This is a genomic window from Bradyrhizobium mercantei, assembly GCF_001982635.1.
In the GTDB taxonomy this organism is placed as follows: domain Bacteria; phylum Pseudomonadota; class Alphaproteobacteria; order Rhizobiales; family Xanthobacteraceae; genus Bradyrhizobium; species Bradyrhizobium mercantei.
This window is the reverse complement of the sequence record NZ_MKFI01000006.1, coordinates 571,280-628,379: the sequence shown is the minus strand read 5'-3', so window position 1 is coordinate 628,379 and position 57,100 is coordinate 571,280. Positions and strand designations below refer to the sequence as shown.

Here is a 57,100-nt window from a genome sequence, read left to right as displayed (position 1 = left end):
CCGCCGCGCTCGGCGTGCCCTCGATCTGGATGACTACCATGAAAACCTACGACGGCCCCGTCTCGGATCACTTCGACGGCCTGCACTTCTTCGACCCCGACGGCTCGCCGCCGAAGTCGCTCGGCGAGGTGCTGCGCTGGCAGTTCGGCGGCGGCCGCAAGCGGGCGGTCTGGCCGGAATGGGCGCCGAGCCCCTATGCCGATACGCCGCCGCCCCGGGTCGATGGCGACAAAGTGCGGTTCTGCTTCGTCGGGCACGCCAGCTGGCTGATCCAGACCACCGGCCTCAACATCCTGGTCGATCCGGTCTGGTCGATGCGCGCCTCGCCGTTCAGCTTCGCAGGTCCCAAGCGGCACAACGATCCCGGCATTGCTTTCGACAAGCTGCCCCGGATCGACGTCGTGCTGGTGTCGCACGGCCATTACGACCATCTCGACGTCGCGACGCTGTCGAAGCTCAATGCCGCATTTGCGCCGCGCGTGATCACGCCGCTCGGCAACGATGTCACGATGCGTGCCGCCGATGCCGCGATCAAGGCCGAGGCGTTCGACTGGCACCAACGCGTCGAACTCGGAGGCGGCGTTGCCGCGACGCTGGTGCCGACGCGGCACTGGTCGGCGCGCGGCCTGTTCGATCGCAACAAGGCGCTGTGGGCGAGCTTCGTGCTGGAGACGCCGGCCGGCAAGCTCTACATCGTCTGCGATTCCGGCTATGGCGACGGCCGGCATTTCCGCCGGGTTGCCGAGGCGCACGGACCCTTAAGGCTCGCGATCCTGCCGATCGGCGCCTACGAGCCGCGCTGGTTCATGCGCGACCAGCACATGAATCCGGAGGATGCCGTGAAGGCGCTGGCCGATTGCGGCGCGGCCCAAGCGCTGGCGCATCACCACGGCACGTTCCAGCTAACCGACGAGGCAATCGACGCGCCCGCGATCGCGCTCGGCCAAGCGCTCGATGCAGCCAAGGTGCCGCGCGAGAGGTTTTTGACGCTGAAGCCGGGCCAGGTGTTCGAGATTTAAGAGGTGTCGTCCCGGCGAAGGCCGGGACCCATTACCACCGAGTTTGGTTGTGAACGGAAGGGTGGCCCCAGCGTCGCGCAACAATCAATATTTGGGGTTATGGGTCCCGGCCTTCGCCGGGACGACATCTGGATTTATTGATTGCCCTTGATCGCCCAGGAGACGCTGACATTGACCGTCAGCGTCTCCTCGCCCTGCGCCACCGGCGTGGGCGCCGCGAATCCGGCCGTGGCCATCTTGGCGCGGAACACCGGGACCGGTGCCGAGCCGACCTCTGCGATATTCAACGGCGCACCGAGCGTGACGCCCGCGGCCTTGGCGTAGATCTCGGCCTTACGGCGGGCGTCGGCAACAGCCTTTTCACGGGCGTCATCGAGCAACTTCGAGGCCTGCGACACCGAGAAATTGAGTCCGCCGATGTCATTGGCGCCGGCGCCCACCAGCACGTCGATGACGCCAGCGACCTTGCTCACGTCATGCAGTCGGATCGTGACACGGTTGCTCGCGTGGTAACCGACGATGCTGGGCGGGGCGTTCGGCGACGACGAGGCGCGGTTGGCGAATTGCGGCTGCAGCGACAGCCGCGAGGTCTGATAATCTTTCTCCGCGATCCCGGCGCCCTTCAGCGCGGCCAGCACCTTGCCCATCGTCACATTGTTGGCTTCGGTGGCCTCGCGTGCGGTCTTGCCGTCGGTGGTGACACCCGCGTCAAGCTGCGCCTGGTTGGGCGCCGCCGATACGGTGGCCTCGCCGGTGACCGAGATCGCCGGCGGAAAGTCGTCGTTGGCCAGTGCGGGCGCAGCCAGCAGCGTGGTTGTGATAACGGCGGCGGCGAGGGGGAGGCCAAGGGGAAGGCCAAGGGCAAGGCGATAGGTCATCTGGTTCACTTCAGGGGTACGTAGACGTTGATCACAAGCTTGTCTTCGGCGGTCTTCAGCGGATCGGTGATGTATTCCTCGATGAAGGTGTCCTTGGCTTCGAGCTTCTTGTCGTCGAGGTGATTGGTGATCGCCTCATAGGTGTTGTCCATGTTGTCGTAGGAACCGCGATGGACGAACTTCAGCGCCTTGCCGTCGGGCGAGTTGCCCATGCTCATGTTCTTGCCGAGGTTCTTGGCGTCCTGGTCGACCGGGATTTCGGCGATGAAGGTGAAGCCGGTGTCGTCGGTCGAGGTGTAGACGATCATCGGGTTGCCCGATGCCTTGATGCCGTCCTTGTCGAGCAGGGCGGTGAGCTGCTTGAACGCCTCGATCAGCGCGTCGAAGGCCGAATCCCAGTTCGCCGTGCCCTTCAGCATCACGACCTTCTTCGGCTCCAGCGTGAACGGCTCGCCGAACGGATCGGCGGTCTGCACCGGGGCGGCCGGCGGCGGCGCCGGGGTCTGCGACGCGGCGGGGCTGTCGGCCGGTGATTTGGTCTCGGCCGGCGGCGGCACCGGCGTTGCCGACGGGGTCGGGGCGGGCGTCGGGCTCGGGCTCGCGGCGGGGGCCGGCGAGGCGGATGGCGACTGGGCAGGCGCCGGGCTTGCCAGTGCGATCGCCGCCAAAGGGAGCAGCGCGACCAAAGCCGCGCGGAGCGTGTTGATACGGTTCATTGGTTTTTCTCCATCCCCTTCCTCGAACGGCCGCTGTCCCGGCGCGCGGTCCGCGAGGTGCGATATTCCTAACACGCGAGTTCTGCATTCGTCCCATGACAGATGTGTCATAGGGCCATTCAGACTGGCCAATTAGCCACCACTCGCCATATAACCGGGCAGAATTTGGGAAAATCGATGAGCGCGCTCGCCAATCATGCATTCGCCAAGATGAACGGTATCGGCAACGAGATCGTCGTCGTCGACCTGCGCGATTCCAAGGCAGTAATCTCGGCGGCGGAGGCGCGCGCCGTGGCGTCGCCGGCCGGTGGCGTGCCCTATGACCAGCTGATGGTGCTGCAGCCGCCGCGGCTCGACGGCACCGAAGCGTTCATCTCGATCTACAACAATGACGGCTCGGAGGCCGGGGCCTGCGGCAACGGCATGCGCTGCGTCGTACGGCGGATCTTCGAGAAGACCGGCCAGACCACGGCGACGTTCCAGACCCGCGCCGGCCTGCTCAATTGCTGGCAGGGACCGGCGCCCGATCTCTACACCGTCGACATGGGCGCGCCGAAGTTCGGCTGGCAGGACATTCCGCTGGCTGAGGAGTTTCGCGACACCCGTTACATCGAGCTGCAGGTCGGGCCGATCGACAATCCGGTGCTGCATTCGCCCTCGGTGGTCTCGATGGGCAATCCGCACGCGGTCTTCTGGGTCGATGACGTCAACGCCTACGACCTCGAACGTTTCGGGCCGCTGCTGGAAAACCATCCGATCTTCCCGGAGCGCGCCAACATCACGCTCGCCCATATCGTCGATCGCGACCACATCACGATCCGCACCTGGGAACGTGGCGCCGGCCTCACCAGGGCCTGCGGCTCGGCAGCCTGTGCGACCGCGGTCGCGGCGGCGCGGCTGAAGCGTGCCAACCGCATCGTCGAGATCACGCTGCCCGGCGGCAAGCTCGGCATCGAGTGGCGCGAGCGCGACGATCACGTGCTGATGACCGGCACCGCCGATTTCGAATATGAGGGCCGCTTCGATCCGGCGCTGTTCGCCAGCGTGGCTTAATTGCCATGGGCGTCGACGTCGTCACCTTTGGCTGCCGCCTCAACGCATTCGAATCCGAGGTGATTCGTCGCGAGGCCGAGCAGGCCGGGCTTTCCGACACCATCGTCATCAATAGCTGCGCCGTCACCAATGAGGCGGTGGCGCAGGCGCGGCAGTCGATCCGCAAGTTGAAGCGCGAACGCCCCGCGGCGCGCATCGTCGTCACCGGCTGCGCGGCGCAGACGCAAAGCCAGATGTTCGCCGAGATGGCCGAGGTCGATCGCGTCGTCGGCAATGACGAGAAGATGCGTGGCGACGCCTGGCGCGCGACGCACGCTGCGTTCGCCGCGCCGTTCGGCATCGATGCGACCGAGAAGGTCGCGGTCGCCGACATCATGGCGGTGACCGAGATGGCGCCGCATCTGCTCGACGGCTTCGAGCGCGGCCTGCCGCGGGTGTTCGTGCAGGTGCAGAACGGCTGCGACCATCGCTGCACCTTCTGCATCATCCCTTATGGCCGCGGCAATTCGCGCTCGGTGCCGATGGGCGCGGTGGTCGATCAGGTCCGGACGCTGGTCGCGCGCGGCCATGCCGAGATCGTGCTGACCGGCGTCGATCTCACGAGCTATGGCGCCGACCTGCCGGGCGCGCCGAAGCTCGGCCAGTTGACCCGTCAGATCCTGCGCCATGTGCCCGAGCTGAAGCGGCTGCGCATCTCATCGATCGATTCGATCGAGGCGGACCGTGATTTGCTCGACGTCATCGCCGACGATTCGCGGCTGATGCCGCATCTGCATCTGTCGTTGCAATCCGGCGACGACATGATCCTGAAGCGGATGAAGCGCCGGCACTCACGCCAGGACGCGATCGATTTCTGCGTCCAGGTGCGCCGGCTGCGGCCCGACATCGCGTTCGGTGCCGACATCATCGCGGGCTTTCCGACCGAGACCGAGGAGATGTTCAGGCGCTCGCTCGACCTGGTCGAGGAATGCGATCTCACCTTTCTGCACGTGTTCCCCTATTCGCGCCGTCCGGGCACGCCGGCCGCACGGATGCCGCAGGTCGCGGGCGGGGCGATCAAGGAGCGCGCGAAACGACTCCGCGAGGCCGGCGAAGCCGCATTGCTGCGGCGGCTTGCCACCGAAGTCGGCGCGACACGCGAGGTGCTGATCGAGAGCGGCACGCAGGGCCGCACCGAACATTTCCTGCCGGTTGCGATTGATGGCGATACCCCGGGCGCGGTGCGGCGGCTGACCGTGGCCGGTCACGATGGCTCACGCCTCGTTGCATAAGACCGCTGAGACTTCATCTCCGTCGCCCTGGCGAAAGCCAGGACCCATTACCCCAGCCGGTCATTGTTGTGCGACGCTGGGGCCACGATCCCGTTCATGATCCAATGCGGTGGTTATGGGTCCTGGCTTTCGCCAGGACGACGCGTGGGAAGAGCCGTGGACTCACGCCCCGCACTCAATGAGCGCGTCCGCCCGGCCTTGCAGGGTGCACCGCGCGGACCTGCCAGAACCGCAGCAGGCGATCGGCGTTTTCGCGGGTCAGTTTCGTGAACTGGCTCTTCGCTTTGGCAAGCTCGACGGGTCCCATGGAGCCGCTCATATAGCGGCATTCCATCACCGCGGCGGTGGTCTCCCAACTCAGGCCTGCCGACCGGCACGGCACCAGCAGTCCCTCGCTGCGCAGGCTTTGCATCAGTGAGCGGATCACCTCGATGCTCGACTGCGCAAGGTCCGCCAGCGCAACGACGGTCTCTTCATATTTTCGCTGTCTGGCGAAGCCGAGCAGGGCGGCCTCATTGAGGTCGCCGCTGTCCTTCAGCCTGGCGACGTGGCGCCTGGCTGCGGTGAAATCGCGGACCTGCGACATGTCGCGCTCGACGCCGGCGGCGACCGCGGCGATCGCGTGCCGGATCTCCTCGAACAGGTATGGCGGCGCGCGTTCCAGCAGGCGGCCGCGGACCTCTTCGGTCGCGCGGCGCAGGAGCTGGAGGCGAAGCTCCGACGGCAGGTCGGCGCGGATGCCGGTCTCGACCGCAAGCACCGGATCGTGCTCGGCCTGCGCCAGGATAACGGCAAATCCGTCCGGCGACACCTTGGCGCCGGGATTGGTGACCAGGCGGTGGCTCACGCTCGCGAAGCGGCGCGCCAGCAGTGCGTCGGTGACGACCTCCTTCAGCCACCAGCGGCCGGAGACGGCGAGCAGATGCTGCTCGCTCTTGGTCTGCGCGATCTCGACCAGATCGTCCGCGCTGAGCCGCGACGATTCCTGCAGGACCGGCCTGGCGATCCTGATCTCGTCATTGCTGGCGAGACGGCGAATGATCGCGGGCGGCGCCTGGGCAACCGGCGCGAGCTGCTCGCTGATGTCGGTGAGCGCCATTCGGGCGCTGATGTCGGCCAGCGCTCGCAACTCGATGGTCTTCACCAGACGCTCGAGCACATTGTCGAACAGCTCGACCTGCTCGCTGTTGAAGCTGCCGGCGGACGCGAGGAAAAGGCTGGTGACGCGCTTCGCCGTGGCAATGCATTTTTCGGCGGAGCCGGCGCGTATCGCAGCCTCGACCTCGTCGACAATTGCTTGCCCATGATTCAGCATTGCTCGTCCTGAGCCGTCGCGGCGCGCTTTTTCTAAGCCGCCTGCAGGACTATCGGACGGGGCTGAATGTTCCGTAAAGGATAATGGTCCGTAAAACTCCGGAGATCATTCGCCGTTCCAGCCGCAGGCCTTGAGCCGCGCCTGCATGTGCTCCGGTGCCGGGGCGACGACGTGCACCGGGTCCTTGTTGCGGGAAATCGGGATGCCGATCGCGCGGGAATGCAGGTGCAGGGTCGGCTCGCCGAAGCGCGGCCCGTTGCCATAGATATTGTCGCCGACGATCGGCCAGCCCATCGCCGACGAATGCACCCGCAGCTGATGGGTGCGGCCCGTGACCGGCTCCATCGCGAGCCAGGCGAGGCCATCGCCGCGCCCCAGCACCTTCCAGTTGGTGATCGCCTTCTGCCCGTCCGGATCCGGCTTCTGCCACCAGCCGCGCTCGGCGTTGAGCCGGCCGAGCGGCATGTCGATGGTGCCTTCGTCTTCGGTGGGGCCGCCCTCGACTACGGTCCAGTAGGTCTTCGAGATCTTGCTGTGCTTGAACAGCAGCCCGAGCGAGGCGGTCGCCTTGCGGTGGCGTCCCAGGACGAGGCAGCCGGAGGTGTCCTTGTCCAGCCGATGCGCCAGCACCGGCGGCCGCGGCAGGCCGAACCGCAGCGCGTCGAACGAGTCCTCCAGATTGGGCCCGCCCTTGGGGCCGCGATGCACCGGCAGGCCCGCCGGCTTGTCGATGACCAGCATCAATCCGTCGCGGTGGAGCACCCGCCCTAGGATTTCTTCCGCGGTCAATTGGGGAACATCGATCAATTCGTCGAGACTTTCGTTTGTGAGGCGAAACGGCTAACACAGCCGCGCCATGAACGATACCACTCCTGGAACTCCAAAACTGAGCTGGTGGCAGCGGCTGAAGGGCGGCCTGAAGCGGACCTCGAGTTCGATCGGGACCGCGGTCGCAGACCTCGTCACCAAGCGCAAGCTCGATTCGGCCATGCTCGATGAGATCGAGGATGTGCTGCTGCGCGCCGACCTCGGCACCGATGTCGCGGTCCGCATCGCGGAGGCGGTCGGCAAGGGCCGCTACGACAAGGCGATCTCGGCCGACGAGGTCAAGGACGTGGTTGCGACCGAGGTCGAGAAGGTGCTGTCGCCGGTGGCGAGGCCGCTGGAGATCGATACCGCCAAGCAGCCCTTCGTCATCCTGGTCGTCGGCGTCAACGGCTCCGGCAAGACCACGACCATCGGCAAGCTGGCCGCGAAATTTTCCGCCGAGGGCCGCAAGGTGATGCTGGCCGCCGGCGACACCTTCCGTGCCGCGGCGATCGAGCAGCTCAAGGTCTGGGGCGAGCGCACCAAGTCGCCGGTCATCGCAGGCGCGCAGGGCTCGGATTCGGCAAGCCTCGCCTTCAGCGCGCTGACCGCCGCCAAGGAGCAGGGGCGGGACGTGCTGCTGATCGACACCGCAGGGCGGTTGCAGAACAAGTCCGAGCTGATGAACGAGCTCGAGAAGGTCGTGCGCGTCATCAAGAAGGTCGATGCGACGGCGCCGCACGCGGTGCTGCTCGTGCTCGACGCCACGGTGGGACAAAATGCGCTGTCGCAGGTCGAGGCGTTTCATCGTACGGCAGGCGTCACCGGCCTCGTGATGACCAAGCTTGACGGCACCGCGCGCGGCGGCATCCTCGTCGCGCTGTCGGAGAAGCACAAGCTCCCGGTGCATTTCATCGGCGTCGGCGAAGGCGTCGAGGACCTCGCGCCCTTCACGGCGAAGGATTTTGCCAAGGCGATTGCCGGGATCGAGGCATGACCTCGAAAATCATGCCTCAAACCAACACCGAGGGTTAATGGACAAGACCCAGCCGCATCCGCTGTTCAAGCTCGCGACAGAGCTCGGGCCGCTGCTCGTGTTCTTCGTCGCCAACGCCAAGTACCATCTGTTCGTCGCGACGGCTGCGTTCATGGTGGCGATCGTGGCGGCGATGATCGCATCCTATGTGGTGACCAGGCACGTGCCGATCATGGCGCTGGTGACCGGTGCGATCGTCCTGGTGTTCGGCACCCTGACACTGGTGCTGCACGACGAGACCTTCATCAAGGTCAAGCCGACCATCATCTACGGCCTGTTCGCGGCCGTGCTCGGCGGCGGCTTGCTGTTCGGCCGGTCCTTCATCGCCGTGATGTTCGACCAGATGTTCAACCTGACGCCGCAGGGCTGGCGCATCCTGACCATGCGCTGGGCGCTGTTCTTCGCCGGCATGGCCATCCTCAACGAGATCGTCTGGCGCACGCAGACGACGGATTTCTGGGTGAACTTCAAGGTGTTCGGCGTGACGCCGCTGACCATGATCTTCGCGATCGCGCAGATGCCGCTGACCAAGCGCTATCACCTGGAGCCGGTCTCGCTGGAGACCAGCGAAGCGGACGCCGGCGACCTGCGGAAGTAGATCGAAACGCAGCGCGGGCAATTGCGCCGCGCTGCGTTCGAGGTCTCAAAGCGCGATGAGATTGGGTTGAATCGTCATCGCGCTTTGGTTTCTTGTTTGAGCATGATCTCCGCGCAAACGCTTCGCGTTTGTCGCGAGGGAAAACCGCTTCGCACTTTTCCGGATCATGCTTCAGAGCTCAGCTCTTCTGCTTGGCAACGATTTTGTCCTTGATCTTGTCGTAGGTCGCCTGCGGCAGGATGTTCTTCTGCACCAGTTCATCCTTGCCCTTATAGGGGCGGCCCTTGATGATCGCGGCCGAGTAGGCCTTGCCGACACCGGGCAGCGCGTCGAGCTGGTCGGAGCTGGCGCTGTTGATGTCGAGCAGATCGTCTTTCGCCATTCCCGTCGTTTTCAAGTCGGGTGCCGCCGTCTTCGGCGCCGGCGCCATCTTGCCGGTCTCCGACTTGGTGGCGGGCGTGGCCGGCTGAACGCTCTGGGCCATCGACGGTGTAGCCGTCAGCATCCCGAGCGTAAGCGCGGTGGCGAGAAGTGAAGCGAACGTGGTCTTGCGCATATGTCCCCTCCAGAGGAACGTTGATGTCAACGCTGCTGAGTTGCGGTTGCGTTCGTGGCGCTGCCGTGGCCGCGAAATGAACCGCAGATAAACCTGTCGAAGTATTTTGCCGCAGGCATTTTCGCTCGCCGTTCACCAGCGGTTCACGGCACCGCTGAATGACGGTGCGCTTACTGTCCGGCGCGCAGCGCCTTCTCGATCTCGGCCTTGAGCACGGTGTTGACGTTCTCTGGCGTCACCGGGCCGACCAGCTTGTAGACGATGGTGCCTTCGCGCCCGACCAGGAAGGTCTCGGGTACGCCATAGACGCCCCACTCGATCGAGGCGCGGCCGTTGCCGTCGACACCGACGATACCGAACGGATTGCCGTAGCGGCCGAGGAAGCGCCGCGCGTTCTCCGGCGAGTCCTTGTAGTTGATGCCGATGATCTGGAAGCGCTTGTCCTTCCCGAGTTCGGTTAGCAGCGGCGCTTCGTCATGGCAGGGTACGCACCAGGACGCCCAGACATTGACGACCGAGACCTTGCCCTTGAAGGCGGCGGGATCGAGACCGGGGACGGGCGCGCCGTCCTTCACGAGCCCGTCGAGCGCGGGCAGGGCGGTCTGCGGCGCCGGACGTCCGATCAAAGCTGACGGAATTTTCGAGGGATCGCCGCCATAGAGCCGCAGCAGGAACAGCCCGGCGAGCCCAAGGAAAACGAGCAGCGGCAGCACCACCAGCAGGCGGCGGGCTTGCGGCGGGCTGTTGGTCGCCTGCTCGGTCATCTGATATCCGCGGCGCTGCGGCCGGAGCGGCGGGTGACGCCGCTGGCCTCGATCTCCTTGAGACGCGCCTGCTGTCGGCGATAGTCGGCGATGATCCAGACGATCAACAGCAGCACGACGGCTGCGACCAGCACATAGGACATCACGATGAAGGAGGCGTAGGGACCAAGCGACATCGTCATGCCGCTCCGATTTCGTTGGATGCGTTGCCTGCACCCGAACCACTGCTCGCCTCGTTCGTAAACGTGACGCGGCTGGCCTGCATCATCTGCAGGCTGCGCACGCGCCGGCGCAGGATCTCGTTGCGCATTGCGGCCAGGTGCAAGGTGATGAACAACAGCGAGAACGCGATCGCCATCACCAGCAGCGGCCACAGGAACGCCTTGTCGAGCGTCGGCCCGCCGGCGCGAAACACCGAGGCCGGCTGATGCAGCGTGTTCCACCAGTCGACCGAGAACTTGATGATCGGGATGTTGATCGCGCCGACCAGCGTCAGCACCGCCGCCGCCCGCGCCGCGCGCGAGGGGTCCTCGACTGCGCGCCACAGCGCCATCAGGCCGAGATACATCAGGAACAGGATCAAGACCGAGGTCAGCCGCGCGTCCCACTCCCAATAGGTGCCCCACATCGGCCGGCCCCATAGCGAGCCGGTGACGAGCGCGAGGAAGGTGAAGGCGGCGCCGATCGGCGCGGCGGCTTTCGCGGCGACGTCGGCGAGCGGATGCCGCCACACCAGCGTGCCGAGCGCCGCCACGCTCATCACGCCCCAGACGAACATCGCCAGCCACGCATTCGGCACATGGATGAACATGATCTTGACCGTGGCGCCCTGCTGGTAGTCGTCGGGCGCCATTGCCGACTGGTAGAGCCCGATCGCGAGCAGGATCGCGGTCAGGCCCGCGAGCCAAGGCAGGATGCGCGCGGTCAGCGCCAGAAACCTGGTCGGATTGGCGAGGTCGGTCAGCGTCTCGGTCAGCTTCATGGCACCCTGATAGTCGTCCGTTGTGAGCGAGGCAATCGGCCGAATTCCCCTCGGCGAGATTTGATCAGTCCAGCCCGTGCCGCAGGCTCGCGGCGGCGGCAAACGGGCCGATCACGAGGCTCGCAAGCGACAGCGCGCAGAGGATCGAGAACGGTGTTCCAAACGGCAACGGCCCCGATATCGCCGCCTGCGAGGCCGCGACGCCGAAGATCAGCACCGGGATCGACAGCGGCAGCACCAGCACCGCAAGCAGCAGCCCGCCGCGATGCAGCGTCACCGCCAGCGCCGCGCCGATCATGCCGGTGAAGGTCAGCGCCGGTGTTCCCGCCAGCAAGGTCGCGGCAACCGCGAGCGTCGCCGTGCCGTCGAGATTGAGCAGCAGGCCGAGCACCGGGGTTGCGATGATCAGCGGCAGCCCGGCGGCGATCCAATGCGCCAGCGCCTTGGCCGCACAGGCGAGTTCCAGCGGCGTCCGGCTCATCACGATGAGGTCGAGCGAGCCGTCCTCATGGTCGGCCGTGAACAGGCGGTCGAGGGTGAGCAGGCTCGCCAGCAGTGCGCCGAGCCAGAGAATGGCGGGACCGAGCCGCGACAGCAGCGCCAGATCGGGACCGACCGCAAACGGCATCAGCACCGTGACGGTGAGGAAGAACAGCACGCCGATCAGCGCGCCACCGCCGACACGCAGCGCAATCCGGATGTCGCGGCGGATCAGTGCGGCCAACGCGCTCATGCGACAGATCCATCGTGGGAGCCGAGGATCTGCCGCGCAACCGTTGCGCTCCCTCCCCCCTTGCGGGGGAGGGCGGGGGAGAGGGGTGGCCCCGGGCGAGATCGTCGATAGGAACCTCGCCATCGCAATCTCGGCCGTACGTTGCGTTGGTTTGCACGGATAGAGTCCGTCGTGTGGCACTCCTCTCCCTGACCCTCCCCCGCAAGGGGGGAGGGGACCGAGAGACCGGAGCGCAGCGACGAGAGAAAAAACTGCTTGCTCATGCCGCGCCTCCCATCCGCAAATCGCGCGCGTCGATGCCGAGCGGCAGATGGGTCGCCGCGACAATCAAGCCGCCGCCTGCGAGATGGTCGCGCATCAGGGCGACGAACAGCGCCTGGCCGGCCGTGTCCAGCGCCGAGGTCGGCTCGTCCAGCAGCCACACAGGCCGCCGCACCGAGAGCAGGCGCGCGATCGACAGGCGGCGGCGCTGGCCGGCCGAGAGGTAGGCGGCCGGCAGGTGCGCGGCATGGTCGAGCGCCACCGCGGCAAGGCAGCGGCCGGCATCCTCGGCCTTGCCGCCGAGGAATTCCCGCCAGAAGGAAAGATTTTCCATAACGCTGAGCGCCGGCTTCAGGGCGTCGCGATGGCCGAGATAGTGGGCCTGCTCGGGCAGGCTGAGCTCGACGTCGCCGCCTTCGAGCGCGATCGTCCCCTCGGCCGGAACCAGCAGCCCGGCGAGCACCCGCAGCAACGAGGTCTTGCCGGCGCCGTTCGGCCCGGTGACCGCGAGCGCCTCGCCGGCCGCAGCCGAAACATCGAGGCCGGAAAACACCTCGCGCCCGCCGCGCACGCATTTCAGATTTCGTCCCGAGAGCCGCATGGTTCGTCTTGTCACAGCCCTCTGAAATCTTTCGCTACCGCGTGAGAATTTTTGGGTCGCGCAACGCCGCCGCACGCTTGTCGGTGTGGCGGTGCTTCTAGAAAGGTTCTATAAGCCCGGAACTTGATGCAGCACACACAATCGGCGGCCGCAAGCCACCCCCGGGCCATCCCTTGGCCAGTGTCGTTCGCCGGTGTTTAGTTACCCTCGCCGGGTATAACTGATAATTGGGATTCCTCGCATGACCTCACTCGACAGCTTCAAATGCCGCAAGACCATGAAGGTCGGCGCCAAGTCCTACGTCTATTACAGCCTGCCCCTGGCAGAGAAGAACGGACTGAAGGGTATTTCGAAGCTGCCGTATTCGATGAAGGTTCTGCTCGAGAACCTGCTGCGCAACGAGGACGGCCGCACCGTCAAGAAGGAAGACATCGTTGCGGTGTCGAAGTGGCTGAAGAAGCGCCAGCTCGAGCATGAAATCGCATTCCGCCCGGCGCGCGTCCTGATGCAGGATTTCACGGGCGTCCCGGCCGTGGTCGATCTCGCGGCGATGCGCAACGCGATGCAGAACCTCGGCGGTGATGCCGAGAAGATCAATCCGCTGGTGCCGGTCGATCTCGTCATCGACCACTCGGTCATCGTCAACTTCTTCGGTGACAACAAGGCGTTCGCGAAGAACGTCACCGAGGAATACAAGCAGAACCAGGAGCGCTATGAGTTCCTGAAGTGGGGCCAGAAGGCGTTCTCGAACTTCTCGGTGGTGCCGCCCGGCACCGGCATCTGCCACCAGGTCAATCTCGAATATCTCGCGCAGACGGTGTGGACCAAGAAGGAAAAGATGACGGTCGGCAAGAAGACCGGCACCTTCGAAGTCGCCTATCCGGACTCGCTGGTCGGCACCGACTCGCACACCACGATGGTCAACGGTCTCGCCGTGCTCGGCTGGGGCGTCGGCGGTATCGAGGCGGAAGCCTGCATGCTCGGCCAGCCGCTGTCGATGCTGCTGCCGGAGGTGGTCGGCTTCAAGCTCAAGGGCCAGCTCAAGGAAGGCGTCACCGCGACCGACCTCGTGCTGACCGTCACCCAGATGCTGCGCAAGCTCGGCGTGGTCGGCAAGTTCGTCGAGTTCTTCGGCCCCGGCCTCGACTATCTCTCGGTCGCGGACAAGGCGACCATCGGCAACATGGCGCCCGAATACGGCGCGACCTGCGGCTTCTTCCCGGTCGATGCCGCGACCATCGATTACCTGAAGACCTCCGGCCGCAAGGCCGATCGCGTCAAGCTGGTGCAGGCCTATGCCAAGGCGCAGGGTCTGTTCCGCACCGCCAAGTCGGCCGATCCGGTGTTCACCACCACGCTGACGCTCGACCTCGGCGACGTCGTGCCGTCGATGGCCGGACCGAAGCGCCCCGAAGGCCGCATCGCGCTGCCGGCGGTGTCGACCGGCTTCGCGACCGCGCTGGTCGGCGAGTACAAGAAACCCGAGGGTGAGACGAAGCGCTTCGCGGTCGAGGGCCGCAACTTCGATCTCGGCCATGGCGACGTCGTGATCGCCGCGATCACCTCCTGCACCAACACCTCGAACCCGAGCGTGCTGATCGGCGCCGGCCTGTTGGCGCGCAAGGCGGCCGCCAAGGGCCTGAAGGCCAAGCCGTGGGTGAAGACCTCGCTCGCGCCGGGCAGCCAGGTGGTGGCAGAGTATCTCGCCAATTCCGGCCTGCAGGCCGATCTCGACAAGGTCGGCTTCAACCTGGTCGGCTTCGGCTGCACCACCTGCATCGGCAATTCCGGCCCGCTGCCGGAGGACATCTCGAAGTCGATCAACGAGAACGGCATCGTCGCCGCCGCCGTGTTGTCGGGCAACCGCAACTTCGAAGGCCGCGTCTCGCCGGACGTGCAGGCGAACTACCTCGCCTCGCCGCCGCTGGTGGTCGCGCATGCGCTGGCCGGCACCGTGACCAAGGATCTCGCGGTCGAGCCGCTCGGCATCGGCAAGGACGGCAAGCCGGTGTTCCTCAAGGATATCTGGCCGACCGCCAAGGAGATCAACACCTTCATGAAGAAGTACGTCACCGCGACGATCTTCAAGAAGAAGTACGCCGACGTGTTCAAGGGCGATACCAACTGGCGCAAGATCAAGACCACGGAAAGCGAGACCTATCGCTGGAACATGGGCTCGACCTATGTGCAGAACCCGCCCTATTTCGAAGGCATGAAGAAGCAGCCGGACCCGGTCACGGACGTGGTCGACGCGCGGATCCTCGCGATGTTCGGCGACAAGATCACCACCGACCACATCTCGCCGGCCGGTTCGATCAAGCTGACCTCGCCCGCCGGCAAGTTCCTCAGCGAGCACCAGGTGCGCCCCGCCGACTTCAACCAGTACGGCACGCGACGCGGCAACCATGAAGTGATGATGCGCGGCACCTTCGCCAACATCCGCATCAAGAACTTCATGCTGAAGGGCGCCGACGGCAATATTCCGGAAGGCGGTTTGACCAAGCACTGGTCCGACGGCGAGCAGATGTCGATCTACGACGCCGCGATGAAGTACCAGCAGGAGAGCGTGCCGCTGGTGGTGTTCGCCGGCGCCGAATACGGCAACGGCTCGTCGCGCGATTGGGCCGCGAAGGGCACCCGCCTGCTCGGCGTGCGCGCGGTGATCTGCCAGAGCTTCGAGCGCATCCACCGCTCCAACCTGGTCGGCATGGGTGTGCTTCCGCTCACCTTCCAGGACGGCACGTCGTGGTCCTCGCTCGGGCTGAAGGGCGACGAGAAGGTCACCATCCGCGGGCTGCAGGGCGACCTGAAGCCGCGCCAGACGCTGACCGCCGAGATCGTCTCCGCCGACGGCGGCAAGCGGGACGTCCCGCTGCTCTGCCGCATCGATACGCTGGACGAGCTCGATTACTATCGCAACGGCGGCATCCTGCACTATGTGCTGCGCAAACTCGCGGCCTAAGGCCCCTTGTTTGAGCACGGTCTCTTCGGAAAGCCGCTTCACACTTTTCCGGACCATGCTCTAACGCGACTTTGTGATCGGTGCCTCACTGCTTAGTGAGTAGCGGCTAAAAAGAAGGCGGCCTATGAAAAGGCCGCTTTCTCGCGTTTTGGGGCACGCAAGTTCAGGGACAGACTTCATGCTCCGTACAATTACGGATGGAAATCATCACGACTGGTTCGCAGTATGACAGCGATGATGGCCTATAACTCGATCTCGCGGTGGTCCAGCGCTCTTGGTATCTGCGCAATCGTCGCGATCATCCGCCCCGCTCACGCCGATCCGCGTGCTGTCGTCGAACTCTTCACCTCGCAGGGATGCTCGTCCTGTCCGCCCGCGGACAAGATCATCGGCGATCTCGCGAAGGACCCCAACGTCATCGCGCTGAGCATGCCGATCGACTATTGGGACTATCTCGGCTGGAAGGACACGCTCGCCGATTCCCGTTTCAGCGCCCGCCAGAAAGCCTATTCGCACGTGCGCGGCGATCGCGACGTCTACACGCCGCAGGCCGTGATCAATGGCTCCGCGCATGTGATCGGCAGCGATCGCGCCAGCATCGAGGACGCCATCAAGAGCACCGAGAAGAGCGGCAGCGTGATGTCGGTGCCGGTGACGATGACGCTGACCGGCAAGCAGATCAACGTGTCGGTCGCCGCATCGAAGTCGCCCGCGGTGTCGCGCGGCGAAGTCTGGATCTGCTCGATCTCGAAATCAGTGCCGATCTCGATTGCGCGCGGCGAGAACCGCGGCCGCGAGATCACCTACCACAATGTGGTGCGCAATCTGCTGAAGGTCGGCGACTGGAACGGTTCGTCCGGCAGCTGGACCGTGCCGCTGGAGAACATCACGCGCGACGGCGTCGATGCCGCGGCCGTGTACGTCCAGGACGGCAGTCGCGACAAGCCGGGCCCGATGCTCGGCGCTGCATTTACCTCGCTGCACTAGCTTCACTGCGCGTGCTTGCGCTGCTGCGCCGCGCGCAAGTTGTCGCGCCGCCAGAGACGACAGCGAACCTGCATCCGGTGACGTGCTGAAATGAAAGCGCCGTGGCTTGCGCAACTCGACCGCGCGCGATTGCGCAGGAGCCCAAAAACAAAAAGGACCAACTTTCGTTGGCCCAGTGTTGGGATTTGACTCCCCTGCGAACAGGCCCGATCCCGACGGCCCCGGGGGGCTGGGGGCTGAGGAATCCGGAACCGAAAGGACCGGGCCAACGCAGGATTTTCTTTTCGCAGGGCAGCGGGGCGGGCGATTGGCGGAAGTGGGGCAGCAATATGATTCCGCTAACGTTCCCGTGAGTCTGCGGTTTTCCGGACAATCCATCGCGCCTGAAGGTGGTTAAGGCCCGGTTGCGTTGCGAATGGCCCCTTGCGGCGTCCGTCGCTTAGCGCAATCATGTCACTCTCGTGACGATCCCGAAGTGGGCACCGGCCTTCGGAACCTGATGGTCACTGAGATGACAGGAGGCGCTCGATGAGTTTGATCTCGGAGGACACTGATCCGAGCGGGAGCCGTGCCGCGGCGCGCCCCGCCGCCGCGACCCCCCAACCCAACCGCGTGACATTCAATCGACTTGAGCTCAACCGCATTCTCAATCTCTACGGCCGCATGGTCGCCGACGGCGAGTGGCGCGATTATGCGATCGACTTCCTGAAGGACCGCGCCGTGTTCTCGGTGTTCCGCCGCGCCTCCGAAGTGCCGATCTACCGGATCGAGAAGGACCCCCGGCTGGCGCGCAAGCAGGGCATGTACAGCGTGATTTCGGCGACCGGCCTGATCCTGCGCCGCGGCCACGAACTCGAACGTGTGCTGCTGGTGATCGACCGCAAGCTGTCGCTGGTGTAGCGGACTTCATCTAGCCCGACGAGTCTTGTAGCCCGGATGAGCGAAGCGACATCCGGGACGGTCTTGCCACGCGGGCGCAAGCTTCCCCGGATATCGCTTCGCTCATCCGGGCTACAGATCGCCAATTCTCCGCACCTTCGCCGAGCGCGCCGCCCCGCCCAAAACAAAAGCCCCGGCCGTTGGGCCGGGGCTTGGATCGGTTGCCTTGCTCGAGGCGCCTAGTCGCGCTGGCCGAGCAGCTGCAGCAGCAGCGTGAACAGGTTGATGAAGTTCAGGTAGAGCGACAGCGCACCCGTGATTGCCGCGCGCTCTGCCATCACGCCACCCTGCGAGGCGTAGCCGTAGATGTAGTCGTTCTTCAGCCGCTGGGTGTCCCAGGCGGTGAGGCCCGCGAACACCAGCACGCCGACCACCGAGACGATGAACTGCAGCGCCGAGCTCGCCAGGAACAGGTTGACCAGGCTCGCGATGATGATGCCGATCAGGCCCATGAACAGGAACGAGCCCATGCCGCTCATGTCACGCTTGGTGGTGTAGCCATAGAGGCTCAGCGCACCGAACGTCGCCGCGGTGATGAAGAACACGCGCACGATCGAGGTGTGCGTGTACACCAGGAAGATCGACGACAGCGACAGGCCCATCAGCGCCGAGAACACCCAGAACAGGAGCTGGGCGGTCGCCGGCTGCAGGCGGTTGATGCCGGCCGAGATGACGAACACCATCGCCAGCGGGGCGAGAATGAACAGCCACTTCAGCGGGCTCACGAACATCGCGTAGCCGAACTGCGTCAGATAGGCGTTGCCGAACTTGGCGACCGCGGCCGACTGGTCGGTGGTCACCGCGCCCATGTAGACGCCGAGCGCGGCAAGGCCGGTGATGGCCAGGCCGATGCTCATGTAGTTGTAGATGCGCAGCATGTAGGCGCGCAGACCGGCGTCGACGGCCGCAGCGTCAATGCGCCCGGCGGCCCGGCCGAAAGGAGAAGCGTAATTGCGGTCTAGGTCCGACATGGTCGAATTCCCGTGGTTGGTCCCGGTGGAGCGCAAGGGATTTGCGGCGCCGGTCGTAAATCTATCTCAGATGGCTCGGTTTGCGGAACATTAATTCCGTGTCATTCAAACCGACTATCCGACCCGATTGGTATGTGGGAAATTAACACATCCGACGCAAGCTTCCACGCGCGGCCGAATGTCGCTCTGGCCTAGGATGATAGGCAAAAACGGCGCTTTCGCCGCTACAAATTGTCACAAATTCCGCAGCACCGAGGCCGGCTTCTGGTTCAGCGCGAGCAGCGTCCCGGCCAGTCCAAGTCCAACGGTGACGACCAGCGCGGCGACCACGACCAGGGCCGCGCTGCCGGCCTGCCAGATGAAGCTCAGCGTCATCAGCCGCGTCACGATCAGCCAGGCGGCGATCGAGCCGGCGATCACCCCGAAGATTGCGGTTGCAAAACCGATCATCAGATACTCCAGCGCGTAGGCGCCGAGCAGTCGAACCCGCGTGGCGCCGAGCGTCTTGAGGATCACGGCGTCGTAGACGCGGTGGCGGTGCCCGGCGGCGAGCGCGCCGCCCAGCACCAGGATCGCCGAGATCAGCGTCACGGCGCTGGCACCGCGGATCGCCAGCACCAGGTTGCTGACCACGGTGCCGACCGTCTCGAGCGCCTCGCGGACCCGCACGCTGGTCACCATCGGGAACGCGTCGGCGACCTGCTTGATGATGCGCGCGTCGTCGTTGGAGCTTGCCTGGGTTGCGCCGGCATGTGGTTCCGTCAGGGTCGCGACATGGCTGTGCGGCGCGCCCTTGAAGGCGTTCGGGGAGAACACCAGCACGAAGTTGATGCCGAGGCCCTGCCAGTCGATGTTGCGCAGGTTGGCGATCTTGGCCGGCACGTCGCGGCCGAGCACGTTGACCACGATCTCGTCGCCGATCTTCAGGGACAGGCCATCGGCGATCTTCTTCTCCATCGAGACCAGCGGCGGCCCGCTGTAGTCTGGCCCCCACCATTCGCCCTCGACGATCTTCGAGCCCTTGGGAACTTCGCCGGTATAGGTCAGGCCGCGGTCGCTCTGCAGCACCCATTCCGAATCGACCGACGGCTTGAGCTGGTCGGCCTTGACGCCGCGCGCGGCGACGATGCGTCCGCGCAGCATCGGCACGTCCTCGACGGTCGAGCCGGGCGCGACCTGGGCCAGGAAGCCGGCAAAGCGGTCGGCTTCGGTGGAGGGGATGTCGATGAAGAAGAACGACGGCGCCCGCTCGGGCAACGCGGCCAGGAATTGCCGGCGCAGATTGCCGTCGATCTGGGTGATGGTGACGAGCACCGCGAGCCCGAGACCGAGCGACAGCACGACCGACGGCGTCAGCGCGCCGGGCCGGTGGATGTTGGCGATCGCGAGCCGCAGCATGGTCATGCGGCTGCGCGGCAGCCGCCGCGCCACCGCCATCAGGATTTCGGCGATCCCGCGCAGCAGCAGGAACACCGCGATCGACGAGGCGACGAACACGCTGGCGACCCGCTTGTCATAGGCAAGCCCGATCGCGACGCCGATCAGGAGTACGATCACCACGGCCATCAGCGCGAGATAGCTCCAGCGCGGCCGATGCCACTCGCTGGCGACGGTCTCGCGGAACAGCGCAGCGACCGGCACGTCATGGACCCGGCCGAGCGGCCACAGCCCGAACGCCAGCGCGGTGAGCTGGCCGTAAATGAAGGAGAGCGCGAGCTCGTCGGGGTGCAGGGCAGGCACCACCGGCAGCGGCAGCAGCTTGCCGAACAGGCCGACGATGACGAAGGGCAGCGCGGCACCGAGCACGAGACCGATCAACGAGCCGATCCCGGCCAGCACCACCACTTGGGTGCAGTAGATCGTGAAGACATCGCGGCCGGTGGCGCCGAGCGCCTTGAACGAGGCGATGACGTCGCGGCGGCGGTCGATATGGCTCTTCACCGCGTTGGCGACACCGACGCCGCCGACCAGCAGCGCGGCAAGACCAACCAGCGTCAGGAACTGGGTGAAACGGTTGATGGTGCGCTCGAGCTGCGGCGAGGCGTTGCTGCGGCTGCGCACCTCCCAGCCGGCCTCCGGCGCAGCAGCCCGCGCGCCGTCGATCAGCGCGGTGGTGGCGCGATCGTCGTTGCCGCCGTCAGGCAGCTTCACCCGGTAGATCCAGCGCACCAGGCTGCCGGGCTGCAACAGGTCGGTGGCGCGCAAACTCGCTTCGCTGACCAGGAAGCGCGGGCCGAGGCCAACGCCGCCGGCGAGCTTGTCGGGCTCGGCCACTACGACGCTGCGGATCTGGTAGGTGGCGCTGCCGATGGTGACGCGGTCGCCGAGCTTCAGGTCGAGCCGCGCCAGCAGGGTCGAGTCGGTGGCCGCGCCAAAAACGCCGTCGCGCTCGGCGAGCAGGTCTGAAATCGGCATGTTCGGCTCGAGCGTCAGCTCGCCGAGCATCGGATATTTGCCGTCGACCGCCTTGAGCTCGACCAGCGCCAGCTTGCCGTCAGTGCTGCGTGCCATCGCGCGGAGCGTGGCCGCAATCGAAACCTCGCCGCGGGTGCGCAGATAGGCAACCTCGTTGGGCTTGGCCTCGCGCGAGATCAACGAGAACGCGACGTCGCCGCCGAGCAGGGTGCGGCCCTCGCGCGACAGACCGTCGCCGAGGCTCGCGGCGACCGAGCCGACGCCTGATATCGCCATCACGCCGAGCGCGATGCAGGCGATGAAGACGTAGAAGCCGCGCAGGCCGCCGCGCAATTCGCGCAGCGCGTAACGGAAGGCAAGCGACGACGCGCGGCTCTGCACCGCGACTTCGGACGCAAAGCTCATGTGGTGGCAAAGCTCATGTCGTTGATTGTCCGTCGATGCGGCCGGAGCGCAGCCGTACCACGCGGTCGCAGCGCTGCGCGAGCGCGAGATCATGCGTCACCAGCACCAGCGTCATGCCGCGCTCGGCGTGCTTGGTGAACAGCAGATCGACGATCTGCTTTCCGGTCGTCTCGTCGAGATTTCCGGTCGGCTCGTCGGCAACGAGGATTGCGGGATCGGGCGCCAGCGCGCGTGCGATCGCGACGCGCTGCTGCTCGCCGCCGGAGAGCTGCGTCGGATAATGATGCAGGCGTTCGCCGAGCCCGACCGATTGCAGTTCCTGCGCGGCGCGCGCGGCGGCGTCGGGATTGCCGGCGAGCTCGAGCGGCACGGCGACGTTCTCCAGCGCCGTCATGGTCGGGATCAGATGAAACGATTGGAAGACGATGCCGACCTGGCGGCCGCGAAAGCGCGCCAGCGCATCTTCATCGAGGGCATTGAACGAGGTGCCGTTGACGACCACTTCTCCACTGTCAGGACGTTCAAGCCCCGCCATCACCATCAGCAAGGTCGACTTGCCCGAGCCCGACGGGCCGATCAGGCCGATGGCCTCACCCGCTGCCACACGAAGGCTGATATCTTTGAGGATATGTACCCGTGCCGCGCCGGTGCCGAGCGAGAGATTGACGTTCTTGACGGCAATGGTGTCCGGCTCGACGTCGGTCAGTGAAGAGGATTCGATGAGACTGTCCATGGTTCGGTCATATGGCACTTCCGCGGCTGCGGTCGAGGCCCGGTTGCGAATCTTCGTGCACATACTCGTGTTGCTTATGGGCTTGATGACGGCGGCCAGCGCGCAGATGTCAGAGCAGGGGAAAGGTCAGGCGAAAGCTTCCGCAAAACCGATCAAGATGGTGGTGCTGGGCGATTCCCTGAGCGCCGGCTACGGCCTTCCGGCCGATGCGGCATTTCCGGTCCGGCTGCAAAAAGCCTTGGAAGCCAAGGGGATAAAGGTCGAGATGACCAATGCCGGGGTGTCCGGCGACACCGCCTCGGGCGGCCGCGAGCGGCTCGACTGGTCGGTGGCCGATGGAACCGATGCTGTCATCGTCGAGCTCGGCGCCAACGATGCCCTGCGCGGCATCGATCCCGCGGTGACGCGTGCCGCGCTCTCCGACATCATCACAAAGTTGCAGGCGCGCAAGATCGCCGTGCTCTTGTGCGGCATGCTCGCGCCACCGAATTATGGAAGTGAGTATGCAGCGAAGTTCAACGCGATCTATCCGGATCTCTCGAAGTCGCTTGGCGTGCCGCTCTATCCGTTCTTCCTCGATGGCGTTGCTGCCAATCCGAAGATCAATCAGGCCGACGGCATGCATCCGACCGCAGAAGGTGTGGACATCGTTGTGAAGAATATCCTGCCCACAGTGGAGGCATTTCTCGGCGCATTGTCAGGGCAACGCAGTTGAAACGCAGGCAGCGCGCCGTGCCGTGTCCCGTAGGTTTACGAGCTGTTAACGCCTCATGCTTCGCAGAGTCACATATCTCGGGTACAAATAGGCGTCGGTGATTCGTCGCCGGGCTTGTTACAGGGTGCGGGCTCCCAAAACCCGCGCCAAGCATCGAGGATTATAGCGATGCCGCGTCTGTTCACTGGTCTGGAAATTCCGGCCGATATCGGCCAATCCCTCTCCAATTTGCGTGGCGGCCTTCCCGGCGCACGCTGGATCGATCCCGAAAATTATCACGTCACCCTGCGCTTCATCGGCGATATCGACGGCCTCTGGGCCAACGAGATCGCGACGATGTTGTTTCGGGTGAACCGCAAACCGTTCGAGGTCAAACTGCAGGGCCTGTCGAGCTTCGGCGGACGCAAGCCGCGCGCGGTGGTTGCCGCCGTCGAGCCGAGCCGGCCGCTGATCGAACTGCAGGCCGAGCTCGAGCGGATGATGCAGCGGATGGGGCTCGATCCCGAGGGCAGGAAATTCACGCCACATGTCACGCTCGCGCGTTTGCATGACGCGTCGAGCCAGGACGTCGCGGATTATCTGTCCGTGCGCGGCTACTTCCCGAGCCGCACCTTCCTGGCGGACCGCTTCGTGCTGTTCTCGTCGCGTGCATCGACAGGCGGCGGTCCCTACGTGGTCGAGGACGCCTACGAGCTCTGCGCGTAAGACGTCGCGGATCGCAGTTTGAGGCGCCGGCGAGGCGCGTGCGGTCGGCCGTGGTATGCAAGGCTTCGCGCTTGCATACCTGCTGCATCGGCATTGGCACAATTCACGGCTTGCAATTTGCCGCGCAGTAGGGCCGTAAGGTGGGCTCATGCTGTCCACCTCGCCCGCCAGTTCGTTCCTCGAACACTACAAGTCCCTGGTCGCCTCCGGTGCGATCGAGGCTGATCCCGCGCAGGCCGCCGCGGCCGAGGCATTCGGCGCGCTTGAGGAGCGGCTCGCGAGCTACAAGCCGCAGCGCAAGCAAGGCCTGTTCGGACGGCTGTTCGGCGGCGACAAGGACGACAAGCCGCCGCGCGGGCTCTACGTCCATGGCGAGGTCGGCCGCGGCAAGACCATGCTGATGGATTTGTTCTTCCAGCAGAGCGAGGTCGAGCACAAGCGCCGCGCGCATTTCCACGAATTCATGGCCGAGGCGCATGAGCGCATCTACGGCTACCGCCAGCAGATCGCGCGCGGCGAGATCGCGGACGGTGACGTCATTGCGCTCACCGCGCAGGCGATCTTCGACGAAGCCTGGCTGCTCTGCTTCGACGAATTCCACGTCACCGACATCGCCGACGCGATGATCCTCGGGCGGTTGTTCGCAAAGCTGTTCGATCTCGGCACCGTGGTGGTCGCGACCTCGAACGTCGCGCCTGAGGATCTCTACAAGGGCGGCCTCAATCGCGCGCTGTTCCTGCCGTTCATTGCGCAGATATCGGATCACATGGACGTGCTGCGGCTCGATGCGCGCACCGACTTCCGGCTGGAGAAGCTCGTCGGCGTGAAAATGTGGCTGGTGCCCGCGGACGACGCGGCCGATGCCGCGCTCAACGCGGCCTGGCGCAAGATGACCGGCAATGCACCGTGCAAGGCGCGCCTCATTCCGATCAAGGGGCGCATCCTGAACGTGCCGTGCTCGGCGCACGGCGTCGCGCGCTTCAGCTTCATGGACATCTGTGAGAAGCCGCTTGCCGCGTCCGATTACCTGAGGCTCGCGCACGACTACCACACGATCCTGATCGACCACATTCCGGTGATGGATTACGCCGAGCGCAACGCCGCCAAGCGCTTCATCTCGCTGATCGACACGCTCTATGACAATGCCGTGAAGTTGATGGCCTCGGCCGAGGCCGATCCGGTGTCGCTGTACCTTGCGGAGGACGGCGTCGAGGCGATGGAGTTCAAGCGCACGTCCTCGCGCCTGATCGAGATGAGCTCTGAATCCTATTTGGCGCTGCCGCACGGCCGGAAGGACTCTTCTGCAAGCGGCGCCTCGACCGGCCTGGTCGAGACCTGAATTCCAGCCTTGAATTTGGTCTTGCCCACGATCCGGATCGGAGCAACTTTCGTGTCACCGGGACGGACGTTGCTGGCATGCCTGAGCGAATTCGAGGCAGGGCCCGCATTCGGGCAGGCCCTGACTTGAATGGATCATTCGAAAGGGATAACCACCCTTGCAACCGACTTCCCTCTCCCTCCTGCACCAGTTCAAAGGACTGATTTCCCATGGCACGCGACAAGATTGCACTGATTGGCTCCGGACAGATCGGCGGAACGCTGGCGCACCTCGTTGGCCTCAAGGAACTCGGAGACGTTGTGCTGTTCGACATCGCCGAGGGCGTGCCGCAGGGCAAAGCGCTCGACATCGCGCAGTCGTCGCCGGTCGATGGTTTCGACTCCAACCTGGTCGGCGCCAATTCCTATGAAGCGCTCGACGGCGCCAAGGTCTGCATCGTCACCGCCGGTGTGCCGCGCAAGCCCGGCATGAGCCGCGACGATCTCCTCTCCATCAACCTGAAGGTCATGGAGCAGGTCGGCGCCGGCATCAAGAAGTACGCGCCCGACGCCTTCGTCATCTGCATCACCAACCCGCTCGACGCGATGGTGTGGGCGCTGCAGAAGGCCTCGGGCCTGCCGCACAAGAAGGTGGTCGGCATGGCCGGCGTGCTCGACTCCGCGCGCTTCCGCTATTTCCTGGCCGACGAATTCAACGTCTCGGTTGAAGACGTCACCGCCTTCGTGCTCGGCGGCCACGGCGACACCATGGTGCCGCTGACCCGCTACTCCACCGTTGCCGGCATTCCGCTGCCCGACCTCGTCAAGATGGGCTGGACCTCGCAGGCCCGCATCGACGAGATCGTCGACCGCACCCGCAACGGCGGCGCCGAGATCGTCAACCTGCTCAAGACCGGCTCGGCGTTCTACGCGCCGGCGGCGTCCGCGATCGCGATGGCCGAGAGCTACCTGAAGGACAAGAAGCGCGTGCTGCCCTGCGCGGCCTATCTCAACGGCGAGTACGGCGTGAAGGACATGTATGTGGGCGTGCCCACCGTGATCGGCTCCAAGGGTGTCGAGCGCGTGGTCGAGATCGAGCTCGCCGGCAAGGACCGTGAAGCGTTCGACAAGTCGGTCGGCGCGGTGCAGGGCCTGGTCGATGCCTGCAAGAAGATCGCGCCCGACCTGCTCGGCAAGTAATCTCAATCGGCAATGACCCGATAGGCGATCTCAATCGCCTGTCGGGTACAAGATGATGAAATTCTGGCGGATTTTGTAGTTGCGCGAGCCTTGGTATATGGTATGCCAGCGTCAGGGCTGACGTTAAGTTCGCCGCACGAGGGTTTGGGAGCGTCTTTCCATGAATATCCATGAATACCAGGCCAAGGCTCTGCTGCACGAATTCGGCGTGCCGATCTCGCGCGGCGTTCCGGTGCTGAAGCCGGAAGAAGCCGATGCTGCGGCCAAGCAGCTGCCCGGCCCGATCTGGGTGGTGAAGAGCCAGATCCATGCCGGCGGCCGCGGCAAGGGCAAGTTCAAGGAAGCCTCCGCCGGCGACAAGGGCGGTGTCCGTATCGCCAAGTCGGTCGCCGAGGTCGGCGAGTTCGCCAAGCAGATGCTCGGCGCGACGCTGGTCACGGTGCAGACCGGCCCGCACGGCAAGCAGGTCAACCGCCTCTACATCGAGGAAGGCTCCGACATCGACAAGGAGTTCTACCTCTCGATCCTGGTCAATCGCGAGACCTCGGAAATCTCCTTCGTGGTGTCGACCGAAGGCGGCGTGAATATCGAGGAAGTCGCCCATTCGACCCCCGAAAAGATCGTCTCATTCTCGGTCGATCCCGCCACCGGCATCATGCCGCATCACGGCCGCACGGTGGCCCAGGCGCTGAAGCTGACCGGCGATCTCGCCAAGCAGGCCGAGAAACTGACCAGCCAGCTCTACGCAGCGTTCGCCGCCAAGGACATGGCGATGCTCGAGATCAACCCGCTCGTCGTCACCAAGCAGGGTCAGCTCCGCGTGCTCGACGCCAAGGTGTCGTTCGACAGCAACGCGCTCTACCGTCACCCCGACGTGGTCGCGCTGCGCGACGAGACCGAGGAAGACGCCAAGGAGATCGAGGCGTCGAAATACGATCTCAACTACGTCGCGCTCGACGGCACGATCGGCTGCATGGTCAACGGCGCCGGCCTTGCCATGGCGACGATGGACATCATCAAGCTCTACGGCATGGAGCCGGCGAACTTCCTCGATGTCGGCGGCGGCGCCAGTGTCGAGAAGGTCGCGGCCGCGTTCAAGATCATCACCGCCGATCCGAACGTGAAGGGCATCCTGGTCAACATCTTCGGCGGCATCATGAAGTGCGACGTGATCGCCGAGGGCGTGGTTGCCGCGGTGAAGCAGGTCGGCCTCAAGGTGCCGCTGGTGGTGCGCCTCGAAGGCACCAATGTCGAGCAGGGCAAGAAGATCATCCGCGAGAGCGGCCTCAACGTTCTGCCCGCCGACAACCTCGATGACGCCGCACAGAAGATCGTGAAAGCCGTCAAGGGAGGCTAACGATGGCCGATCATCTCGACGCTCCGACACCACTGGAAGAACACCGCAAGCTCGCGGTTTTCGCCGGCGAGTGGAACGGCGAAGAGATGGTCTATCCGTCGCGCTGGACCGCCGGCGGTCCAGCCACCTCGCATGTCGTTGCGCGCATCGCGCTCAACGGCTTCTATTTGATCCAGGACAGCGTGCAGAGCCGCGACGGCAAGGAAAGCTTCGCCACCCACGGCGTCTTCACCTACGACCGCGACGATCGGGCCTACAAATTGTTCTGGCACGATTCACTCGGCTACTACCCGCCGTCGCCGGCCTCCGGCGGCTGGGCGGGCAAGTCGCTGATCCTGGTGCGCGGCTCGCTGCGCGGCAATGCCCGTCACGTCTACGAGGTCGTCGACGACAACACCTACAACATGAAAATCCAGTTCTCGCCTGACGCGGAAGGGTGGGCCGACGTGCTCACCGGCGTGTACCGGCGTATCCACTAAACCCTTCACCGCTGTCTCGCGAAAGCATCTCGAACCATGTCCATTCTGATCGACAAGAACACCAAGGTCATCTGCCAGGGCTTCACCGGCAAGAACGGCACGTTCCATTCGGAAGCGGCGATCGCTTACGGCACCAAGATGGTTGGCGGCGTGGCGCCGGGCAAAGGCGGCTCGACCCATCTCAACCTGCCGGTGTTCGACACCGTCGCCGAAGCGCGCGAAAAGACCGGCGCCGACGCCAGCGTGGTCTATGTGCCGCCGCCGGGCGCGGCGGATGCGATCTGCGAAGCGATCGATGCGGAGATCCCGCTGATCGTCTGCATCACCGAGGGCATCCCGGTGCTCGACATGGTGCGCGTGAAGCGCTCGCTGTCCGGCTCGAAGTCGCGGCTGATCGGGCCGAACTGCCCCGGCGTGATGACCGCCGGCGAGTGCAAGATCGGCATCATGCCGGCCAACATCTTCAAGCCCGGCTCGGTCGGCATCGTCTCCCGCTCCGGCACCCTGACCTATGAGGCGGTGTTCCAGACCACCCAGGAGGGCCTCGGCCAGACCACCGCGGTCGGCATCGGCGGCGACCCGGTCAAGGGCACCGAGTTCATCGACATGCTGGAGATGTTCTTGGCCGACGAGAAGACCAAGTCGATCGTCATGATCGGCGAAATCGGCGGCTCGGCCGAGGAAGACGCCGCCCAGTTCCTCAAGGACGAGGCCAAGCGCGGCCGCAAGAAGCCGATGGTCGGCTTCATCGCCGGTGTCACCGCACCTCCCGGCCGCCGCATGGGCCATGCTGGCGCGATCATCTCCGGCGGCAAGGGCGACGCCGGTTCCAAGACCGCGGCGATGGAAGCCGCCGGCATCAAGGTGTCGCCGTCGCCGGCACGGCTCGGGCACACGCTCGCCGAGATGCTGAAGTAACGATCGGCGAAGTTCCCTTTGGGATTATGGCGGCGTTTCCGGGCGAGTTCCGCCCCGGAAACGCCGCCTTTTCGTTGAGGTTACCGCCCAACGGGCGGATCAATAAGTATTGAAAATATATTCATTTCTTGGTTCTTTTAGGCAGGAATATCCGACCCAGATAGGGTAAAGGATATCCATCCAGCCGGCGCTCTTCCCAGACCGGCACTTGCGCCGTCTCCTACGCGCGAACCGAAAAATCACCAGGACTGCCCCATGTCTCGCCAAGACGCGAACGCCGCTTTTGCACTCTCCTCATTCCTGCAGGGCACCAACGCCGCCTATATCGACGACCTTTATGCCCGCTACGAGCAGGACCCATCCTCCGTCGACGCCGAATGGCAGGATTTCTTCAAGAGCCTGAAGGACGCCCCGGCCGACGTGCAGAAGAACGCCGAAGGCGCCTCGTGGGGCCGCGCCAACTGGCCGGTGACGCCGCGTGACGAGCTGACCTCGGCGCTCGACGGCAACTGGGCCCAGGTCGAGAAGGCGGTCGGCACCAAGCTCGCGGCCAAGGCGCAGGCCAAGGGCGCCGAGCTCTCCGACGCCGACGTGCATCAGGCCACCCGCGATTCGGTTCGCGCGCTGATGCTGATCCGCGCCTACCGCATGCGCGGCCATTTCCACGCCAAGCTCGATCCGCTCGGCATCGAGGCGCCGCGCGACCGCGAGGAGCTCGATCCGCGCTCCTACGGCTTCGCCGAGGCCGATTTCGACCGCAAGATCTTCCTCGACCACGTGCTCGGCCTCGAATACGGCACGCTGCGCGAGATCGTGCAGATCTGCGAGCGCACCTACTGCCAGACGCTCGGCGTCGAGTTCATGCACATCTCCAACGCCGCGCAGAAGGCGTGGATCCAGGAGCGTATCGAGGGCCCGGACAAGGAGATCAGCTTCACGCCCGAGGGACGCCGCGCGATCCTCAACAAGCTGATCGAAGCCGACGGCTTCGAGAAGTTCTGCGACACCAAGTTCACCGGCACCAAGCGCTTCGGCCTCGACGGCGGCGAATCCCTGATCCCGGCGCTCGAGCAGATCATCAAGCGCGGCGGCAATCTCGGCGTGAAGGAAATCGTCTTCGGCATGCCGCATCGCGGCCGCCTCAACGTGCTGACCCAGGTGATGGGCAAGCCGCACCGCGCGCTGTTCCATGAATTCAAGGGCGGTTCGGCCAACCCGGACTCGGTCGAAGGCTCCGGCGACGTCAAGTATCACCTCGGCGCCTCCTCGGACCGCGAGTTCGACGGCAACAACATCCATCTGTCGCTGACCGCAAACCCGTCGCATCTCGAGATCGTCGATCCCGTCGTGATGGGCAAGGTGCGCGCCAAGCAGGACCAGCACGGCGATCCGCCTGACATGCGCATCTCCGTGCTGCCGCTCCTGATGCATGGCGACGCGGCATTCGCGGGCCAGGGCGTGGTGGCGGAATGCTTCAGCCTGTCCGACCTCAAGGGCTATCGCACCGGCGGCTCGCTGCACTTCATCGTCAATAACCAGATCGGCTTCACCACCTATCCGCGCTACTCGCGCTCATCGCCCTATCCGTCCGACGTCGCGAAGATGATCGACGCGCCGATCTTCCACGTGAATGGCGACGATCCGGAGGCCGTGGTGTTCGCGGCCAAGGTCGCGATCGAGTTCCGGCAGAAATTCCACAAGCCGGTCGTCATCGACATGTTCTGCTACCGCCGCCACGGCCACAACGAGGGCGATGAGCCGGCGTTCACCCAGCCGGTGATGTACAAGAAGATCGCCGCGCATCCGACCACGCTGGAGATCTACGCCAAGCGGCTGGTCGCCGACGGCGTGTTGACCGACGGCGAGGTCGAGAAGGCCAAGGCCGACTGGCGCGCGCGGCTCGATGCCGAGCTCGAAGCCGGCTCGGGCTACAAGCCGAACAAGGCCGACTGGCTCGACGGCAAATGGGCCGGATTCAAGTCCGCCGACCAGGAAGAAGACGCCCGCCGCGGCGTCACCGGCGTCGATGTCGCCGTGCTCAAGGACATCGGCCGCAAGATCACCAAGGTGCCGGACGGCTTCCGCGTCCACCGTACCATCCAGCGCTTCCTAGACAATCGCGCCAAGGCGATCGACAGCGGCATCGGGATCGACTGGGCGACCGGCGAGGCACTGGCGTTCTGCACCCTGCTGCAGGAAGGCCATCATGTGCGCCTGTCCGGCCAGGATTCGGAGCGCGGCACCTTCTCGCAGCGTCACTCGGTGCTGATCGACCAGGAGGACGAGAGCCGCTACACGCCGTTCAACCATCTCGGCGGCGAAGACACCGGCCATTACGAGGTCATCAACTCGCTGCTGTCGGAAGAAGCCGTGCTCGGCTTCGAATACGGCTACTCGCTGGCCGAGCCGAACGCGCTGGCGCTCTGGGAAGCCCAGTTCGGCGACTTCGCCAACGGCGCCCAGGTGGTGTTCGACCAGTTCATCTCGTCGGGCGAACGCAAATGGCTGCGCATGTCGGGCCTCGTCTGCCTGCTGCCGCACGGCTATGAAGGGCAGGGACCGGAGCACTCCTCCGCGCGCCTCGAGCGTTATCTGCAGATGTGCGCCGAGGACAACATGCAGGTGGTCAACCCGACCACGCCGGCGAACTACTTCCACGTGCTGCGGCGCCAGCTGCATCGCGAGATCCGCAAGCCGCTGATCCTGATGACGCCGAAGTCGCTGCTGCGCCACAAGCGCGCTGTGTCGCGGCTCGACGAACTCGGCAAGAACGCCACCTTCCACCGCATCCTGTACGATGACGCGCAGATGCTGCAGGACGAGAAGATCAAGCTGGTGCCGGACGACAAGATCCGTCGCGTCGTGCTGTGCTCCGGCAAGGTCTATTACGACCTGTACGAGGAGCGCGAGAAGCGCGGCATCGACGACATCTATCTGATGCGCATCGAGCAGCTCTATCCGGTGCCGCTGAAGGCGCTGGTGCAGGAGTTCGGCCGCTTCAAGAACGCGGAGATGGTCTGGTGCCAGGAAGAGCCCCGCAATATGGGCTCCTGGCACTTCATCGAGCCCTATCTGGAATGGGTGCTGAACCAGGTCAACGCAGCCAACAAGCGTCCGCGCTATGCCGGCCGTCCGGCATCGGCAGCGACCGCCACCGGTCTGATGTCCAAACATCTCGCGCAGCTCAAGGCGCTGCTCGACGACGCACTGAACTAACGATCTTCACCAACACCATGCCCCGCCTTGTGCGGGGCATCCGGTATCCCGCGTCATCCAGCACAAGTGCTGTCGTCACGGAGTACCGGATCGTCCGCTTTGGCGGGCGGTGGCAGCCAAGTTCTACGACCGCAAATTTTGCGACCGCAAGGTTATCGAGGAAAAGACCATGACTGAAATTCGCGTTCCAACGCTCGGCGAGTCCGTGACCGAGGCGACGATTGGCCGCTGGTTCAAGAAGGCCGGTGAGGCCGTCGCGGTGGACGAGCCGTTGGTGGAGCTGGAGACCGACAAGGTCACCATCGAGGTGCCCGCGCCGGTCGCCGGCACGCTCGGCGAGATCATCGCCAAGGATGGCGAGACGGTCGCCGTCGGTGCGCTGCTCGGCCAGATCAATGACGGCGCTGCTCCGGCAGCCAAGCCCGCTGCTGCTCCGGCTAAGGCCGCCGCGCCGGCTGCTGCGGCTCCGGCGGCTGCTGCCGCATCCGCTCCTGCCGCGGCAAAAGTCCCGCCGGCGGATGCGCCGCTGGCGCCCTCGGTGCGCAAGCTGTCGGCTGAGAGCGGCGTCGATGCCTCGACCGTTCCGGGCTCGGGCAAGGACGGTCGGGTGACCAAGGGCGACATGCTGGCCGCGATCGAGAAGGCCGCCTCGGCGCCGACCCCGGTCAACCAGCCGGCCGCCGCGGTGCAGGTCCGTGCGCCGTCGCCGGCGGACGACGCCGCCCGCGAGGAGCGCGTCAAGATGACCCGGCTGCGCCAGACCATCGCGCGCCGCCTCAAGGACGTGCAGAACACCGCCGCGATGCTGACCACCTTCAACGAGGTCGACATGACCGAGGTGATGAAGCTGCGTGCGCTCTACAAGGACACGTTCGAGAAGAAGCACGGCTCGAAGCTCGGCTTCATGGGCTTCTTCACCAAGGCGGTCGTGCAGGGGCTGAAGGACATTCCGGCCGTCAACGCCGAGATCGACGGCTCCGACCTGATCTACAAGAACTACTATCACATCGGCGTTGCGGTCGGCACCGACCGCGGCCTGGTGGTGCCTGTGGTGCGCGACTGCGACCACAAGTCGATCGCCGAGATCGAGAAGTCGATCGCCGACTACGGCCGCCGCGCCCGCGACGGCCAGCTCAAGATCGACGAGATGCAGGGCGGCACCTTCACCATCACCAATGGCGGCATCTACGGCTCGCTGATGTCGACGCCGATCCTGAACGCGCCGCAGTCCGGCATTCTCGGCATGCACAAGATCCAGGAGCGGCCGATGGTGGTCGGCGGCAAGATCGAGGTGCGCCCGATGATGTATCTGGCGCTGTCCTATGATCACCGCGTCATCGACGGCAAGGAAGCGGTCACCTTCCTGGTGCGCGTCAAGGAGAGCCTGGAGGATCCGGCCCGCCTGGTGCTGGACCTCTAAGGTCATGTCGCGCGCGGCGCCCGGCCGGCTCGGGCGTCGCTTTTCGTTGGGGGCTCACCTTTGGGGATCAATGTGACGGACAAGGTCGTTGTCATTACCGGCGGCAGCCGCGGCATCGGCCGCGCGACTGCGCTCGTAGCCGCGGCGCGCGGCTATCGCATCGTGGTCGGCTACGCGTCCAACCAGGGCGCGGCCAACGAGGTCGTCGCCGCGATCGAGGCCAAGAACGGCAAGGCGATCGCGGTGAAATGCGACGTCGGCAGCGAGGCGGACATTCTTGCGTTGTTCAAGGCCGCCGATGGCTTCGGCACGCTCGGCGCGCTGGTCAACAATGCCGGCATCGTCGGCAAGAGCGGCGTGCGTGTCGACGAGATGTCGGCCGAGCGCATCCAGCAGATGATGGCGGTCAACGTCACCGGCAGCATCCTGTGCGCGCGCGAGGCGGTGAAGCGGATGTCGACCAAGCACGGAGGTGTGGGCGGGGTCATCGTCAACCTCTCCTCGGTCGCGGCAAAGCTCGGCGCGCCGAACACCTATGTCGATTACGCCGCTTCCAAGGGCGCGATCGATTCCTTCACGGTCGGCCTCGGCTACGAGGTCGCGAATGAAGGCATCCGCGTCGCCGGCATCAGGCCCGGACTGATCGATACCGACATCCACGCCGCGGGTGGCGAGCCCGATCGCGCGCACCGGCTCGCCCATATGGTGCCGATGAAACGCGTCGGCACCGCCGATGAAATCGCCAATGCCATCGTCTGGCTGATCTCGGACGAGGCGTCCTACGTCACCAGCGCGATCCTCGACGTGTCGGGCGGCCGCTAGAACACACATGCAAATGCGGGTGCCGACTGCCGATAGGCTCGGACCCGCCTCATTGTCACAGAGTTAGCTACAGGACCTTCCATCATGGCTTCTTACGATCTCGTCGTCATCGGCACCGGCCCCGGCGGTTACGTCTGCGCGATCCGCGCGGCGCAGCTCGGCATGAAGGTCGCCGTCGTCGAGAAGAACGCGACGCTGGGCGGCACCTGCCTCAATGTCGGCTGCATGCCGTCGAAGGCGCTGCTGCACGCCTCCGAGATGTTCGAGGAAGCCGGGCACTCCTTCGCCAAGATGGGCGTCAGCGTCCCGGCGCCGAAGCTCGATCTGCCCGCGATGATGAACTTCAAGCAGCAGGGCATCGACGGCAACGTCAAGGGCGTCGAGTTCCTGATGAAGAAGAACAAGATCGACGTGCTCAAGGGCACCGGCAAGATCCTCGGTGCGGGTAAGGTCGAGGTCACCGGTGACGGCAAGTCCGAAACCGTCGAGACCAAGAACATCGTGATCGCCACCGGCTCCGATATCGCGCGCCTGAAGGGCATCGACATCGACGAGAAGCGCATCGTGTCGTCGACCGGCGCGCTGTCGCTCGACAAGGTGCCCGGTAGCCTCCTGATCGTCGGCGCCGGCGTGATCGGGCTCGAGCTCGGCTCGGTCTGGCATCGTCTCGGCGCCAAGGTCACCGTGGTGGAATTCCTCGACCGCATCCTGCCCGGCATGGACGGCGAGGTGGCGAAGCAATTCCAACGCATCCTGGAAAAGCAAGGTTTCAGCTTCAAGCTCGGCGCCAAGGTCACCGCGGTCGACACCTCGGGCAAGACGCTGCAGGCCAAGGTCGAGCCGGCCGCCGGCGGTGCTGCGGAGACGATCGAAGCCGACGTCGTGCTGGTGTGCATCGGCCGCGTGCCCTACACCGAAGGCCTCGGGCTGAAGGAAGCCGGCGTTGCGCTCGACAATCGCGGCCGCGTCGAGATCGACGCGCACTTCTCGACCTCTGTGAAGGGCATCTACGCGATCGGCGACGTTGTGGCCGGGCCGATGCTCGCGCACAAGGCGGAAGACGAGGGCGTCGCCTGCGCCGAGATCATCGCGGGCCAGGCCGGTCACGTGAATTACGACGTCATCCCAGGTGTTGTGTATACCACGCCGGAAGTGTCGTCGGTCGGCAAGACCGAGGAAGACCTCAAGCAGGCCGGTGTCGCCTATACCGTCGGCAAATTCCCCTTCACCGCGAACGGCCGCTCCAAGGTCAACCAGACCACCGACGGCTTCGTGAAGGTTCTCGCAGATGCGAAGACCGATCGGGTGCTCGGCGTGCACATCGTCGGCATTGAGGCCGGCGAAATGATCCATGAAGCCTGTGTCCTGATGGAATTCGGCGGCTCGGCCGAGGATCTGGCGCGCACCTGTCACGCCCATCCGACCCGCTCCGAGGCGATCAAGGAAGCCGCGCTTGCGGTGGGCAAGCGCGCCATCCATATGTGATCGGACGTCCGGCGCGAGCCGGGCTGGAGCATGATCCGGAAAAGTGTGAAGCGGTTTTCCGAAAAGATCATGCTCAAACAAGGAGCTGAGGCGCGATGATTCAACTCAGTGTCGTCGCGCTTTAGGATCAAAGCGATGTTGCGCCGACTGCTTCAGCCGTTCTGGGTCCTGCTTGCGATCATTTTCCTGATCGAAGCCTGGCTATGGGACCACCTCGAGCCGATCGTGGCTCGGGTGGTGGCGTGGATCCCGCTCCGCGCGCTCAAGCAGTGGCTGGCGGACCGGGTCGATTCGCTGTCGCCGGCGATGACGTTGATCGTCTTCGTCGTGCCGTTGATCCCGCTGTTTCCGCTCAAACTGGTCGGGCTCTGGCTGCTCGCGAACCAGTACTGGTTCAGCGCGGTCTCGCTGATCCTGTTCGCCAAATTCCTCGGCGTGGGTGTCACGGCCTTCCTGTTCGACGTGACGCGGTCGAAGCTTTTGGAGATGCCCTGGTTCGAGGCGCTCTATAATTTCATCATGGCGCTGCGCGCCAAGGCCACCGAGCTGGTCGAGCCGATCAAGCTGCGCATCCGCGAGATGATCGGCGGCGGCGGCGAGGGCTGGGCCGCGCGCACGCTGCGCCTGATCGCGCGCTTCCGCAAAAGCGTGCACGAGACCAGCAAGGTGCTTTGAGTAGAACTCTCGCTTCCGTCATCCTGAGGAGCCCGCATAGCGGGCGTCTCGAAGGATGCACGGCCCGGCCGGTGGCCGTCGACCCTTCGAGACGCGCGCAAGTGCGCGCTCCTCAGGGTGACGGAGATGAAGCGGAGCCCAGCCGCCTCTCAATGTAGATGCAGCAAATGCGGCTGGAACAGGCCGAGCAGCGTCATCACGACGCCGGCGAGCGTCACCAGGCCTGACACCCAGGCCAGCGCGGCGATGCCGGTGATGATGGTCGCGGACGCCAGCACGATGGCGATCTGGAAGGCGGCGGAGGCAAGCTCGAAGTGATGATATTTCGCGGTGGCTTCGTCGCGCTCATGCTCGGCGTGCTTGGCCCGCTCGGAAAGCTGCTCCGAACCCTCGCCGGTCTCCGGCTCGGAGCGGTAGCGCGCCGCCGTCTTCTGCCAGTCGTCGATCTGCTTCTGCAACGCGGCCTTGGCGGCTTCGTCGGTGGTGGTCGCGAGGTTCAGCTTGCCCTGTTCGGCGGCGGTCTGCACCGCGGTGCGGCGGATGCTCTTGGCCTGGAAGAAGGCCCATAGGTTGGAGGCCTCGACATTCTTGCTGATCGATTCGGTCTGGGCGCCCTTGCCGAGCGTTTCCGACAGCGCCAGGCAGAGCGCGATCACGGCGATCAGGAGCGCAATCTTCCTGTTTTCGGTCGACGCATGCTCGGCATGCTCCGCGTGCTCCATACTTTCATGTGCGCTCATGATTCCCCCTCCGGATGAGACCGCGCCACGATTGCCGAATGCAGCGCACAAGGCAAGGGCGGGCGGTCTGGGGTAGCCGCATGAAGATGAACGGAGCATGACGACGGACCATAGCCCGCGCCTTATTTTGAACTCAGGCCTGAACGCCTGAAGCACGATGAATTAGATCGAACCGCTGTGGCCCCGCGCTCGCTTCACCTCTCCCCATTGGGGAGAGGTCGATTTGCGAAGCAAATCGGGTGAGGGGACTTTAGCTCTAACGAGAGACCGTAACCCCTCACCCGGCGCTACGCGCCGACCTCTCCCAAGGGAGAGGTGAACTTTCGCTCCGATCCAGTTGGACCTAATTTCATAGCGTTCAGCCGCGCGGGTGCGCGGAGCGATAGACTTCGAGCAGGCGCTCGCTGTCGATCCCGGTGTAGATCTGGGTGGTCGACAGCGACGCGTGGCCGAGCAATTCCTGGATCGCGCGCAGGTCGCCGCCGCGGCTCAGGAGATGCGTGGCGAAGGAGTGCCGCAGCGCATGCGGCGTCGCGCTGTCGGGCAGGCCGAGCGCGCCGCGTAGCCGCTCCATGGTGAGCTGGATGATGCGCGGGCTCAAGGGGCCGCCGCGTGCGCCCACGAACATCGGTCCGGTCGGGCTGAGTTGATGCGGGCAGATCGCCGCATAGTCTGCGATCAGTTGCAGCACGTTTTGCAGCACCGGCACCATGCGGGTCTTGTTGCCCTTGCCGGTGACCACAAGCACATCGCCATCGCCCGGCTTCGGCACGTCGCGCCGCTTCAGCCCCAGCGCCTCGGAGATGCGCAGGCCGGAACCATAGAGCAGCGCCATCACGGCGGCGTCCCGCACCACGATCCAGGTCTCGCGGTCCTCATCTGCGCGCTCGTCGGCGTCGGCAAAGCGCTTCGCCGCGTCCATATGGATCGGCTTCGGCAGGCTCTTCGCCACCTTCGGCGCACGGATCGCCGAGAGCGCGCCAACCTTGCCCTTGCCTTCGCGTTCCAGGAAACGTCCGAACGAGCGCAGGCCGGCCAGCGCCCGCATCAGCGATCGGCCGCCGATCTCGTCCGCGCGGCGCATCGCCATGAAGGCGCGGACATCGCTGGCCTCGAGCGCGGAAAATGCCGCAAGCGTCACCCGCGCGCCCCAGTGTTCGGCCAGGAAGGCCAGGCATTGGCGCACGTCACGGGCATAGGCCTCGAGCGTCTTCGGCGACAGCCGCCGCTCGGCGCGCAGATGCGACAGCCAGCGCGTCATCTCCTGCGTGACTGACGAGTCGGCGCAGTCGAGCTCGAGCGGTTGGGTCGGCTGATCGGTTCGGGCCATCTGTAAAAGGCTATTGGCGCTGCTAATCTCCTGATTATATCGCACTGCCTTCGTTTACCGTTCGCTAAGACCGCGCAGCGGTGACAGAGCGTTTTCGAGCGAAGTGGAGGCCGGTTCGCGTGAAGAAAACGCGTCAAAACAAGAAGCTGGAGATTTGGTTCTGATTCATTCAGAACCAAATCTCTAGCCCGGCATAAAGCTCTGATTGCAATGGATCACACCGCGCGCCCCAGCCCCGCCTCCGCATCGACGACAGGTGTCGTCGACGTGCTGGTGCCTGTTGCGCTGGACCAGACTTATTCTTACCGCGTGCCGCGCGGCATGGAGCTTGCGCCGGGCGATGTGATCTCTGTTCCGCTCGGGCCGCGCGAGGTGGTCGCGGTGGTGTGGGCCGAGAATGCCAGGCCCGATCCGCGGCTGCACAACCGGCTCAAGGACGTCGGCGAGAAGCTCGATGTTCCCCCGCTCAGGGCGGAGCTGCGCCAACTGGTCGACTGGGTCTCCAATTACACGCTGTCGGCGCGCGGCATGGTGCTGCGGATGACGCTGCGGATGGGCGAGAATCTGGGGCCGGAGCGGATGCGGCTCGGCGTGCGGCTGGTCGGCGAGCCGCCGCGGCGCCTGACCCCGGCGCGCCGCCGCCTGATCGAGGTGCTGTCGGACGGCTTGCTGCACGGCAAGTCGGATGCGGCGCGGGAGGCCGGCGTCAGTTCCGGCGTGATCGACGGCCTGGTGGATGAAGGCACGCTGACGGTCGAAGCGATGCCGCCGCCGGCGCCGCCGCCCGTTCCGGATCCCTCCTACGCCCAGCCGGATTTCTCGCGCGAGCAGCGCAGCGCAGTCGACGTGTTGCGGACGCTGGCGGCGAGCGGCAGCTTTCACGTCGCGCTGCTCGACGGCGTCACCGGCTCCGGCAAGACCGAAGTCTATTTCGAGGCGATCGCCGAGAATATCCGCCGCGGCAAGCAGACCCTGATCCTGATGCCGGAAATCGCGCTGACCGGCCAGTTCCTCGACCGCTTCGCGCAACGCTTCGGCGTACGGCCGCTGGAATGGCATTCTGAGCTGACGCCGCGCACGCGGGCACGCAACTGGGCCGCAATCTCCGAGGGCAAGGCGCCGGTTGTGGTCGGAGCCCGCTCGGCGCTGTTCCTGCCCTATGCCGATCTCGGCCTGATCATCGTCGATGAGGAGCACGACCAGGCCTACAAGCAGGACGATGGCGCGCATTACCACGCGCGCGACATGGCGGTGGTCCGCGCCCATATCGCCAAAATCCCGATCGTGCTGGCGTCGGCCACGCCGTCGGTCGAGAGCGAGGTCAATGCGCGCAAGGGGCGCTACCAGCGCGTCGCGCTGCCGTCGCGGTTCGGCGGCCAGCACATGCCGCATATCGAGGCGATCGACATGCGGCGCGCGCCGCCGCCGCGCGGGCGTTTCATCTCGCCGGTTCTGGCCGAGCAGATTCGTCACGCGATCGAGCGCCGCGAACAGGCGCTGTTGTTCCTCAATCGCCGCGGCTATGCGCCGCTGACGTTATGCCGGGCCTGCGGCCACCGCTTCGCCTGCACGATCTGCGACGCGTGGCTGGTCGATCATCGCTTTCGCCAGCGGCTGGTCTGCCATCACTGCGGCTTCTCGATGCCGCGTCCGAACATCTGCCCGCATTGCGCGGCCGAGGAATCGTTGGTCGCGGTCGGCCCCGGCGTCGAGCGCTTGCAGGAGGAGGCCGCTCAGATCTTTCCCGAGGCCCGCACCATGGTGCTGTCGAGCGATCTCATCACCTCGATCGAGACGATGCGCAGCGAGCTCAACGAGATCGCCGAGGGCCGCGTCGACATCATCATCGGCACCCAGCTGGTAGCGAAGGGACACAACTTCCCGCGGCTCAATCTGGTCGGCGTCATCGATGCCGATCTCGGCCTGAGCAATGGCGATCCGCGCGCCGCCGAGCGCACGTTCCAGCTCCTGAACCAGGTGGTCGGCCGCGCCGGCCGCGAGCAGGGCCGCGGTGTCGGCTTTTTGCAGACCCACCAGCCGGAGCACCCGGTGATCAAGGCCCTGATCGCGAATGACCGCGAGGCGTTCTACGCCAGCGAGATCGAGATCCGCGAGCGTACCGGCTATCCACCGTTCGGCCGGCTGGCGAGCCTGATCGTCTCCGCCGGCGACCGTCCGACCGCGGAAGGATTTGCCCGCAAGCTCGCCGCGGTGGCGCCGCTCGATGAGCGGATCCAGGTGCTCGGCCCCGCCGAGGCGCCGCTTGCCGTGATCAAGGGCCGCTACCGCTTCCGCCTGCTGGTGAAGTCGCTGCGCAATGTCGACCTGTCGCAATATCTGCGCGAATGGCTGGCGGCCGGTCCCAAGACCAAGGGCAATCTGAAGCTCGAGGTCGACGTCGATCCGCAGAGCTTTTTGTAGGCGAGCCGGCAAAGAAAAAGCCTGCCGTCATTTGCGACGGCAGGCCTTTTGGCGCGAAGCAGGCCTCGCGGCCGATACGCAACGCAACGCTTACTGAACGTGTTAGATGACCTCGGCGGTGACGCGGCCGACGCCGGCGCCGGTCAGGCCGATGGCGCGGGCTGCGCCGGTGGAGAGGTCGAGTACGCGGCCGCGGATGAACGGGCCACGATCGTTGATGGTGACGACGACGCTGCGGCCGCCATGGGTGACGCGGAGCTTGGTGCCGAACGGCAGCGAGCGGTGGGCCGCGGTCATGGCGTTCTGGTTGAAGCGCTGACCGGAAGCGGTGCGGCTGCCTGACTCATTGCCGTAGAACGAGGCCATGCCCGAGAACGAGTGGCCGCCGGACGGCTGGATCGATGCATTGGCGTCGCGCCAGGACGAACCTTCGGCGCGGGCGTGATGATGGTGGTGGCGATGATGGTGGTGCCTGGACTTCGCGGACGCCTCGGTCACGCTGCCCCCGACCAGGATAGTTGCGGCGACAAACGCAAGCGCCGTGCGCGAGCGGGTTACATTGCCCGCCGCCTTCTTGATATTCAGCATTGATAAGACCCTCAGACAGTATTGCCGCTAACACGGCAAGTGGAACCCCCGTCCCTTCGTTGACCAAGGCCGTTTGGTTTCGCAATGAGGCGCGAATTAGGCAGTAAATCCCAATTGTCTCGGGTTGAAATATCTTGTTACCGCTTTACGGTATTCAGTCCATGTTCCGTAATCTTGCCCGTTAACAAATTTTTAACCACTATTATACTTACGAATACTGATTAGATGGCGCGTAGTAAGTTTTCGGTAAGTAATCGCCAAATGAAACGACGGCGCGCTTCGGGTTCCCTACGCGCCCGGCCATAGGCCCATGCAAATTTCGATGGAGCAAATTCGGCATGGCGCAAATCTGCGTCCGCGCGCTGAATTTCCACGCGCCGAATTCTGCTGATTCGGCGGCCCTTGGCGGACGCCGAAAAGCACATGCGACAAGGCGGCTCTCACGATGCCGTCATGTTGCACCTGCGCGATTGCTATGTTAGCAAAGCCGCGATTTTAACGGTCCCGGCACGTCCTGTGCCGGTCGAAAATCGAAGTCCCGCTTGAATTCCAAGGGCTTGGATCGCTAGGCGCTGCTTTGGTGGCGACGGTTTTTCCCTTGCGAATTTGACAGCAAAAAAGAGCGAGCTCGTGGCTGCTGAAGATCCGTCCGTTTCGGGAGTTTCCGGTCGTTATGCAACGGCCCTGTTCGAGTTGGCACGCGACGAGCAATCCGTCGATCAAGTCCGGGCCGATCTCGACAAATTCGAGGCCCTGCTCAACGAGAGCGCCGATCTGAAGCGCCTCGTCCGCAGCCCGGTGTTTGCCGCCGACGCCCAGCTCAAGGCGCTGACCGCTGTGCTCGACAAGGCCGGTATCGCCGGTACGACGGCAAAATTCCTCAAGGTGCTCACCGCCAATCGCCGGCTGTTCGCCGTTGCCGATGTGATCCGCGCCTATCGCGCGCTGGTGGCGAAGTTCAAGGGCGAGGCGACTGCCGACGTCACCGTCGCCGAAGAGCTCAGTGACAAGAATCTCGACGCGCTGAAGGCCGCACTGAAATCAGTGACGGGCAAGGACGTCGCGCTCAACGTGAAGGTCGATCCCTCCATTATTGGTGGCCTGGTGGTCAAGCTCGGCAGCCGCATGGTGGATAGTTCGCTTCGCACCAAACTCAATTCGATCAAGAACGCGATGAAAGAGGCAGGCTGATGGACATCCGCGCCGCAGAAATTTCTGCGATCCTCAAGGACCAGATCAAGAATTTCGGCCAGGAAGCCGAGGTCACCGAAGTTGGCCAGGTGCTGTCGGTCGGTGACGGTATCGCCCGCGTCTACGGTCTCGACAACGTTCAGGCCGGCGAAATGGTCGAGTTCGAGAACGGCACGCGCGGCATGGCGCTCAACCTCGAAACCGACAACGTCGGTATCGTGATCTTCGGCGCCGACCGCGAAATCAAGGAAGGCCAGACCGTCAAGCGCACCCGTGCGATCGTGGACGCGCCGGTCGGCAAGGGCCTGCTCGGCCGCGTCGTTGACGCGCTCGGCAACCCGATCGACGGCAAGGGCCCGATCCAGGCCACCGAACGCAAGCGCGTCGACGTCAAGGCGCCCGGCATCATTCCGCGCAAGTCGGTCAACGAGCCGATGGCGACCGGCCTCAAGGCGATCGATGCGCTGATCCCGATCGGCCGCGGCCAGCGCGAGCTGATCATCGGCGACCGCCAGACCGGCAAGACCGCGATCGCGCTCGACACCATCCTGAACCAGAAGCCGCTCAACGCCCAGCCGGACGAGAGCCAGAAGCTGTACTGCGTCTACGTCGCGGTCGGTCAGAAGCGCTCCACCGTTGCGCAGTTCGTCAAGGTGCTCGAAGAGCAGGGCGCGCTGGAATACTCGATCGTCGTCGCGGCGACCGCGTCCGATCCGGCTCCGATGCAGTACATCGCGCCGTTCACCGGCTGCACGATGGGCGAATACTTCCGCGACAACGGCATGCACGCCGTGATCATCTATGACGATCTGTCCAAGCAGGCCGTCGCCTACCGCCAGATGTCGTTGCTGCTGCGCCGCCCGCCGGGCCGCGAAGCCTATCCGGGCGACGTGTTCTACCTGCACTCCCGCCTGCTCGAGCGCGCCGCCAAGCTCGGCAAGGACCATGGTTTGGGCTCGCTGACGGCGCTGCCGGTCATCGAAACCCAGGCCAACGACGTGTCGGCCTACATCCCGACCAACGTGATTTCGATCACCGACGGCCAGATCTTCCTGGAAACCGACCTGTTCTTCCAGGGCATCCGTCCCGCGGTGAACGTCGGTCTGTCGGTGTCGCGCGTCGGTTCGTCGGCGCAGACCAAGGCCACCAAGAAGGTCGCCGGCAAGATCAAGGGCGAGCTCGCGCAGTACCGCGAAATGGCGGCGTTCGCGCAGTTCGGCTCCGACCTCGACGCCTCGACCCAGCGCCTGCTCAACCGCGGTTCGCGCCTGACCGAGCTCCTTAAGCAGCCGCAGTTCTCGCCGCTGAAGATGGAAGAGCAGGTCTGCGTGATCTGGGCCGGCACCAACGGCTATCTCGACGCGCTGCCGCTCAACAAGGTGAAGGCGTTCGAGGATGGTCTGTTGTCGCTGCTGCGCGGCAAGCACGTCGACATCCTCAACGCGATCCGCGACAGCCGCGACCTGTCCGATGACAGTGCCGCCAAGCTGAAGTCGGCGGTCGATAGCTTCGCCAAGACGTTTGCATAACGAATGGGGCGTCGCCCGGCTCGACGCCGGGCGTGACGAACGGAGGCTTGCGATCTGACCATTGTGGTCGGATCGCCGGGGTGAACGAAGAATGGCGTCACTAAAAGACATGCGGGTCCGCATCGCCTCGACCAAGGCGACGCAGAAGATCACCAAGGCCATGCAGATGGTCGCAGCCTCCAAGCTGCGCCGCGCGCAGAACGCCGCCGAAGCGGCGCGGCCCTATGCCACCAAGATGGATGCGGTGATTTCCAACATCGCAGCCGCGGCCAACGGCACGCCCGGCGCGCCGGCGCTGCTCGCCGGCACCGGCAGCGACCAGGTGCACCTGCTGCTGGTCTGCACCGGCGAGCGCGGCCTGTCCGGCGCGTTCAACTCGGCCATCGTGCGCCTGGCGCGCGAGCGGGCGAACGCGCTGCTGGCGCAGGGCAAGGACGTGAAGTTCTTCTGCGTCGGCCGCAAGGGCTACGAGCAGCTGCGGCGGACCTTCGAGAAGCGGATCGTCGAGCACCTCGACCTGCGCGCGGTGCGGCAGATCGGCTTCGTCAATGCCGAGGACATCGCCAACAAGGTGCTGGCGCGGTTCGAGGCCGGCGAGTTCGATGTCTGCACGCTGTTCTATTCGCGCTTCCAGTCGGTGATCGCGCAGATCCCGACCGCGCAGCAGATCATCCCGCTCGAGGTTGCCGCGCCCGCGGCAGGAACTGCTCCCGCGACGTCCTATGAATACGAGCCCGAGGAGGATCAGATCCTCGGCAGCCTGCTGCCGCGCAACCTCGCGGTGCAGGTCTTCCGCGCGCTGCTGGAGAACAACGCCTCGTTCTACGGCGCACAGATGAGCGCGATGGACAGCGCGACGCGCAACGCAGGCGAAATGATCCGCAAGCAAACCCTGATTTACAACCGGACCCGCCAGGCCCAGATCACGAAGGAGCTGATCGAGATCATCTCCGGCGCTGAGGCGGTCTAAGGCAGATTTTCGAAGGAGAACAGTCCATGGCTACAGCAGCCAATCCGATCGGTCGCGTTACCCAGGTCACGGGCGCCGTGGTCGACGTGCAGTTCGAAGGCCATCTTCCCGCGATTCTGAATGCGCTCGAGACCAAGAATGGCGGCAACCGCCTGGTGCTCGAAGTCGCGCAGCATCTCGGTGAATCGACCGTCCGTACCATCGCGATGGACATCACCGAAGGTCTGGTCCGCGGCCAGGAAGTGACCGACACCGGCGAGCCGATCCGCGTTCCGGTCGGCGAAGGCACGCTCGGCCGCATCATCAACGTGATCGGCGAGCCGATCGACGAAGCCGGCCCGATCAAGGCCGAAGGCGTGCGCGCCATCCATCAGGAAGCGCCGACCTACACCGATCAGTCCACCGAGGCGGAAATTCTCGTCACCGGCATCAAGGTCGTCGACCTGCTCGCTCCCTACGCCAAGGGCGGCAAGATCGGCCTGTTCGGCGGCGCCGGCGTCGGCAAGACCGTGCTGATTCAGGAGCTGATCAACAACGTCGCGAAGGCGCACGGCGGTTACTCCGTGTTCGCCGGCGTCGGCGAGCGCACCCGTGAAGGCAACGACCTCTATCACGAGTTCATCGAATCGAAGGTCAACGCCGATCCGCACAATCCGGATCCGAGCGTGAAGTCGAAGTGCGCGCTGGTGTTCGGCCAGATGAACGAGCCGCCGGGCGCCCGCGCCCGCGTCGGCCTGACCGGTCTGACGGTCGCCGAGCACTTCCGCGATCAGGGCCAGGACGTGCTGTTCTTCGTCGACAACATCTTCCGCTTCACCCAGGCGGGTTCGGAAGTGTCGGCGCTGCTCGGCCGTATTCCGAGCGCCGTGGGTTATCAGCCGACGCTCGCGACCGACATGGGCGCGCTGCAGGAGCGCATCACCACCACCCAGAAGGGCTCGATCACCTCGGTGCAGGCGATCTACGTGCCGGCCGACGACTTGACCGACCCGGCGCCCGCCACCTCGTTCGCCCACTTGGACGCCACCACGGTGCTGTCGCGCGCGATCTCGGAAAAGGGCATCTATCCCGCGGTGGACCCGCTCGACTCGACCTCGCGCATGCTCTCGGCGCTGGTGGTCGGTGAAGAGCACTACAACACCGCGCGTCTCGTCCAGCAGATCCTCCAGCGCTACAAGTCGCTGCAGGACATCATCGCCATTCTCGGCATGGACGAACTGTCGGAAGAGGACAAGCTGACGGTGGCCCGCGCCCGCAAGGTCGAGCGCTTCCTGTCGCAGCCGTTCCACGTCGCCGAAATCTTCACCGGCTCGCCGGGCAAGTTCGTCGACCTCGCCGACACCATCAAGGGCTTCCGCGATCTCTGCCAGGGCAAGTACGACCATCTGCCGGAAGCGGCGTTCTACATGGTCGGCACCATCGAAGAAGCCGTCGAGAAGGGCAAGAAGCTCGCTGCCGAGGCGGCCTGAGCTTCATGATGTCGTCATCGCCGGACCTGATCCGGCGATCCATCGCACGAGAAGCAGTTTGACTGATGGACCCGCGGGTCGAGCCCGCGGGTGACAGCGCAAAGAACGGAAAGACCATGACCACCTTCCACTTCGATCTCGTCTCTCCCGAAAAGCTCGCCTTCTCCGGCGAGGTCGATCAGGTTGACGTCCCCGGCGTGGAGGGTGATTTCGGTGTGCTCGCCGGCCACGCTCCGGTTATCGCCACCGTGCGTCCGGGTATCCTGACGATCGCGACCGCCGGCAAGAAAGAGAAAGTGATCGTGCTCGGCGGTCTCGCCGAGATGTCGGACAAGGGCCTCACCGTGCTCGCCGACGTCGCGACCACGATCGCGGAGCTCGATCGCGTGAAGTTCGCGGAGACCATCAAGGAGATGGAAGAGAAGCTCGCCGAGAAGGAGGGCTCCGAGCTCGATCACGCCATCGAGCGGCTCGACCACTTCAAGAGCATCCAGAACGAGCTCAACACCACGGCCATGCACTAAGGCGCGATTGCCGACCGGCGATCGCGCCACGGCGCTCAGGTCGAGCGCGGCCTTGTGAAACCGCTCACACTTTCTTCCTTCGGCTATCAAGACTTGTACGATTCAACGCTCGCCGCACCCCGGCGGGCGTTGAATGTTTATTGCACCCGCGAGCAACTGGCGGCATTCTGCCCGGCATATTCGGGTTCCGGGGCTGGTACTCATGAAGCGCAAGATCGCAGCGATCTTCGCAGCCGATATTGCAGGCTATAGTCGACTGGTTGCCGAGGATGAGGAAGAGACGCTGCGGCGGCTCGCTTCCTACCGGCAGGTGACCGACGATTTCATTGCCAAGGGTGGTGGCCGCATCTTCAACACCGCGGGCGACGCGGTGCTCGCGGAATTCCCCAGCGCCGTCGAAGCCGTGCGGTGCGCGATCGACATCCAGGAAAGTCTGCGCACGCGCAACATGGCCTATCCGCCGAGCCGGCAGATGTCGTTCCGGATCGGCATCACCATCGGCGACGTGGTCGAACGCGACGGCGATCTGCTCGGCGATGGCGTCAATATCGCAGCCCGGCTCGAAGGCCTCGCCGAAGTCGGCGGCATCTGCGTGTCGCGCGCGGTGCACGAGCAGGTCGCCAACAAGCTGTCGGTGCAATTCGCCGATATCGGCGCGCAGGAAGTGAAGAATATCCCGACGCCGGTGCACGCCTACATGGTGGCGATGCGGCGTGAGGACGGCACCTACGCGATGCCGCAGGTCAAGAAGCCGATCAAGGCCGCGCCTGCGGGCGCGCCGGCCTGGATGTGGCCCGCGGCCATCACCGTGGTGCTGTTGGCCGCGATCGGCGTCGGCGGCTTTCTCTATTACACCAAGCTCGAAACATCGGCGACGAAGCCTGCTGCCGTGGCGAGCAACACGCCGGCATCCACGCCGCTGGTATCGGCTTCACCGGCACCATTGATCGCGCCGTCGCCGGCGGCATCCCCGGCGCCGTCTGCGCCGGCGAAACCCGCGCCGGCGCTGGCTGCATCGTCATCCCCGCCCTCGCCACCGTCGATCACATCGGGCGAAAAGCTCGCCACCGAGATCATTCCGTTCGTCAGCGACCGCACCCGCAGCGTGCTCGCGACCGAATATGTGCCCGCCGGCGATTTCAAGGCGTTCGCCCTCAACATCAACGGCTTCGTCGGATGGAGCGTGGCACAGCCCAGCGAGGACGCGGCGAAGACGGCAGCCCTCGATCTGTGCCAGAAGCGCGCCGACAATGCAGGCTCGCCGCGCAAATGCGAGTTGTACGCGGTCGGCAATACCATCGTGTACAGCCATGGCCAGCCGCCGGTGCCGCCCTTGCCGTGGGTCAAGCGTGATGCGCTGATCGAGAAGCCGTACGCCACCAAGGACGTTCCGTTGCTGCGCGAGGCGGCCAGGGCCCGGCTCGAAACTCTGTTCGTGCCGGGGCGCAGGACGCGAACCATCGCGATCGGTCCGGGCGGCCACTACTTCTTCAACGCGGGCATCGATACGCTCGAGGAATCGGCGCGACGCAACCTGCAGGCCTGTGGCGCGGTCGCGGGCGTGCCCTGCACCATCGTCGCCGTCGACGACGTCTTCGTGGTGCCTGTACCAACCACGCTGCGGGTGACGGGTTTCTTCAAGGCCGCGGACAGCTCGGTCATCACGCCGGGCGAGCGCGCCGACGTCGCGCGCAAGCTTGCCGATGCGACAGCAGGCTGGAATGCGGTCGCGGTCGGCACGCAGGGACGGCCCGGACTGGGATTGAAAGCGGAGAACGAGCAGGGCGCGGTCAACACGGCGCTCGCCGAGTGCGTCAAGCGCGACGGCGATTGCCATGTCATCGCGATCGGTCCGTTCACGGTCGGCCCGAACTAGGGCATGATCCGGAAAAGTGCGAAGCGGTGAAGCGATCCGGAGAATGTGAAGCAGCTTACAGCTCGGATCGTGCACAAATGACAAGCTGCCGCGCAACGACGAACCGGCTCGATCGGGTCGCAATTTCACTTTGGACGTAATGGACGGGATTTCGTGCTGACCTTCTCCACCGATGCGCTCCGCCCGCAGGACCGTTTCGAGCACTGGTGCGACGTGCGCGGCAAGAGCCTGTTCGGGGTCACGATCGAGCTCGAGCGCGACAAGCGGCCAGAATTCCACGGACGCTTCACGGCAACGCCGGTGGGCGGTGCCGTGCTGGCGGAAATGTCGGCGTCCTCCTATCGAGTCAGCCGGACCTCAACGGACATTGCGCGCGTCCCGAGCAACAGCCTGCAACTCGCGTGGCAGGTGCGCGGCCCCGGCCACCTGAACATCGGCCGTGATCGCGTTCACTTCGTGCGTAACGGAGATCTGGTGTTCGGCCACTCCAATCTCCCGTATTTCTCGACGCCCGAACGGACCGACGGTTTTCATTTCTTCAGCCTCAAGATCCCGGTCTCTGACGAACTCCTGCTCGGTGCACGGATCGAGGATGCGCCGCCGGTGGCGCTGGCGCGCGATGCGAGCCTGACCCGGCTTGTCGGCGCCATGTTCCGCTCGATGTCGCGCGATCCGGCGCAAGCCGGACAGTTCGCTTCCGAAGTCACGCATATGGTGCGGCTGGCGCTGCTCGCGCGCGGGCGCCTGCGGCCGCGTCAGGATGAAATCCGCGCCGCGCTGCATGCGGGCTACCTGCATGCGGCGCGCGAGATCCTGCTGCGCGATCTGCATCGCGCCTCGCTCACGCCGGCCGCGGTCGCCACCGAGCTCGGCATTTCGCTGCGGCAATTGCATGCGCTGTTCGAGCCGACCGGCCTGTCGTTCGTGCGAACGCTGACGGCTGCGCGATTGAAGGAAGCGAGGCGGCTGCTCTACGCCACGCAGCAGCGCGGCATCGACGAGATCGCCTTCTCGTGCGGCTTCGACAGCATCGCGACGTTCTACCGCACCTTCCGCGCGACCTACGGCATGACGCCGGGCGATGCACGGCGCATTCCGCCGCCGGAGCGAGATGACGTTTCTTCGAATCGTCATCCCGCCCTGGCTCTTTGATCGGAGATCAGCCGGCGAACTCCGCGAACCGGACAGCAACCGCGCGATAGACGTCGCGGCGGAACGGCACCACGAGGTCGGCGACGCGGTCGAGACGTTCCCAGCGCCATTGATCGAATTCGGCGGGCTGGCCATTGCGTGGCGTCAACGGATCAATCTCGGCATCGCTGCCGGTGAAGCGCAGCGCAAACCACTTTTGCCGCTGGCCGCGGAATTTGGCCAGCCGGTGCGACGCCGGTCCGTCATAGGCCGGGAATTCGTAGGTCATCCAGTCGGTCTCGCCGAGATAGTCGGCGCTGACCGCTCCGGTCTCTTCCCACAATTCGCGCATCACGGCCTGGCGCGGATCCTCGCCCTCGTCGATGCCGCCTTGCGGCATCTGCCATTCGAGACCGGGCAGCACGATCTCCGGACCATCGTCCTTGATCCGGTGGCCGATCAGCACGCGTCCATCCGCGTTGAACAGCGCGATGCCCACATTGGGGCGGTAGGGCTTGTCTGATGACATCTCGGTGGGTGTGTCGCGCGTTGATTTGGCCGGTGGTCTGGCCGTCTATTTCGCCGCCAGACCGGCGAATTCCTTCACGACGCGCTCATAGACCGGGCGCTTGAACGGCACAATCAGCTCCGGCAGATTCTTCATCGGCTCCCAGCGCCAGGTGATGAACTCGGCCTTGTGGCCGCCGCCGGGGTTGGCGACGTTGATCTCGTTCTCGTTGCCGGTGAAGCGCAAGGCGAACCATTTCTGCCGCTGGCCGCGATAGCGGCCCTTCCAGGCGCGGCCGGCGACGGTGCGCGGGATATCATAGATCAACCAGTCGGAGACCTCGCCGAGCTTCTCCACCGACTTGATGCTGGTCTCCTCATAGAGCTCGCGCCGTGCGGCCTGAAACGTGTCCTCGCCGGGATCGACGCCGCCCTGCGGCATCTGCCAGACATGGGCGTCGTCGACATGCTCGATGCCGCCGGCGCGGCGACCGATGAAGACCAGCCCGGCGGTATTCAGCAGCATGATGCCGACGCAGGTTCGATAGGGCAGGTCTTCATAACGTGCCATGCTGCCGCTACCTCACATTTCCCGGTGCCGTCGGACCCGGCCCCCCGGCAAGGTCTCAAGCGGCACCAACGGATTGAATCTTAGCCCGATTTTGATTTCAGCATCGCCGTTGTCAATGGCACAAGCATAATGCCCTTGGAATCCAGCGTCTTGAGCCAGGCGCCGAGCCGCTCGATCGAGACCGGCAGGGCCGAGGCGACGCCGACGGCCGTGCCGCGTTCCTTGGCGATGGTTTCCAGCTTGACCAGCGCGCGGTCGATCTCCGCCGAGGTCGGCACCGCGTCGATGGCGAAATCGGCCTTGGCGAACGGCAGCGACTGGCCGGCGGAGAGGGTCTGCGCGACGCTGCGCGGGCTGGAACCGTCGTCGAAATAGCTCAGACCGCGCTTGGCCGCCTCGCGCACGATCGGCTGCATCACCGGGTCGGTCGCGACGAACCGGCCTCCCATGAAATTGGCGATCCCGGCATAGCCCTGCAGGCGGCTCAGGTGCCAATAGAGACGGTCGAGGTTCTGCTCGCTGCTCAGCGTGGTCAGCAGGGTCTGCGGGCCGGGATCGTTGTCGGGATAGTCGAACGGCTCCATCGGGATCTGCAGCAGGATCTCGTGGCGCTGCGACCGGGCGCGTTCGGCAAGCTTGCCGGGATCGGCACCATAGGGCGTGAAGGCCAGCGTCACCGCCGGCGGCAGCTTCATGATGGCGTCGGTGGTCTTGGCGGCGCCGACACCGAGGCCCGCGACCACGATGGCGATTACGGGCATCCGGGCCGCCTTGGCGCGGTCGGCCTCGGCCGCATAGACCGTGAACGGCTTCAATCCGTCGGCAACCACCGGGATCATGCCGTAGCGCGACTTTTCCAGCAGCCGCGGGTCGATCCCGGTCATCGCCATCGGTGGCGCTTCGCCATCCGTCTTTTCAGCCGGATCGCCGGCGCCGATCACTACGTCCTGGCGCTTGCCGCTGGAGCCGTCGATGATGGTGACCGTCCTGGCGTCATTCTTGGTGTCGCCTGCCGCAGCCGGTGCCCTGGCGGCGGATTTGACCGCCGGTTCGGCCGCTTGGCCGGCCGGAGCGTGCTTGTCGTCGGCGGCTGCGGGCGCGGGGTTACGGAGTGCGATGCGGGCGATCGGTTCGCCGCCGAGCGGGTTGTCGTTGAACAGCGCAACGCCGGCGAAGCCGACCAGCACGAGGCCGAGCAGCACGGCGAGCGCCTGCATCGCCGTGAATGGCAGGCGGAAACGGCGCGTCCTGCCCGCGGTGTTCTGCCCAAGCGGCGTGCTCAGTTCATCGGCCGCTTCTGCCATGACCCTCCCCGAATCAACAGCGCGAACGATAGCACGATGCGGTGCATTCCCGCGCACTGGCCGCCCCGTCAAAGCACGGTTACGGGTGGACATCCGAAAGCAGAAAGGGCGGCCCGAGGGCCGCCCTTTCGCCTGGACGATCGGATTGGATTTAGTTCGCGGACTTATTGGCCGGCTTGTCGGCGGCGGCCTTGTCGCCGGGCGCCTTGTCAGCGGCCGGTGCCGGCGTGGCGTTCGAGGTCGACTTGATGCCGTGCAGCAGGTCGTCGGCCATCTTCAGCGCCTTGTCGTCCTTGGCGTCCGGCGGAACGTAGGACTGCGAGCCCGTCTTCTCATCGCCGTCGTTCTTCAGATGGCCGCGCAGCGAAGCCTCGCCCTTGGTGTCGGTACGCGCCTTCAGCTCTTCCGGCACGTCCTGCAGCACCTCGATATCGGGCACGATGCCCTTGGCCTGGATCGACTTGCCGGATGGCGTGTAGTAGCGCGCGGTGGTCAGGCGCAGCGCGCCGTTGCCCGAGCCGAGCGGGATGATGGTCTGCACCGAGCCCTTGCCGAACGAGCGGGTGCCGACCAGCGTTGCCCGCTTGTGGTCCTGCAAAGCGCCGGCGACGATTTCGGAGGCCGAGGCCGAGCCGCCGTTGATCAGCACGATCACCGGCTTGCCCTTGGTCAGGTCGCCCGGATGGGCGGCGCGGCGCTGGGTTTCCTCGGCATTGCGGCCGCGGGTCGAGACGATCTCGCCACGCTCCAGGAACGAGTCGGACACGGTGACCGCTTCCTCGAGCAGGCCGCCGGGGTTGTTGCGCAGATCGATGATGTAGCCCTTCAGCTTGTCGCCGATCTGGCCCTGCAGATTGGCGATCTCCTTCTTCAGGCCTTCGGTGGTCTGCTCGTTGAAGGTGGTGATGCGGATATAGGCGATGTCGTCGGCCTCGACGCGCGCGCGCACCGAGCGGACGCGGATGTTGTCGCGCACCAGCGTGACGTCGATCGGATTGTCCTGGCCCTTGCGGATGATCTTGAGCTTGATCTTGGTGTTGACCGGACCGCGCATCTTCTCGACGGCCTGATTCAGGGTCAGGCCCTGCACCGCCTCGTCGTCGAGCGTGGTGATGATGTCGTTGGCCATGATGCCGGCCTTCGAAGCCGGGGTGTCGTCGATCGGCGAGACCACCTTGATCAGGCCGTCTTCCATCGTGACCTCGATGCCGAGCCCGCCGAACTCGCCGCGGGTCTGCACCTGCATGTCGCGGAAGCTCTTGGCGTCCATGTAGCTCGAATGCGGGTCGAGGCCGGACAGCATGCCGGAGATCGCGGATTCGACCAGCTTGGAATCGTCGGGCTTCTCGACATAGTCGCTGCGCACGCGCTCGAACACGTCGCCGAATAGATTGAGCTGGCGGTAGGTGTCCGACGTCGCGGCACGCGCGCTCGATCCCATCAGCACAGCGCGGGGCTGGGTGACGAAAAGCGTCAGGGCCGCGCCGGTGGCGGCGCTAAGGAGAATTACCGAAGTCTTGCGCATCATCCGCGAACCTTTTCGCCTTCATTTGCGGCCCACCATGGACCTGGATCGATTGGAGTGCCGTCTTTCCGGAACTCGACATAGAGCACTGGCTGGCTCGCATTGGTCGCGAGAATGGATGCAACTTGGGACGTCGACCCCATGGTCGCAACCGGCTCCCCCGTAAGTACAAACTGGCCGATGTTTACCGAAATACGCTCCATCCCGGCGATCAGGACATGATACCCGCCCCCGGCATTGAGGATCAAGAGTTGTCCATAGCTGCGGAAAGGACCAGCGTAAACAACCCAGCCGTCACACGGGGTTGTGACCTGCGCGCCCGGTTTGGCCGCCAAAGAAATGCCTTTTTGTACGCCGCCGGCGCCGTCGGAACCGCCAAATTCGCGAATCTTGGTGCCATTCACGGGATACGAGAACAGGCCCTTGGCCGAGGCGAAGGCAACCGCCGGGCTCATCCGGGCCGGGTCCTTCAAGGCCCCCAGATTCGGCTTGCCGTTAACCGTGGCCGGGGCGCCCTGGAGGCTGGCCGTGGCGGCCGCCTTGGCCGCGCTCTTGAGATCCTGCTCCATCTTGGCGATCAGGCTTTGCAGGTTGTCGGCCTGCTTGGACAGCGCGATGGCGCGGGCGCCTTCGGCCTCCATGTCCTTTTCGGCCGCGCTCTGCTGCCGCTGCCGTTCATCGACCAGCGCCGCGAGCCGGGTCTGGTCTTCCCTGAGCTTGTCGCGGTCGGCGGCCAGCGCATCGCGCTCGGTCGAGATGGTCTTGCGCAGCGCGACCAGTTCGCCGAGATCGGCCGCGAGCTTCTCGGCGCGAACGCGCAACTCCGGCACCACGGCGCCGAGCAGCATCGCGGTGCGCAGCGATTGCAGCGCGTCCTCGGGCCGCACCAAGAGCGCCGGCGGCGTGCGCCGCCCGGCGCGCTGCAACGCGGCCAGCACCTCGATCACCTCGGAGCGGCGTGAATCGAGCGAGGCGCGAATTTCGCGCTCGCGGCCGTCGAGCGGTTGCAGCCGTGCCTCGGCGTCCGCGGTCCGGGTCTCGACGCTGCGCACCTGGCCGGCAATGTCGATCAGCTGCTGATTGAGCTTGCTGCGGTCCTGGCCGATCGCGGCGATGTCGGCCTTCAGCTTCTCCTGCAACTCGGTTGCCTTGCGCTGCTGCTCGCGCGCGGCCTCGAGCTCCTGCTCGCGCTGCTTGATGGCGTCGGGCGATGTCTCCGCCGTGGCGGCCTGCTGTGCCGGCGGCGCAGATTGTTGCGCTGGTGGTGCCGCCTGCGCATGCACGGCTGCCGGCGGATACGCGGCGAACAGGGCGATCGACAATGGCAGCGATGCGGCCAGCCAATGGCGGCGCGCGGTCGCGAAATCAGAGTGCTTGTGCCGCTTGTGCTGCATCCGAGCTGTTCAGCGCTGTTGTCTGTCCCTCACCGCGTCACGCGCGATGGTAGGGGTGGCCGGCCAAAATGGTCGCGGCCCGATAAATCTGTTCCAGAAGCATGACGCGGACCATTTGATGCGGCCAGGTCGCGGAGCCGAATGCAATACGCAACAAAGCCTTGCGCTGCAATTCAGGCGAAAGTCCGTCGGCGCCGCCGATCACGAAGACAGTATGTGCTGTTCCCTCGTCGCGCCAGCGGCCGAGCTGCTGCGCAAAGCTCGCGCTGTCGATACTCTTGCCGCGTTCGTCGAGCGCGACCAGCGCGTGCTTGTCAGGCAGCAGCGCGGAGATTGCCGCAGCTTCCTCGGCGATGCGCGCGGCGGTGTCGCGCGCACGGCTTTCCGCAATCTCGTGAATCTCGAGGCCGCGAAAGCCGAGCTTGCGGCCGATATCCTCGAAGCGCTCGCGGTAACGCTCCGCGAGCTCCCGTTCAGGGCCCTGTTTCAGACGGCCGATGCAGATGACGACGAGGCGCATCAACGCAGCCTAGCTGCGCTGCAGCCGATTCGCATCGGCTTCGATACCCCTTAGACCGCCGCGACCGCCGGGTTCTGAGTCCACAACCGTTCGAGATTGTAGAACTCGCGCACCTCAGGCCTGAACACGTGCACGATCACCTCGCCGGAATCGATCAGCACCCAGTCGCAATTGGGCAAGCCCTCGACGTGGATGTTCTTGACCCCGTTTTCCTTGAGGCTCTTCGTCACATTTTCCGCGATCGCGCCAACGTGCCGGTTCACCCGGCCGGTGGTGACGATCATGTAGTCGGAATATGCGGATTTGCCGCGAAGGTCGATGGTGACCGTCTCTTCCGCCTTCATATCCTCGAGGCGAGAGAGGATCAGGCTCAGCGTCTTGTTGGCATCCGGTTTGTCGGCATCCGGCTGTGCCTTCAAGGCCGCGGTTTTCGTCGATGTTTTACGCGCAGTCTTTGGAACCTTGGGTAAAACAGACTTGGACAATACAGATGTGGCCAGGGACCATTCCTTTCACTGTATCGCGGGTGCCGAATCCTCGGCCCCACGCACCATATTACGCATGTGGGGTTAATGGTTTCAATATTCCAGTAACCCTTTTGCGCTTCACGCCGTCCTCCAGCTCCCGTCCGGGTTCCGGAGTCCGGTCGAAGACAAATTGGATTTCATTCCTGTCAGGAAAACCCAGGCCGGCGCCTGCTGGTCGGCCAGCCGTGTCGCCTGATTTTCGGGCATGCGATAGCGCGACAGCGCCTGCGCCGCCGGTGCCGCAAGCGCGCGGAAGCTTTGGGGCGGTCGGTCGATCACGGCAATCGGCACATCGGACGCGATGCGCCGCCAATCTTTCCAGCGATGAAATTGCGCGAGATTGTCAGCGCCCATGATCCAGACGAAGTGCACGCCGGAGACACGGCGGCGCAAGTGGATGATCGTGTCTACGGTATAGCGCGTGCCGATGACAGCTTCGAGACAGGAGATGTCGATGCGCGGATCGTCGGCGACGCGGCGCGCAGCGGCGGCGCGCTCGTTGAGGGCGTGCAGGCCGTCATGGTTCTTCAGCGGATTGCCCGGCGTCAGCAGCCACCACACGCGGTCGAGTTGCAATCGCTTGAGCGCAAACAGGCTGATGGCGCGATGCGCGGCGTGCGGCGGATTGAACGAACCGCCGAGCAGCCCGATGCGCATGCCGTTGGTATAGAA

52 protein-coding genes (2 of these 52 cut by a window edge) are annotated in these 57,100 nt (G+C 65.0%); 28 read left to right on the top strand and 24 right to left on the bottom strand.

Annotated features, from left to right (window positions below):
* A protein-coding gene (locus BI327_RS29575; protein WP_076864769.1) for an MBL fold metallo-hydrolase crosses the window boundary here: on the top strand, positions 1–1,019 show its 3' portion. It extends 46 nt beyond the left edge of the window; 1,019 of the gene's 1,065 nt are visible here — the last part of the coding sequence; its start codon lies beyond the left edge, outside the window; the stop codon is at positions 1,017–1,019.
* 134 nt (positions 1,020–1,153) lie between these two features.
* Here BI327_RS29575 and BI327_RS29570 read toward each other — a convergent pair whose 3' ends face one another.
* Together BI327_RS29570 and BI327_RS29565 are read right to left on the bottom strand one after the other, a co-directional pair.
* Positions 1,154–1,897, bottom strand: coding sequence for an SIMPL domain-containing protein (locus BI327_RS29570; protein WP_076864863.1), 744 nt, complete (start codon positions 1,895–1,897; stop codon positions 1,154–1,156).
* 5 nt (positions 1,898–1,902) lie between these two features.
* Positions 1,903–2,613, bottom strand: coding sequence for a GyrI-like domain-containing protein (locus BI327_RS29565; protein WP_076864768.1), 711 nt, complete (start codon positions 2,611–2,613; stop codon positions 1,903–1,905).
* A gap of 177 nt (positions 2,614–2,790) precedes the next feature.
* On the opposite strand from BI327_RS29565, the gene dapF reads away from it, so the two are divergent.
* Positions 2,791–3,666: a diaminopimelate epimerase gene (gene dapF / locus BI327_RS29560; protein ID WP_076864767.1), complete on the top strand. Its 876-nt coding sequence runs from the start codon at positions 2,791–2,793 to the stop codon at positions 3,664–3,666.
* A 5-nt stretch (positions 3,667–3,671) separates the two neighbouring features.
* Entirely contained in the window at positions 3,672–4,937 is a 1,266-nt protein-coding gene (gene mtaB, locus BI327_RS29555; RefSeq protein WP_076864766.1) for a tRNA (N(6)-L-threonylcarbamoyladenosine(37)-C(2))-methylthiotransferase MtaB, read from the top strand.
* 175 nt (positions 4,938–5,112) lie between these two features.
* Here the strand turns inward: mtaB and BI327_RS29550 are convergent, their stop codons facing one another.
* Both BI327_RS29550 and BI327_RS29545 read right to left on the bottom strand, forming a co-directional pair.
* A complete protein-coding gene (locus BI327_RS29550; RefSeq protein WP_076864765.1) occupies positions 5,113–6,252 on the bottom strand; it encodes a DUF2336 domain-containing protein in 1,140 nt (379 codons plus the stop codon).
* A 105-nt stretch (positions 6,253–6,357) separates the two neighbouring features.
* On the bottom strand, positions 6,358–7,059 hold the full coding sequence (locus BI327_RS29545) for an RluA family pseudouridine synthase (RefSeq protein WP_076864764.1): 702 nt from the start codon (positions 7,057–7,059) through the stop codon (positions 6,358–6,360).
* Positions 7,060–7,108: 49 nt separating this feature from the next.
* Between BI327_RS29545 and ftsY the strand changes: the two genes are divergently transcribed.
* Positions 7,109–8,056 (top strand): signal recognition particle-docking protein FtsY, encoded by a 948-nt coding sequence (gene ftsY, locus BI327_RS29540; protein ID WP_076864763.1) that lies wholly within the window; start codon positions 7,109–7,111, stop codon positions 8,054–8,056.
* A gap of 37 nt (positions 8,057–8,093) precedes the next feature.
* Positions 8,094–8,693 carry a septation protein A gene (locus tag BI327_RS29535; protein ID WP_076864762.1) on the top strand — a complete coding sequence of 200 codons (600 nt, stop codon included), beginning with the start codon at positions 8,094–8,096 and terminating at the stop codon, positions 8,691–8,693.
* Between the two features lie 178 nt (positions 8,694–8,871).
* On the opposite strand, the gene BI327_RS29530 is transcribed toward BI327_RS29535, so the two are convergent.
* From BI327_RS29530 to ccmA, 6 genes are all read right to left on the bottom strand, one after another.
* Positions 8,872–9,249, bottom strand: coding sequence for a ComEA family DNA-binding protein (locus BI327_RS29530; protein WP_076864761.1), 378 nt, complete (start codon positions 9,247–9,249; stop codon positions 8,872–8,874).
* Between the two features lie 170 nt (positions 9,250–9,419).
* The gene (locus BI327_RS29525; RefSeq protein WP_076864760.1) at positions 9,420–10,013 is read right to left on the bottom strand and encodes a DsbE family thiol:disulfide interchange protein; all 594 of its coding nucleotides are present in this window, start codon (positions 10,011–10,013) and stop codon (positions 9,420–9,422) included.
* Complete coding sequence (ccmD, locus tag BI327_RS29520; RefSeq protein ID WP_076864759.1) at positions 10,010–10,195, bottom strand: heme exporter protein CcmD; 186 nt, start codon at positions 10,193–10,195, stop codon at positions 10,010–10,012. Before ccmD ends, BI327_RS29525 begins: the two co-directional genes overlap by 4 nt.
* Positions 10,192–10,995 (bottom strand): heme ABC transporter permease, encoded by an 804-nt coding sequence (locus BI327_RS29515; RefSeq protein WP_076864758.1) that lies wholly within the window; start codon positions 10,993–10,995, stop codon positions 10,192–10,194. Before BI327_RS29515 ends, ccmD begins: the two co-directional genes overlap by 4 nt.
* Before the next feature lie 64 nt (positions 10,996–11,059).
* Positions 11,060–11,728, bottom strand: coding sequence for a heme exporter protein CcmB (ccmB, locus tag BI327_RS29510; RefSeq protein WP_021078801.1), 669 nt, complete (start codon positions 11,726–11,728; stop codon positions 11,060–11,062).
* A 259-nt stretch (positions 11,729–11,987) separates the two neighbouring features.
* Positions 11,988–12,590 (bottom strand): heme ABC exporter ATP-binding protein CcmA, encoded by a 603-nt coding sequence (ccmA, locus tag BI327_RS29505; protein ID WP_076864757.1) that lies wholly within the window; start codon positions 12,588–12,590, stop codon positions 11,988–11,990.
* Positions 12,591–12,831: 241 nt separating this feature from the next.
* On the opposite strand from ccmA, the gene acnA reads away from it, so the two are divergent.
* The 3 genes from acnA (at position 12,832) to BI327_RS29490 (ending at position 17,439) form a co-directional block, all read left to right on the top strand.
* On the top strand, positions 12,832–15,552 hold the full coding sequence (gene acnA, locus BI327_RS29500) for an aconitate hydratase AcnA (protein ID WP_076864756.1): 2,721 nt from the start codon (positions 12,832–12,834) through the stop codon (positions 15,550–15,552).
* A gap of 225 nt (positions 15,553–15,777) precedes the next feature.
* A complete protein-coding gene (locus tag BI327_RS29495; protein WP_076864755.1) occupies positions 15,778–16,539 on the top strand; it encodes a DUF1223 domain-containing protein in 762 nt (253 codons plus the stop codon).
* Between the two features lie 528 nt (positions 16,540–17,067).
* Positions 17,068–17,439 (top strand): DUF2794 domain-containing protein, encoded by a 372-nt coding sequence (locus tag BI327_RS29490; protein WP_076864754.1) that lies wholly within the window; start codon positions 17,068–17,070, stop codon positions 17,437–17,439.
* A 218-nt stretch (positions 17,440–17,657) separates the two neighbouring features.
* Here BI327_RS29490 and BI327_RS29485 read toward each other — a convergent pair whose 3' ends face one another.
* The 3 genes from BI327_RS29485 to BI327_RS29475 form a co-directional block, all read right to left on the bottom strand.
* Entirely contained in the window at positions 17,658–18,449 is a 792-nt protein-coding gene (locus tag BI327_RS29485) for a Bax inhibitor-1/YccA family protein (protein WP_021078796.1), read from the bottom strand.
* A 234-nt stretch (positions 18,450–18,683) separates the two neighbouring features.
* Positions 18,684–21,269: an ABC transporter permease gene (locus BI327_RS29480; protein WP_076864753.1), complete on the bottom strand. Its 2,586-nt coding sequence runs from the start codon at positions 21,267–21,269 to the stop codon at positions 18,684–18,686.
* Between the two features lie 13 nt (positions 21,270–21,282).
* Positions 21,283–22,002, bottom strand: a complete 720-nt coding sequence (locus BI327_RS29475) for an ABC transporter ATP-binding protein (RefSeq protein WP_076864752.1) — start codon at positions 22,000–22,002, stop codon at positions 21,283–21,285.
* A gap of 55 nt (positions 22,003–22,057) precedes the next feature.
* Here BI327_RS29475 and BI327_RS29470 point away from each other — a divergent pair, with 55 nt between their 5' ends.
* The 12 genes from BI327_RS29470 (at position 22,058) to BI327_RS29415 (ending at position 36,311) form a co-directional block, all read left to right on the top strand.
* A complete protein-coding gene (locus tag BI327_RS29470) occupies positions 22,058–22,717 on the top strand; it encodes an arylesterase (RefSeq protein WP_076864862.1) in 660 nt (219 codons plus the stop codon).
* A gap of 168 nt (positions 22,718–22,885) precedes the next feature.
* Positions 22,886–23,422 (top strand): RNA 2',3'-cyclic phosphodiesterase, encoded by a 537-nt coding sequence (gene thpR / locus BI327_RS29465; RefSeq protein WP_076864751.1) that lies wholly within the window; start codon positions 22,886–22,888, stop codon positions 23,420–23,422.
* A 148-nt stretch (positions 23,423–23,570) separates the two neighbouring features.
* Entirely contained in the window at positions 23,571–24,761 is a 1,191-nt protein-coding gene (gene zapE, locus BI327_RS29460; RefSeq protein WP_076864750.1) for a cell division protein ZapE, read from the top strand.
* Positions 24,762–24,970: 209 nt separating this feature from the next.
* The gene (gene mdh, locus BI327_RS29455) at positions 24,971–25,939 is read left to right on the top strand and encodes a malate dehydrogenase (RefSeq protein WP_021078790.1); all 969 of its coding nucleotides are present in this window, start codon (positions 24,971–24,973) and stop codon (positions 25,937–25,939) included.
* 160 nt (positions 25,940–26,099) lie between these two features.
* Positions 26,100–27,296 (top strand): ADP-forming succinate--CoA ligase subunit beta, encoded by a 1,197-nt coding sequence (gene sucC, locus BI327_RS29450; RefSeq protein WP_076864749.1) that lies wholly within the window; start codon positions 26,100–26,102, stop codon positions 27,294–27,296.
* Between the two features lie 2 nt (positions 27,297–27,298).
* Positions 27,299–27,775 (top strand): DUF1579 family protein, encoded by a 477-nt coding sequence (locus BI327_RS29445; RefSeq protein WP_076864748.1) that lies wholly within the window; start codon positions 27,299–27,301, stop codon positions 27,773–27,775.
* Positions 27,776–27,811: 36 nt separating this feature from the next.
* Complete coding sequence (gene sucD / locus BI327_RS29440; RefSeq protein WP_074125622.1) at positions 27,812–28,693, top strand: succinate--CoA ligase subunit alpha; 882 nt, start codon at positions 27,812–27,814, stop codon at positions 28,691–28,693.
* Positions 28,694–28,948: 255 nt separating this feature from the next.
* Positions 28,949–31,909, top strand: a complete 2,961-nt coding sequence (locus BI327_RS29435; RefSeq protein WP_076864747.1) for a 2-oxoglutarate dehydrogenase E1 component — start codon at positions 28,949–28,951, stop codon at positions 31,907–31,909.
* Positions 31,910–32,078: 169 nt separating this feature from the next.
* Positions 32,079–33,329: a 2-oxoglutarate dehydrogenase complex dihydrolipoyllysine-residue succinyltransferase gene (odhB, locus tag BI327_RS29430; RefSeq protein WP_076864861.1), complete on the top strand. Its 1,251-nt coding sequence runs from the start codon at positions 32,079–32,081 to the stop codon at positions 33,327–33,329.
* A 72-nt stretch (positions 33,330–33,401) separates the two neighbouring features.
* Positions 33,402–34,151 carry an SDR family oxidoreductase gene (locus BI327_RS29425; protein WP_076864746.1) on the top strand — a complete coding sequence of 250 codons (750 nt, stop codon included), beginning with the start codon at positions 33,402–33,404 and terminating at the stop codon, positions 34,149–34,151.
* Between the two features lie 84 nt (positions 34,152–34,235).
* Complete coding sequence (gene lpdA / locus BI327_RS29420; protein ID WP_076864745.1) at positions 34,236–35,636, top strand: dihydrolipoyl dehydrogenase; 1,401 nt, start codon at positions 34,236–34,238, stop codon at positions 35,634–35,636.
* A gap of 135 nt (positions 35,637–35,771) precedes the next feature.
* Positions 35,772–36,311, top strand: a complete 540-nt coding sequence (locus tag BI327_RS29415) for a hypothetical protein (RefSeq protein ID WP_076864744.1) — start codon at positions 35,772–35,774, stop codon at positions 36,309–36,311.
* Between the two features lie 149 nt (positions 36,312–36,460).
* Here BI327_RS29415 and BI327_RS29410 read toward each other — a convergent pair whose 3' ends face one another.
* Complete coding sequence (locus tag BI327_RS29410; RefSeq protein WP_076864743.1) at positions 36,461–37,051, bottom strand: DUF4337 domain-containing protein; 591 nt, start codon at positions 37,049–37,051, stop codon at positions 36,461–36,463.
* A gap of 358 nt (positions 37,052–37,409) precedes the next feature.
* Positions 37,410–38,381, bottom strand: coding sequence for a tyrosine recombinase XerC (locus tag BI327_RS29405; protein WP_076864742.1), 972 nt, complete (start codon positions 38,379–38,381; stop codon positions 37,410–37,412).
* A 210-nt stretch (positions 38,382–38,591) separates the two neighbouring features.
* On the opposite strand from BI327_RS29405, the gene BI327_RS29400 reads away from it, so the two are divergent.
* On the top strand, positions 38,592–40,802 hold the full coding sequence (locus BI327_RS29400) for a primosomal protein N' (RefSeq protein WP_076864741.1): 2,211 nt from the start codon (positions 38,592–38,594) through the stop codon (positions 40,800–40,802).
* Between the two features lie 102 nt (positions 40,803–40,904).
* Here the strand turns inward: BI327_RS29400 and BI327_RS29395 are convergent, their stop codons facing one another.
* On the bottom strand, positions 40,905–41,390 hold the full coding sequence (locus BI327_RS29395) for a septal ring lytic transglycosylase RlpA family protein (RefSeq protein WP_076864740.1): 486 nt from the start codon (positions 41,388–41,390) through the stop codon (positions 40,905–40,907).
* A 630-nt stretch (positions 41,391–42,020) separates the two neighbouring features.
* On the opposite strand from BI327_RS29395, the gene BI327_RS29390 reads away from it, so the two are divergent.
* The 7 genes from BI327_RS29390 (at position 42,021) to BI327_RS29360 (ending at position 50,101) form a co-directional block, all read left to right on the top strand.
* The gene (locus BI327_RS29390) at positions 42,021–42,581 is read left to right on the top strand and encodes a F0F1 ATP synthase subunit delta (RefSeq protein ID WP_076864739.1); all 561 of its coding nucleotides are present in this window, start codon (positions 42,021–42,023) and stop codon (positions 42,579–42,581) included.
* The gene (atpA, locus tag BI327_RS29385) at positions 42,581–44,110 is read left to right on the top strand and encodes a F0F1 ATP synthase subunit alpha (RefSeq protein WP_076864738.1); all 1,530 of its coding nucleotides are present in this window, start codon (positions 42,581–42,583) and stop codon (positions 44,108–44,110) included. Before BI327_RS29390 ends, atpA begins: the two co-directional genes overlap by 1 nt.
* Positions 44,111–44,201: 91 nt before the next feature.
* Positions 44,202–45,080, top strand: coding sequence for a F0F1 ATP synthase subunit gamma (locus tag BI327_RS29380; protein ID WP_076864737.1), 879 nt, complete (start codon positions 44,202–44,204; stop codon positions 45,078–45,080).
* Between the two features lie 26 nt (positions 45,081–45,106).
* Complete coding sequence (atpD, locus tag BI327_RS29375; RefSeq protein ID WP_076864736.1) at positions 45,107–46,549, top strand: F0F1 ATP synthase subunit beta; 1,443 nt, start codon at positions 45,107–45,109, stop codon at positions 46,547–46,549.
* Between the two features lie 116 nt (positions 46,550–46,665).
* Positions 46,666–47,073, top strand: a complete 408-nt coding sequence (locus tag BI327_RS29370; RefSeq protein WP_076864860.1) for a F0F1 ATP synthase subunit epsilon — start codon at positions 46,666–46,668, stop codon at positions 47,071–47,073.
* A gap of 202 nt (positions 47,074–47,275) precedes the next feature.
* Positions 47,276–48,949 (top strand): adenylate/guanylate cyclase domain-containing protein, encoded by a 1,674-nt coding sequence (locus BI327_RS29365; RefSeq protein WP_076864735.1) that lies wholly within the window; start codon positions 47,276–47,278, stop codon positions 48,947–48,949.
* 153 nt (positions 48,950–49,102) lie between these two features.
* Positions 49,103–50,101 (top strand): AraC family transcriptional regulator, encoded by a 999-nt coding sequence (locus BI327_RS29360; protein ID WP_076864734.1) that lies wholly within the window; start codon positions 49,103–49,105, stop codon positions 50,099–50,101.
* A 7-nt stretch (positions 50,102–50,108) separates the two neighbouring features.
* Here BI327_RS29360 and BI327_RS29355 read toward each other — a convergent pair whose 3' ends face one another.
* From BI327_RS29355 to BI327_RS29320, 8 genes are all read right to left on the bottom strand, one after another.
* Positions 50,109–50,609 carry an RNA pyrophosphohydrolase gene (locus BI327_RS29355; protein WP_076864733.1) on the bottom strand — a complete coding sequence of 167 codons (501 nt, stop codon included), beginning with the start codon at positions 50,607–50,609 and terminating at the stop codon, positions 50,109–50,111.
* A 45-nt stretch (positions 50,610–50,654) separates the two neighbouring features.
* Positions 50,655–51,158, bottom strand: coding sequence for an RNA pyrophosphohydrolase (locus BI327_RS29350; protein ID WP_076864732.1), 504 nt, complete (start codon positions 51,156–51,158; stop codon positions 50,655–50,657).
* Positions 51,159–51,238: 80 nt separating this feature from the next.
* Complete coding sequence (locus BI327_RS29345; RefSeq protein WP_076864731.1) at positions 51,239–52,462, bottom strand: divergent polysaccharide deacetylase family protein; 1,224 nt, start codon at positions 52,460–52,462, stop codon at positions 51,239–51,241.
* Positions 52,463–52,613: 151 nt separating this feature from the next.
* Positions 52,614–53,990 carry a S41 family peptidase gene (locus BI327_RS29340; protein WP_076864730.1) on the bottom strand — a complete coding sequence of 459 codons (1,377 nt, stop codon included), beginning with the start codon at positions 53,988–53,990 and terminating at the stop codon, positions 52,614–52,616.
* Positions 53,987–55,381, bottom strand: coding sequence for a murein hydrolase activator EnvC family protein (locus BI327_RS29335; protein ID WP_076864729.1), 1,395 nt, complete (start codon positions 55,379–55,381; stop codon positions 53,987–53,989). The genes BI327_RS29340 and BI327_RS29335 overlap by 4 nt, the downstream gene beginning before the upstream one ends.
* A gap of 37 nt (positions 55,382–55,418) precedes the next feature.
* A complete protein-coding gene (rlmH, locus tag BI327_RS29330; protein ID WP_076864728.1) occupies positions 55,419–55,901 on the bottom strand; it encodes a 23S rRNA (pseudouridine(1915)-N(3))-methyltransferase RlmH in 483 nt (160 codons plus the stop codon).
* A 50-nt stretch (positions 55,902–55,951) separates the two neighbouring features.
* Positions 55,952–56,320: a ribosome silencing factor gene (gene rsfS, locus BI327_RS29325; RefSeq protein WP_076864727.1), complete on the bottom strand. Its 369-nt coding sequence runs from the start codon at positions 56,318–56,320 to the stop codon at positions 55,952–55,954.
* A gap of 186 nt (positions 56,321–56,506) precedes the next feature.
* Positions 56,507–57,100, bottom strand: the 3' portion of a protein-coding gene (locus tag BI327_RS29320) for a nicotinate-nucleotide adenylyltransferase (RefSeq protein ID WP_083742263.1). The gene runs 30 nt beyond the window's last position; 594 of the gene's 624 nt are visible here — the last part of the coding sequence; its start codon lies beyond the right edge, outside the window — the gene reads right to left on this strand; the stop codon is at positions 56,507–56,509.

Coding starts and splice junctions, on each gene's coding strand:
- BI327_RS29570 (WP_076864863.1), bottom strand. CDS start 1,897: ATGACCTATCGCCTTGCCCTTGGCCTTCCCCTTGGCCTCCCCCTCGCC.
- BI327_RS29565 (WP_076864768.1), bottom strand. CDS start 2,613: ATGAACCGTATCAACACGCTCCGCGCGGCTTTGGTCGCGCTGCTCCCT.
- dapF (WP_076864767.1), top strand. CDS start 2,791: ATGAGCGCGCTCGCCAATCATGCATTCGCCAAGATGAACGGTATCGGC.
- mtaB (WP_076864766.1), top strand. CDS start 3,672: ATGGGCGTCGACGTCGTCACCTTTGGCTGCCGCCTCAACGCATTCGAA.
- BI327_RS29550 (WP_076864765.1), bottom strand. CDS start 6,252: ATGCTGAATCATGGGCAAGCAATTGTCGACGAGGTCGAGGCTGCGATA.
- ftsY (WP_076864763.1), top strand. CDS start 7,109: ATGAACGATACCACTCCTGGAACTCCAAAACTGAGCTGGTGGCAGCGG.
- BI327_RS29535 (WP_076864762.1), top strand. CDS start 8,094: ATGGACAAGACCCAGCCGCATCCGCTGTTCAAGCTCGCGACAGAGCTC.
- BI327_RS29530 (WP_076864761.1), bottom strand. CDS start 9,249: ATGCGCAAGACCACGTTCGCTTCACTTCTCGCCACCGCGCTTACGCTC.
- BI327_RS29525 (WP_076864760.1), bottom strand. CDS start 10,013: ATGACCGAGCAGGCGACCAACAGCCCGCCGCAAGCCCGCCGCCTGCTG.
- ccmD (WP_076864759.1), bottom strand. CDS start 10,195: ATGACGATGTCGCTTGGTCCCTACGCCTCCTTCATCGTGATGTCCTAT.
- BI327_RS29515 (WP_076864758.1), bottom strand. CDS start 10,995: ATGAAGCTGACCGAGACGCTGACCGACCTCGCCAATCCGACCAGGTTT.
- ccmB (WP_021078801.1), bottom strand. CDS start 11,728: ATGAGCGCGTTGGCCGCACTGATCCGCCGCGACATCCGGATTGCGCTG.
- ccmA (WP_076864757.1), bottom strand. CDS start 12,590: ATGCGGCTCTCGGGACGAAATCTGAAATGCGTGCGCGGCGGGCGCGAG.
- acnA (WP_076864756.1), top strand. CDS start 12,832: ATGACCTCACTCGACAGCTTCAAATGCCGCAAGACCATGAAGGTCGGC.
- BI327_RS29495 (WP_076864755.1), top strand. CDS start 15,778: ATGACAGCGATGATGGCCTATAACTCGATCTCGCGGTGGTCCAGCGCT.
- BI327_RS29490 (WP_076864754.1), top strand. CDS start 17,068: ATGAGTTTGATCTCGGAGGACACTGATCCGAGCGGGAGCCGTGCCGCG.
- BI327_RS29485 (WP_021078796.1), bottom strand. CDS start 18,449: ATGTCGGACCTAGACCGCAATTACGCTTCTCCTTTCGGCCGGGCCGCC.
- BI327_RS29480 (WP_076864753.1), bottom strand. CDS start 21,269: ATGAGCTTTGCGTCCGAAGTCGCGGTGCAGAGCCGCGCGTCGTCGCTT.
- BI327_RS29475 (WP_076864752.1), bottom strand. CDS start 22,002: ATGGACAGTCTCATCGAATCCTCTTCACTGACCGACGTCGAGCCGGAC.
- thpR (WP_076864751.1), top strand. CDS start 22,886: ATGCCGCGTCTGTTCACTGGTCTGGAAATTCCGGCCGATATCGGCCAA.
- zapE (WP_076864750.1), top strand. CDS start 23,571: ATGCTGTCCACCTCGCCCGCCAGTTCGTTCCTCGAACACTACAAGTCC.
- mdh (WP_021078790.1), top strand. CDS start 24,971: ATGGCACGCGACAAGATTGCACTGATTGGCTCCGGACAGATCGGCGGA.
- sucC (WP_076864749.1), top strand. CDS start 26,100: ATGAATATCCATGAATACCAGGCCAAGGCTCTGCTGCACGAATTCGGC.
- BI327_RS29445 (WP_076864748.1), top strand. CDS start 27,299: ATGGCCGATCATCTCGACGCTCCGACACCACTGGAAGAACACCGCAAG.
- sucD (WP_074125622.1), top strand. CDS start 27,812: ATGTCCATTCTGATCGACAAGAACACCAAGGTCATCTGCCAGGGCTTC.
- BI327_RS29435 (WP_076864747.1), top strand. CDS start 28,949: ATGTCTCGCCAAGACGCGAACGCCGCTTTTGCACTCTCCTCATTCCTG.
- odhB (WP_076864861.1), top strand. CDS start 32,079: ATGACTGAAATTCGCGTTCCAACGCTCGGCGAGTCCGTGACCGAGGCG.
- lpdA (WP_076864745.1), top strand. CDS start 34,236: ATGGCTTCTTACGATCTCGTCGTCATCGGCACCGGCCCCGGCGGTTAC.
- BI327_RS29415 (WP_076864744.1), top strand. CDS start 35,772: ATGTTGCGCCGACTGCTTCAGCCGTTCTGGGTCCTGCTTGCGATCATT.
- BI327_RS29410 (WP_076864743.1), bottom strand. CDS start 37,051: ATGAGCGCACATGAAAGTATGGAGCACGCGGAGCATGCCGAGCATGCG.
- BI327_RS29405 (WP_076864742.1), bottom strand. CDS start 38,381: ATGGCCCGAACCGATCAGCCGACCCAACCGCTCGAGCTCGACTGCGCC.
- BI327_RS29400 (WP_076864741.1), top strand. CDS start 38,592: ATGGATCACACCGCGCGCCCCAGCCCCGCCTCCGCATCGACGACAGGT.
- BI327_RS29395 (WP_076864740.1), bottom strand. CDS start 41,390: ATGCTGAATATCAAGAAGGCGGCGGGCAATGTAACCCGCTCGCGCACG.
- atpA (WP_076864738.1), top strand. CDS start 42,581: ATGGACATCCGCGCCGCAGAAATTTCTGCGATCCTCAAGGACCAGATC.
- BI327_RS29380 (WP_076864737.1), top strand. CDS start 44,202: ATGGCGTCACTAAAAGACATGCGGGTCCGCATCGCCTCGACCAAGGCG.
- atpD (WP_076864736.1), top strand. CDS start 45,107: ATGGCTACAGCAGCCAATCCGATCGGTCGCGTTACCCAGGTCACGGGC.
- BI327_RS29370 (WP_076864860.1), top strand. CDS start 46,666: ATGACCACCTTCCACTTCGATCTCGTCTCTCCCGAAAAGCTCGCCTTC.
- BI327_RS29365 (WP_076864735.1), top strand. CDS start 47,276: ATGAAGCGCAAGATCGCAGCGATCTTCGCAGCCGATATTGCAGGCTAT.
- BI327_RS29355 (WP_076864733.1), bottom strand. CDS start 50,609: ATGTCATCAGACAAGCCCTACCGCCCCAATGTGGGCATCGCGCTGTTC.
- BI327_RS29350 (WP_076864732.1), bottom strand. CDS start 51,158: ATGGCACGTTATGAAGACCTGCCCTATCGAACCTGCGTCGGCATCATG.
- BI327_RS29345 (WP_076864731.1), bottom strand. CDS start 52,462: ATGGCAGAAGCGGCCGATGAACTGAGCACGCCGCTTGGGCAGAACACC.
- BI327_RS29340 (WP_076864730.1), bottom strand. CDS start 53,990: ATGATGCGCAAGACTTCGGTAATTCTCCTTAGCGCCGCCACCGGCGCG.
- BI327_RS29335 (WP_076864729.1), bottom strand. CDS start 55,381: ATGCAGCACAAGCGGCACAAGCACTCTGATTTCGCGACCGCGCGCCGC.
- rlmH (WP_076864728.1), bottom strand. CDS start 55,901: ATGCGCCTCGTCGTCATCTGCATCGGCCGTCTGAAACAGGGCCCTGAA.